Annotated in this window: 44 protein-coding genes and 1 tRNA gene (1 of these 45 running past the window's edge); 22 read left to right on the top strand and 23 right to left on the bottom strand. The window is 33.7% G+C overall.

What is annotated here, in order from left to right; all coding sequences use genetic code 11:
• On the bottom strand, positions 1–1,464 hold the beginning of the coding sequence (locus NAT47_RS09365; protein WP_250582153.1) for a fibronectin type III domain-containing protein. It extends 4,695 nt beyond the left edge of the window; the window shows 1,464 of its 6,159 coding nt (coding positions 1–1,464); its start codon is at positions 1,462–1,464; the stop codon falls past the left edge of the window.
• Between the two features lie 160 nt (positions 1,465–1,624).
• Between NAT47_RS09365 and NAT47_RS09360 the strand changes: the two genes are divergently transcribed.
• Complete coding sequence (locus NAT47_RS09360; RefSeq protein WP_250582151.1) at positions 1,625–2,377, top strand: UDP-2,3-diacylglucosamine diphosphatase; 753 nt, start codon at positions 1,625–1,627, stop codon at positions 2,375–2,377.
• Here NAT47_RS09360 and NAT47_RS09355 read toward each other — a convergent pair.
• From NAT47_RS09355 to NAT47_RS09325, 7 genes are all read right to left on the bottom strand, one after another.
• The gene (locus NAT47_RS09355) at positions 2,374–3,630 is read right to left on the bottom strand and encodes an MFS transporter (RefSeq protein ID WP_250582149.1); all 1,257 of its coding nucleotides are present in this window, start codon (positions 3,628–3,630) and stop codon (positions 2,374–2,376) included. The genes NAT47_RS09360 and NAT47_RS09355 overlap by 4 nt on opposite strands.
• A complete protein-coding gene (gene recJ / locus NAT47_RS09350; protein ID WP_250582147.1) occupies positions 3,623–5,323 on the bottom strand; it encodes a single-stranded-DNA-specific exonuclease RecJ in 1,701 nt (566 codons plus the stop codon). Before recJ ends, NAT47_RS09355 begins: the two co-directional genes overlap by 8 nt.
• A 138-nt stretch (positions 5,324–5,461) precedes the next feature.
• Positions 5,462–5,794 (bottom strand): HopJ type III effector protein, encoded by a 333-nt coding sequence (locus NAT47_RS09345; RefSeq protein WP_250582145.1) that lies wholly within the window; start codon positions 5,792–5,794, stop codon positions 5,462–5,464.
• A 3-nt stretch (positions 5,795–5,797) separates the two neighbouring features.
• The gene (locus NAT47_RS09340; protein ID WP_250582143.1) at positions 5,798–6,220 is read right to left on the bottom strand and encodes an OsmC family protein; all 423 of its coding nucleotides are present in this window, start codon (positions 6,218–6,220) and stop codon (positions 5,798–5,800) included.
• A 2-nt stretch (positions 6,221–6,222) separates the two neighbouring features.
• Positions 6,223–6,408 (bottom strand): PLDc N-terminal domain-containing protein, encoded by a 186-nt coding sequence (locus tag NAT47_RS09335; protein ID WP_250582302.1) that lies wholly within the window; start codon positions 6,406–6,408, stop codon positions 6,223–6,225.
• 53 nt (positions 6,409–6,461) lie between these two features.
• Positions 6,462–7,139, bottom strand: a complete 678-nt coding sequence (gene rsmI, locus NAT47_RS09330) for a 16S rRNA (cytidine(1402)-2'-O)-methyltransferase (RefSeq protein ID WP_250582141.1) — start codon at positions 7,137–7,139, stop codon at positions 6,462–6,464.
• A gap of 191 nt (positions 7,140–7,330) precedes the next feature.
• On the bottom strand, positions 7,331–8,287 hold the full coding sequence (locus tag NAT47_RS09325) for a hypothetical protein (protein WP_250582139.1): 957 nt from the start codon (positions 8,285–8,287) through the stop codon (positions 7,331–7,333).
• 101 nt (positions 8,288–8,388) lie between these two features.
• Between NAT47_RS09325 and NAT47_RS09320 the strand changes: the two genes are divergently transcribed.
• The 10 genes from NAT47_RS09320 (at position 8,389) to NAT47_RS09275 (ending at position 20,298) form a co-directional block, all read left to right on the top strand.
• The gene (locus NAT47_RS09320) at positions 8,389–9,021 is read left to right on the top strand and encodes a thymidine kinase (protein WP_250582137.1); all 633 of its coding nucleotides are present in this window, start codon (positions 8,389–8,391) and stop codon (positions 9,019–9,021) included.
• Between the two features lies 1 nt (position 9,022).
• Entirely contained in the window at positions 9,023–11,467 is a 2,445-nt protein-coding gene (locus NAT47_RS09315) for a bifunctional UDP-N-acetylmuramoyl-tripeptide:D-alanyl-D-alanine ligase/alanine racemase (protein ID WP_262918745.1), read from the top strand.
• 71 nt (positions 11,468–11,538) lie between these two features.
• Positions 11,539–11,910, top strand: a complete 372-nt coding sequence (gene mscL / locus NAT47_RS09310; RefSeq protein ID WP_250582135.1) for a large conductance mechanosensitive channel protein MscL — start codon at positions 11,539–11,541, stop codon at positions 11,908–11,910.
• 137 nt (positions 11,911–12,047) lie between these two features.
• Positions 12,048–12,857, top strand: a complete 810-nt coding sequence (locus NAT47_RS09305) for a hypothetical protein (protein ID WP_250582134.1) — start codon at positions 12,048–12,050, stop codon at positions 12,855–12,857.
• 188 nt (positions 12,858–13,045) lie between these two features.
• Positions 13,046–14,035, top strand: a complete 990-nt coding sequence (locus NAT47_RS09300) for an aspartate-semialdehyde dehydrogenase (protein WP_250582132.1) — start codon at positions 13,046–13,048, stop codon at positions 14,033–14,035.
• 164 nt (positions 14,036–14,199) lie between these two features.
• A complete protein-coding gene (locus tag NAT47_RS09295) occupies positions 14,200–14,544 on the top strand; it encodes a hypothetical protein (RefSeq protein WP_250582130.1) in 345 nt (114 codons plus the stop codon).
• 65 nt (positions 14,545–14,609) lie between these two features.
• On the top strand, positions 14,610–16,991 hold the full coding sequence (locus NAT47_RS09290) for a TonB-dependent receptor (protein ID WP_250582128.1): 2,382 nt from the start codon (positions 14,610–14,612) through the stop codon (positions 16,989–16,991).
• 10 nt (positions 16,992–17,001) lie between these two features.
• Positions 17,002–17,556 (top strand): type 1 periplasmic binding fold superfamily protein, encoded by a 555-nt coding sequence (locus NAT47_RS09285; protein ID WP_250582126.1) that lies wholly within the window; start codon positions 17,002–17,004, stop codon positions 17,554–17,556.
• 107 nt (positions 17,557–17,663) lie between these two features.
• Positions 17,664–19,766: a prolyl oligopeptidase family serine peptidase gene (locus tag NAT47_RS09280; protein ID WP_250582124.1), complete on the top strand. Its 2,103-nt coding sequence runs from the start codon at positions 17,664–17,666 to the stop codon at positions 19,764–19,766.
• Between the two features lie 79 nt (positions 19,767–19,845).
• Positions 19,846–20,298, top strand: coding sequence for a hypothetical protein (locus tag NAT47_RS09275; protein ID WP_250582122.1), 453 nt, complete (start codon positions 19,846–19,848; stop codon positions 20,296–20,298).
• Positions 20,299–20,328: 30 nt separating this feature from the next.
• Here the strand turns inward: NAT47_RS09275 and NAT47_RS09270 are convergent, their stop codons facing one another.
• The 4 genes from NAT47_RS09270 to NAT47_RS09255 all read right to left on the bottom strand — a co-directional run bounded on the left by NAT47_RS09270 (position 20,329) and on the right by NAT47_RS09255 (position 23,455).
• The gene (locus tag NAT47_RS09270; RefSeq protein WP_250582120.1) at positions 20,329–21,129 is read right to left on the bottom strand and encodes a TIGR00266 family protein; all 801 of its coding nucleotides are present in this window, start codon (positions 21,127–21,129) and stop codon (positions 20,329–20,331) included.
• 108 nt (positions 21,130–21,237) lie between these two features.
• Entirely contained in the window at positions 21,238–21,975 is a 738-nt protein-coding gene (mtgA, locus tag NAT47_RS09265) for a monofunctional biosynthetic peptidoglycan transglycosylase (protein WP_250582118.1), read from the bottom strand.
• A gap of 1 nt (position 21,976) precedes the next feature.
• Positions 21,977–23,089, bottom strand: coding sequence for an NAD(P)/FAD-dependent oxidoreductase (locus tag NAT47_RS09260; RefSeq protein WP_250582117.1), 1,113 nt, complete (start codon positions 23,087–23,089; stop codon positions 21,977–21,979).
• Between the two features lie 54 nt (positions 23,090–23,143).
• Positions 23,144–23,455: a winged helix-turn-helix transcriptional regulator gene (locus NAT47_RS09255; protein ID WP_250582116.1), complete on the bottom strand. Its 312-nt coding sequence runs from the start codon at positions 23,453–23,455 to the stop codon at positions 23,144–23,146.
• 172 nt (positions 23,456–23,627) lie between these two features.
• Between NAT47_RS09255 and NAT47_RS09250 the strand changes: the two genes are divergently transcribed.
• A complete protein-coding gene (locus NAT47_RS09250; RefSeq protein ID WP_250582298.1) occupies positions 23,628–24,548 on the top strand; it encodes a DsbA family protein in 921 nt (306 codons plus the stop codon).
• A 46-nt stretch (positions 24,549–24,594) separates the two neighbouring features.
• Here the strand turns inward: NAT47_RS09250 and NAT47_RS09245 are convergent, their stop codons facing one another.
• The gene (locus tag NAT47_RS09245) at positions 24,595–25,281 is read right to left on the bottom strand and encodes a DedA family protein (RefSeq protein WP_250582115.1); all 687 of its coding nucleotides are present in this window, start codon (positions 25,279–25,281) and stop codon (positions 24,595–24,597) included.
• Positions 25,274–26,518 (bottom strand): dicarboxylate/amino acid:cation symporter, encoded by a 1,245-nt coding sequence (locus NAT47_RS09240; protein WP_250582296.1) that lies wholly within the window; start codon positions 26,516–26,518, stop codon positions 25,274–25,276. The genes NAT47_RS09245 and NAT47_RS09240 overlap by 8 nt, the downstream gene beginning before the upstream one ends.
• Before the next feature lie 80 nt (positions 26,519–26,598).
• Here NAT47_RS09240 and NAT47_RS09235 point away from each other — a divergent pair, with 80 nt between their 5' ends.
• Entirely contained in the window at positions 26,599–28,500 is a 1,902-nt protein-coding gene (locus tag NAT47_RS09235; protein ID WP_250582114.1) for a S9 family peptidase, read from the top strand.
• A 64-nt stretch (positions 28,501–28,564) separates the two neighbouring features.
• On the opposite strand, the gene accC is transcribed toward NAT47_RS09235, so the two are convergent.
• From accC to pdxA, 6 genes are all read right to left on the bottom strand, one after another.
• Complete coding sequence (gene accC / locus NAT47_RS09230; RefSeq protein WP_250582113.1) at positions 28,565–29,911, bottom strand: acetyl-CoA carboxylase biotin carboxylase subunit; 1,347 nt, start codon at positions 29,909–29,911, stop codon at positions 28,565–28,567.
• A 99-nt stretch (positions 29,912–30,010) separates the two neighbouring features.
• Positions 30,011–30,484 carry an acetyl-CoA carboxylase biotin carboxyl carrier protein gene (accB, locus tag NAT47_RS09225; protein ID WP_250582112.1) on the bottom strand — a complete coding sequence of 158 codons (474 nt, stop codon included), beginning with the start codon at positions 30,482–30,484 and terminating at the stop codon, positions 30,011–30,013.
• Between the two features lie 26 nt (positions 30,485–30,510).
• Positions 30,511–31,506 carry a beta-ketoacyl-ACP synthase III gene (locus tag NAT47_RS09220; RefSeq protein ID WP_250582111.1) on the bottom strand — a complete coding sequence of 332 codons (996 nt, stop codon included), beginning with the start codon at positions 31,504–31,506 and terminating at the stop codon, positions 30,511–30,513.
• Positions 31,507–31,671: 165 nt separating this feature from the next.
• Positions 31,672–31,866 carry a 50S ribosomal protein L32 gene (gene rpmF, locus NAT47_RS09215; RefSeq protein ID WP_250582110.1) on the bottom strand — a complete coding sequence of 65 codons (195 nt, stop codon included), beginning with the start codon at positions 31,864–31,866 and terminating at the stop codon, positions 31,672–31,674.
• Positions 31,867–31,874: 8 nt separating this feature from the next.
• Positions 31,875–32,414 (bottom strand): YceD family protein, encoded by a 540-nt coding sequence (locus NAT47_RS09210; protein WP_250582109.1) that lies wholly within the window; start codon positions 32,412–32,414, stop codon positions 31,875–31,877.
• Between the two features lie 81 nt (positions 32,415–32,495).
• Positions 32,496–33,545 (bottom strand): 4-hydroxythreonine-4-phosphate dehydrogenase PdxA, encoded by a 1,050-nt coding sequence (pdxA, locus tag NAT47_RS09205; protein ID WP_250582108.1) that lies wholly within the window; start codon positions 33,543–33,545, stop codon positions 32,496–32,498.
• 58 nt (positions 33,546–33,603) lie between these two features.
• On the opposite strand from pdxA, the gene NAT47_RS09200 reads away from it, so the two are divergent.
• A complete protein-coding gene (locus NAT47_RS09200; protein ID WP_250582107.1) occupies positions 33,604–34,194 on the top strand; it encodes a riboflavin synthase in 591 nt (196 codons plus the stop codon).
• Positions 34,195–34,298: 104 nt separating this feature from the next.
• On the opposite strand, the gene NAT47_RS09195 is transcribed toward NAT47_RS09200, so the two are convergent.
• A tRNA-Ile gene (locus NAT47_RS09195) sits at positions 34,299–34,372 on the bottom strand.
• A 57-nt stretch (positions 34,373–34,429) separates the two neighbouring features.
• Entirely contained in the window at positions 34,430–34,831 is a 402-nt protein-coding gene (gene mce / locus NAT47_RS09190) for a methylmalonyl-CoA epimerase (protein WP_250582106.1), read from the bottom strand.
• Positions 34,832–34,935: 104 nt separating this feature from the next.
• Between mce and rbfA the strand changes: the two genes are divergently transcribed.
• Complete coding sequence (rbfA, locus tag NAT47_RS09185; RefSeq protein WP_250582105.1) at positions 34,936–35,328, top strand: 30S ribosome-binding factor RbfA; 393 nt, start codon at positions 34,936–34,938, stop codon at positions 35,326–35,328.
• 1 nt (position 35,329) lies between these two features.
• On the top strand, positions 35,330–36,532 hold the full coding sequence (locus NAT47_RS09180; RefSeq protein WP_250582104.1) for an ABC transporter permease: 1,203 nt from the start codon (positions 35,330–35,332) through the stop codon (positions 36,530–36,532).
• Between the two features lies 1 nt (position 36,533).
• On the opposite strand, the gene NAT47_RS09175 is transcribed toward NAT47_RS09180, so the two are convergent.
• Entirely contained in the window at positions 36,534–37,028 is a 495-nt protein-coding gene (locus tag NAT47_RS09175; protein WP_250582103.1) for a hypothetical protein, read from the bottom strand.
• Positions 37,029–37,411: 383 nt separating this feature from the next.
• On the opposite strand from NAT47_RS09175, the gene NAT47_RS09170 reads away from it, so the two are divergent.
• The 6 genes from NAT47_RS09170 (at position 37,412) to NAT47_RS09140 (ending at position 57,595) form a co-directional block, all read left to right on the top strand.
• On the top strand, positions 37,412–41,854 hold the full coding sequence (locus tag NAT47_RS09170) for a T9SS type B sorting domain-containing protein (RefSeq protein WP_250582102.1): 4,443 nt from the start codon (positions 37,412–37,414) through the stop codon (positions 41,852–41,854).
• A gap of 4 nt (positions 41,855–41,858) precedes the next feature.
• Positions 41,859–43,463, top strand: a complete 1,605-nt coding sequence (locus tag NAT47_RS09165) for a PorP/SprF family type IX secretion system membrane protein (RefSeq protein WP_250582101.1) — start codon at positions 41,859–41,861, stop codon at positions 43,461–43,463.
• A gap of 27 nt (positions 43,464–43,490) precedes the next feature.
• Positions 43,491–54,719, top strand: coding sequence for a T9SS type B sorting domain-containing protein (locus tag NAT47_RS09160; RefSeq protein ID WP_250582100.1), 11,229 nt, complete (start codon positions 43,491–43,493; stop codon positions 54,717–54,719).
• A 67-nt stretch (positions 54,720–54,786) separates the two neighbouring features.
• On the top strand, positions 54,787–55,725 hold the full coding sequence (locus NAT47_RS09155; RefSeq protein ID WP_250582099.1) for a PorP/SprF family type IX secretion system membrane protein: 939 nt from the start codon (positions 54,787–54,789) through the stop codon (positions 55,723–55,725).
• 686 nt (positions 55,726–56,411) lie between these two features.
• On the top strand, positions 56,412–57,170 hold the full coding sequence (locus NAT47_RS09145) for a hypothetical protein (RefSeq protein WP_250582098.1): 759 nt from the start codon (positions 56,412–56,414) through the stop codon (positions 57,168–57,170).
• A 32-nt stretch (positions 57,171–57,202) separates the two neighbouring features.
• Complete coding sequence (locus tag NAT47_RS09140) at positions 57,203–57,595, top strand: DUF5675 family protein (protein WP_250582097.1); 393 nt, start codon at positions 57,203–57,205, stop codon at positions 57,593–57,595.
• The last annotated feature ends 76 nt before the right edge of the window (positions 57,596–57,671 follow it).

Raw genomic sequence — 57,671 nt, 5'->3', positions numbered from 1 at the left:
TCCTCCTGGATCAGTGAAGGCATCTCCAGCACAAAAGTTTGGAGTTGTCGAAAATGGTGTTACAGCACTCCATTCACTAACATCAACACCTGGAACACAAATAGCTCTAACGTAAACCACATAATTTGTTGCAGAATTCAATCCTGTAATCAAATAAGGATTACTACTTGTTATTGCATTTGGAGTTGCACCTGGACCTGGAGCAGGAGAACCAGCAGGCAACCATATAATTTCCCATTGAGAAGCTCCCGCAACATCAACCCATGAAACTGAAGCTGAAGATGAGTTTGCTCCAGACACTAGAATATTTGTCGGTTTACGACAAGTAGGTGCTGGCGCACAAGTTATATTGGCAGTCCATCCAGCTCTAACAACTGAACCATCAGAAGTAAATCTAAATGTCAAACAACCATCAGCAGAAGTTGATGTAAATGATGGAGGCAATGCTGTTCCTGAGTATGTACCTAAAAGTGGCGCCGTTATACTATTACCATCATAAATTCTCAAAACATCGAAACCTGACTCAGTATTGAAAGAAGTAAATGTAACAGTGACAAGCTCACCTGGATTTGTTGGACAGATTACAGTTGTAATATTTTCATTAGAAGCATAATTTCCTGAAACACCTCCTGAATCAACAAAATTCCCGCCACAAACTGGCGGAAGAGCGGTTGTTGTAAAATTTTTAGAAGTTGACCATGGACTTAAATTATCGGCTGAACAAATTGCTCTTACATAATAAGTATATCCTGTTAATGGACTCAACCCTGTTAAAGTGTAAGGATTACTAACAGGAGAAACAATAGTACCCGTTCCTTGTGTAAAACCAGCAGGACCATACTCAATTTCAAATTGTGTAGCAGGCCCTGTATATGTCCACGATAAATTTGCCGAAGTTCCTAATGGAGTTGCAGCTAAAGCCGTTGGAGCAAAACATTGTTGATCAATATTTACATTATCAATAACCCATCTATCACCTAATCCATTATTTACCTCCATTACAAAGGCAATATATACGTTTTGACCAACATACGCAGTCAATGGTAAAACAAATTGCTGGAAACCTAATTCATTCATTTGCAACTCATTGAACGTACCCAAAGTTATATTAAAAGATGCTCTGTCTTGAGTTGTTGTTGAAAGCATAACTTTATAAATACTTCCCTGCTCTCCAGCCGAAGCTGACCTACCATAAAATCTCACTTGCCCATTGGTTGGAACTGTGACTTGAGGTGTTATCAAATAATCTTGAGCTAGACCGGGAGAAGTAACCCCATTGTCTCGGTTTACCGTAGCAGAATAAGTCCCTTGATATACCCAGCCAAATCCAGTAGCACTAGTTCTAGCCCAATCTTGAGCTGTTCCAATGCCGTTATCGTCTACAACCCAACCCGTAGGAGGGAAAGATGCACCTTCAAAACCTTCAGACAGCTGTCCAAAAGCAAAGAAAGTGAAAAATGACATAAAAAAAAGTAATAGTTTTTTCATTATGTTAAAAAAGTATTAAGGTTTGATTAATTTTCAAAAATAGTAATTATTATTTAGTGACAAACTTTTTGATGTAAAATATTTATCAATTTCATTAAAATTTATATAATTTTGCAATGAACTTATACTATTTGTATTGAAATCTACATCTAAAATCTATTTCGCTTCCGATCAGCATTTTGGGGCACCAACACCAGAAATTAGCTTTCCAAGAGAACAAAAATTTGTTCAATGGCTTGATGTAATCAAACACGATGCTGAAGCCATTTTTTTACTTGGCGATTTATTCGATTTTTGGTTCGAGTACCAAACTGTTGTTCCAAAAGGTTTTATAAGAGTTTTAGGAAAATTAGCCGAAATTAAAGACTCCGGTATTCCTATCTATTTCTTCGTTGGAAACCATGATTTGTGGATGAAGGATTATTTTCAAAAAGAATTAAACATCCCGGTTTATCATGATAATCAAGAATTTAACTTTAACGGAAAAATATTTTTAATCGGACACGGCGATGGAAAAGGTCCTGGTGACATGGGTTACAAACGAATGAAAAAAGTGTTTACCAACCCGTTTTCGAAATGGTTATTCCGTTGGTTACATCCCGATATTGGAGTAAAATTAGCCCAATATTTATCGGTAAAAAACAAACTGATTTCTGGAGCAGAAGATGTAAAATATTTAGGAGAAGATAATGAATGGTTAGTGCAATATTGCAAAAGAAAACTAGAAAGCAAACACTATGATTTCTTTGTTTTTGGACATCGTCATTTACCTTTAGAAATTGAATTAAAAGAAAATTCTAAATACGTAAACTTAGGCGACTGGATTGGCTACTTTACCTATGGCGTTTTTGATGGCGAAAAAATGGAATTAAAAGAATTCAAAAACTAAATTGTTTCCAAATCTTTTTCGATATCTAATTCTCTGAATTTTGGTGAAGCTACAGCTGTAATTCCCACAATTCCTAAGGTCATCATGCCACCAAAAACAACTGCTGGAACTACTCCCATAATTTTGGATGCCAAGCCACTTTCAAAAGCACCTAATTCGTTAGATGAACCTACGAAAATTGAATTCACAGAAGACACACGTCCTCTCATGTGATCGGGTGTGTAAATCTGAAGAATGGTTTGTCGAATAACTACCGAAATTCCATCTGTTACGCCACTCAAGAATAAAGCTACTACTGATAACCAAAAGTTAGTGGATATTCCAAAAACGATAATACAAACTCCAAATCCGAAAACAGCTAATAATAACTTTTTACCTGCTTTTTGATGCAATGGAATGGATGTCGCAATTAACATCGTAAGCAAACCACCAATAGCCGGAGCTGCTCTTAAAATTCCAAATCCTTCCGAACCTACTTTTAAAATATCTTGTGCAAAAATGGGCAATAAAGCAACGGCTCCACCGAATAAAACAGCAAACATATCAAGCGAAATAGCATTCAAAATAGGTTTTGAACTAAATACAAAAGACAATCCTTCTTTCAAACTTTTGAAAATAGGTTCGCCTAATTTTGGATTTAAAATCGGTTTTCTTTCAATTTGTGTTAGCACAATTAAGGCCATAATCACACAAAAAACCACAAAAACCAACGACCAAAAAGCACCAACCCAACCAATTGCAAATCCCGCCAATGCTGGACCAATTACAGCCGCCACTTGCCAAGTAGAACTACTCCATGTAGCCGCATTTGGTTGCTCTTTTTTAGGAATAATCAATCCCAATAAACTAAAAACAGAAGGAATTAAAAATGCACGAATGATTCCGCCCACAAAAACTAGGGCGTAGATTCCGTATAAAATGGTATTTTTTGAAAAAGAATCGATGAAATTCGGATGCACTATTAAACACATCAAAGCACTGATTGTTGCTAATCCAGAAAAACATTTGATTAACAAGCCTTTCTTCTCATTTTGATCTACAATATGTCCAGCAAACAACGCCATACTTACGGCTGGAATGATTTCCATCAAACCAATTAATCCCAATGATAATGGGTCTTTTGTGATGCGATACACTTCCCACTCAATCAATACAAATTGCATCGACCAAGCCAAGACAATAAACAATCGCATAGCTAAAAACCAGCGAAATTCGGGTATTCGTAAAGATGAAAATGGGTCTTTATTAGCCATTTGAAGCATTAATGTCGCGTAATTGCAATTGCAAAGTTACAGTATCTTTCCATTCGTTTTCTTCTAAAGAAAAAATTGCATCGAATTTATTTTTATTAGCAACCACGTCTAATTTATTTCCCAATCCAAAACCAATTGCTCCAAAAGATTCTGAATTTCCTTGTTTTACAAATGCTTTCAAATGTTCGTTATCGGAACCTAATGTTTTCGCATAACCTGAATCTGTTAATCCTTTCGCTAAGAATAATGGCGTCATGTTTTCAGGTCCGAAAGGTTCGAATTGTTTTAATAATCGCATTAATTTCGGATTGATTTCGGATAATTCGATTTCGGCATCGTATGAAATTTCTGGAATCAACAAATCGGGATGAATGGTTTCTTGCACAACCTTTTCGAAAGCATTTTTGAAATTTTCGTAGTTTTCTTCCAAAAGCGTCATTCCAGCAGCATACATATGTCCACCAAACTGCTCTAAATGTTCAGCACACGCTTCCAACGCATTATACACGTCAAAATCTTTCACAGAACGTGCCGAAGCTGCTAATTTTTCGCCACTTTTCGTAAAAACAATGGTTGGGCGATAGTAATTTTCTACCAATCTTGAAGCCACAATTCCGATAACACCTTTGTGCCAGTTTTCTTGGTATACGACAGTTGAAAATCGGTTTTGTTCGTTATTTTCTTCGATTTGCAATAAGGCTTCTTTGGTAATTTGTTTGTCTAATTCTTTTCTGTCGGAATTATGTTGTTCAATTTCGGATGCAAATTGTTCCGCTTGGTCTAAATCGTATTCCGTTAATAAAGCAACCGCTTCGTTTCCGTGCTTGATTCTTCCTGCTGCATTGATTCTTGGTGCGACTATGAAGACAACATCCGTAATTGTCAACACTTTTTTCTTTACATTTTGAATTAGCGCTTTTATTCCAGGTCGCGGATTCGAATTAATCACTTCCAAACCAAATTTCGCCAACACTCGATTTTCACCATTAATCGGAACAATATCTGCAGCAATTGCTGTTGCGACTAAATCTAAATATTCCACTAAATCGTTAATCGTTTGATTTCGATTTTCAGCTAAAGCTTGAATCAATTTGAATCCAACACCACAACCACACAATTCGTCATACGGGTATGAACAATCTTCACGTTTTGGATCTAAAACCGCAACCGCATCGGGTAAAATATCGCCTGGTCGGTGATGGTCGCAAATGATGAAATCGATGTTTTTTGCTTTGGCGTAATTTACGTGGTCAATCGATTTGATACCACAATCCAAAGCGATGATTAAGGAAATATCGTTGTCTTCGGCATAGTCAATTCCCATGTAGGAAATGCCGTAACCTTCGGCATATCTATCTGGAATGTAAGTCGCAACATTTGGATAAAAACTTCGTAAATAACTCGAAACTAAGGAAACAGCGGTTGTACCATCGACATCGTAATCACCGAAAACTAAGATATTTTCGTTGTTAGCAATGGCTTTTTCAATTCGCGCGACGGCTTTGTCCATATCTTTCATGAGATACGGATTATGCAAATCAACTAAAGTGGGACGGAAAAAGGTTTTGGCTTGTTCGAAGGTTTCGATTCCTCGTTGAACTAATAATTTTGCGATGATTTCATCGACTTGAAGTGCTTGCTGAATGGCTTGTACTTTTTCTGGATTTGGCTTAGATTTTGGATTCCAACGCATAGTTTTAAAAATTAGAATTTAGAAATTAGAATTCAGAATACTAGTTTTGAACTCTATTATTTTGGCTTATATAATTGAACGACAAAGGTATAAATATTTTTTATTTTTCAGTTGTCATTTCGATGAAAAAGAAAAACACTACGAAAGTGCTTCTTTTTCAAATGCGATTCCGTTCCAACCAAATTTAATGAAATTTCGAATGTTTTGATGGTCAGCATCACTTGGTGTTTCAAGTACTTTTTGATAGTGTTCACCAAAAAGAAAAAGAGTTTCTTTCTCTGACAATTTATGAATTTTAGCAAATGAAAACACCTTGCAAGAGCCATTATTTTGATTTTCTTCATTTACAACATCCCCATTTTTAAAAAAGGAAGGTGTAAAAGAATAGTTGGCATCGATGGTTGCGATGACCTCAGCAAAAGAAAGTATTTCCGATTGCTTTACTTTATTAATAAGTGCTTCTACTGTCATTTCTTAATTGTGATAAAAAATTTCGATTTCCACTTTAGCAAATTGACGAAACATTTCCATCACGCCACAATATTTTTCTACCGATAAATTCACGGCTTTCTCTAGCTTTTTCTCGTCTAAATTGTTGCCATAAAAATGATAATCTACTTTTACTTTGTGATAGGTTTTTGGATGTTCTTCGGTTAATTCACCTGAAACTTCAATTTTGAAATCGGTTACTTCTAACTTCATTTTTTCCATTAAGGATGCTACGTCTAAACCTGTGCAACCTGCTAAAGCATTTAACATCAATGCTTTTGGGCGCAAGCCTTTTCCTTCGCCTCCATTTTCTGGACCAGCATCAATTGAAATGATATCGCCACTAGGGTTAGTGGATTCAAATTGCATGTTACCTTTCCAGGTGGTGGTTATGTTGTGTTTTTCCATATTTAATTAATAATAATTCTTTTTTTTCTTCCAATGAAAAAGTACAAAAAAGGTCCCAATATTGGAACAAATATTAAAACTAATATCCAAATTAATTTATCGTTACCATTAAATGAATTTCTCAAAACATCTATTACACAAAACAACCAAAAAAATAATACAACAAATAAAAAAACTTGCCAAAACATTAATCCAAATGAAAAACTATCTAACTGAAACTCCATATATAATTGTTTTAAATTCACTTCAAACTCTTCCCACCCACAACCACAACAATCTCCCCTTTAGCGGGTTTCGCTTCAAAGTGTTTTAATACTTCTTCGGCGGTTCCTCTAACGGTTTCTTCGTGTAATTTGGATAATTCTCTAGAAACAGAAACGGGTCTATCGGCACCGAAATATTGTACAAATTCGGCTAAGGTTTTGTTTAGTTTATGTGGCGATACGTAGAAAATCATGGTACGATATTCTTCTTGTAAGGCTAAAAATCGGGTTTGTCTTCCTTTTTTATCGGGTAAAAATCCTTCGAAAACGAATTTATCATTGGGCAAACCGCTATTCACCAAAGCAGGTACAAAAGCTGTTGCGCCTGGCAAACATTCTACCGCAATTCCGTTTTCCACACAAGCGCGCGTAAGCAAAAATCCTGGATCGGAAATGGCTGGAGTTCCTGCATCGCTGATTAAAGCAATAGTTTCGCCTGCTTGTAATCGCTTCACCAAATTTTCAACGGTTTTGTGTTCGTTGTGCATGTGGTGGCTGTGCATGTGCGTAGCAATTTCGAAATGTTTTAGCAATTTTCCGCTGGTTCGCGTATCTTCTGCTAAAATTAAATCGACTTCTTTTAGCACTTTAATTGCACGAAAAGTCATGTCTTCTAAATTACCTATTGGCGTTGGAACGATATATAATTTACTCATTTAAAACTATTTACAAACACGAATTTCACGAATTAGCACGAATTAGCACGAATTAACTATGTACTAAGAAAAACTCAAACAATAAAAAAACCTATGTTTCTATGTGGTCAAACTAAAAACTCGAATTTCACAAATTAGCACAAATTCACCAAAAGGAATCTGAGACTGAAAACTGAGACTGAGACTGAAAACTAACTAAACTTCTTCTCCACAATTTCCATGAAACGCGTTTCGAACTCTTCAGCACCTTCCCAATTGTTATAATCCGGTTTTACGAAATCATCTACGAAAGCTTTTGCTTCCTCAAAACTATCAAAGGTATTCAATTGCGAAACCACACGGTTAAAATCATCCGAACTACCACCAAATAATTTCTTTTCAAATCCAATTCTATCATTTAAGCCAAAAGTAATAGCCTTATTCAATCTATCATTTAGCGAACTGATTTTTGGTTCTTGGCTTACTTTTTCAAAAGTTGCTTTTACTTCTTCTTCTAATACTTTTGGAGTTTCTGCAACAGGTTCTGGTTGAATTTCTTCCTTAACTTCTTCAACTGGCGTTACAGCTTCAAAAACAGTTTCAGTAACTTTTTCAACTTCTGCTGGAACATCTTCCACTTTTACAAAATCCAATTCTTGATAATCGTGTACCAATAAATCTTCAAACGAAATTTGTTTCGCTGGTTCTTCTATTTTTGGAGCTTCGACAACTGGTGCTTCTTCTATAATTTCCTCTTCAATTGATTCTTCTTCCATTGAAGTAATCAATACTTCCTCCTCTTCATCTTCATCATCTTCAACGATTAACTCCGCCACTACAATTTTTTCTTCCTCTAATTGAGTTTCTTCCACATTTTCTTCTGAAACTGGAGCTTCAACCACTACTTCCTTTTCAGGTGCAATTTCTTCTACAACAGCAATTGGTAGTTCAAAAATATCGGCTTTTTTTTCTACTAATTTCGCTTCCAAAACTTCTTCTGAAATTTCGTTTTTTACCAATTCGAAATTCTCTTCATAAAAGCGTAAAATTGTCAATTGATCGTACAAATTTTTAGCTTCTTGCTGCAATTGAACGGTTTCGGAATGGTTTTTCAACTTTAAAATTCGGTGGGCAATACTGATTAATTCAGCGGTTACTCTTTTCTTCATAACTTTATTGGATGGAATTGAATATATCGATACTTTTTTAATAATTTTGTTTTGATTACAAATGTAACAGAAAATAATTTTTAACGTACGAAAGATACAAAATGTTTCTCGAAAATACCGTAAATCAACAAGAACAATTTGGCTGGATTGAAGTAATTTGTGGCTCCATGTTTTCGGGTAAAACCGAAGAATTGATTCGCCGCCTAAAACGAGCTCAGTTTGCCAAACAAAAAGTGGAAATCTTCAAACCGGCTGTCGATACAAGATATGACGACGAAATGGTGGTTTCGCACAATCGCAATGAAATTCGTTCTACACCGGTTCCTGTTGCTGAAAATATTCGAATTTTAGCTCAAGGTTGCGATGTGGTTGGTATTGACGAAGCGCAATTTTTCGATGAAGAAATTGTTGCTGTTTGTAATGATTTAGCGAACTCGGGAATTCGAGTAATTGTGGCTGGATTAGACATGGATTTTAAAGGAAATCCGTTCGGTCCGATGCCAGCGCTCATGGCTACTGCCGAATATGTTACTAAAGTTCACGCCGTTTGTACGCGTACCGGAAATTTAGCACATTATAGTTTTAGAAAATCAGACGACAAAAGACTGGTAATGCTTGGTGAAACCGAAGAATATGAACCATTAAGTCGTGCCGCTTATTTTAAAGCTATCCGAGAAAACATGGAAGTGAAAGATGTTGAAATTGTAAACAAGCAAAAAGACGATAATCAATAAATTGAACCTCAACCTAACTCATATTATTTCGTTTTGTAAAGGCGTTTTTCACGGAAATTCGACTGAGTTTACCGCAACTCACATTTCGATTGACAGCCGTTCGTTACAAAATGGAAGCAACACCTTGTTTTTTGCCATCAAAGGACAAAATCACGATGCACATTTGTATTTGGAAGAGTTGATTGCTAAAGGCGTTCGCTATTTTGTAGTCGAATATATTCCGGAACATGTATACGAAAAAGCGAATTTCATTATCGTTGAAAATTCGTTAAAAGCGCTACAACAAACTGCTATTGGCTACCGTAAACAATTCGATTTTCCATTTGTGGGAATTACCGGAAGCAACGGAAAAACCATCGTAAAAGAATGGCTGAATTTCTTATTGAGTCCGAATCATTTGATTGTTCGAAATCCGAAAAGTTATAATTCACAAGTCGGAGTTCCGTTATCGATTTTAGCGATTGAAGGGAATTATGATTTGGGAATTTTTGAAGCTGGAATTTCGCTACCAAATGAAATGTCAAATTTAGAACACATCATTCAACCGAAATACGGCATTTTAACGAATATTGGTTCGGTTCATGATGAAGGTTTTGCGAATCGCGAAGCCAAAATCAAAGAGAAAGTCCAACTTTTTGAAAATTGTTCGGATATTTTCTTGGAAAAGAATGCTGAAATTGAAGCTTTACTTCCAAAAAACAGCCAAAAACACACTTGGAGCTTTTCAGATGAAAGCGCGAATTTATTCGTTTCAAAAAAAAATGAAAATGGTAAAACCGAATTGACTTTTAAAAACGTAACGAATACTTTCAGTGTAAATATTCCGTTTTCGGATGAAAATTCGATTGAAAATGTAATTACTTGTGTGAATTTCATGTTGTTTTTAGGCGAAGAAATTGTATTTATTCAAAATCGAGTTGCCGAATTATATCCAGTAGAATTACGACTTCAAGCTAAAAAAGGCATCAATAATTGTTTGGTCATCGATGACAGTTATTCGGTGGATTATCAATCGTTGAAAATTGCATTGGATTTCTTAGAACAACAAAAATTACACGATAAAAAAACAATTATTTTATCTGATATTTTCACGAGTGGTATTGCTGTAGAAACGCTTTACAATCAGGTAAAACAATTGCTTTCGAAAAACAAAATCGAGCGTATTATTACCATTGGCGAAACCATCGGAAAACAATTGAACGATTTACCGAATGTGATTTCGTTTACCACTACGCAAGAATTTTTACAGCAATTCAACACACAGTCGTTTCAAAACGAGACCATTCTAGTGAAAGGTGCGCGTGGTTTCAACTTTCATGAAATTGTGGTTTTGTTGGAAGAGAAAAATCACGAAACAATTTTAGAAATCAATCTCGATGCGATTAGTCACAACTTGAATTTCTACAAATCCAAACTAAAACCAGAAACCAAAATTATGGTGATGGTAAAAGCGTTTGGCTATGGAAATGGCGGTTACGAAATTGCCAAATTGCTCGAACATCATAAAGTCGATTACTTAGGTGTAGCATTTGCCGATGAAGGCATCGAATTACGAAAAGCAGGAATTACGACTCCAATTATGGTTTTAAATCCCGAAAACAGTAGTTTTAGAGCCATGATTGCCTATAATTTAGAACCTGAAATTTATTCGATTACGGGTTTACAAGCGTTTTTAAAAATTGCCCAACACCAAAATATTTCCCATTATCCGATTCATATAAAGTTAGATACCGGAATGCATCGTTTAGGATTTGAACCTCATTTGATAGACGAATTGTGTTCCTTACTAAAAAACAACAATTTCGTTAAGGTGAAAAGCGTGTTTTCGCATTTAGCGGCGAGTGACGACTTGCAATTTGATGATTTCACGAAATTACAATTTCAACGTTTTGATGCAATGTATTCCGAATTAGAAAAAGTATTGCCTTCAAAACCAATTCGCCATATTTTAAACACGTCAGGAATTTTCAATTATCCTGAAAAGCAAATGGAAATGGTGCGATTAGGTATTGGTTTGTATGGCATTGGAAATTCGGAACAAGAATTAAATAAACTAGAAAACGTTAGTACTTTAAAAACCATTATTTCCCAAATAAGAGAAGTTTTACCAGAAGAAAGCATTGGTTACAGCCGAAGATTTCGAGTGACGCAAAAAATGAAAGTCGCTACGATTCCGATTGGTTATGCCGATGGCATTCGAAGAGCTTGGGGCAATGAAAAAGGATTTGTCACTATCAACAATCAAAAAGCTACCATTTTAGGCTCCATTTGTATGGACATGATGATGGTGGATGTTACTCATATTTCCTGTAAAACTGGCGACGAGGTTATTATATTTGGAAAAAATCCCAAAGTGACTGAAATGGCGAGTGTTATTGGCACGATTCCCTATGAAATTTTGACTGGGATTTCGCAACGAGTAAAGCGAATTTTCTTTAAAAATTAACTTTTTAATTTTAAATATTGTATATTCGTTAAACTGAAAAACGGAATATAAATTTTTAAAATTCTCCCATTATGTTAAAAGAATTTAAAGAATTCGCTATGCGTGGAAACGTAGTGGATTTAGCTGTAGGGGTTATCATTGGCGGTGCTTTTGGTAAAATTGTAAGTTCATTTATTGAAGATGTTATTACACCATTGTTACTTAAACCAGCTTTGGAAGCAGCTAATTTGTCAAAAATTGAAGAGCTAACTGCTTTTGGTGGGGTTAAATATGGCATGTTTATGTCGGCTGTGATTAACTTTGTTATTGTAGCTTTTGTTCTTTTCTTATTGATTAAAGGAATGAATGCTGCTAAGAAAAAAGAAGAACCAGCTCCAGCGGCTCCAGCAGGACCAACACAAGAGCAATTGTTAGCTGAAATTAGAGATTTATTGAAAAAATAGTCAATACCGCTACATTATATATTCTAAACTAAACCCCGATTCGTCGGGGTATTTTTTTAGAAATTGATTAGATTTGTTTTACTTTAAATTTTGAAAGAAATGTAATTTCAAGCTACAGGTTAATCAAAAACAGACTTATGAAAAAGATATTTATTTTATTAAGCTTTTTAACATTAGACTTAATTTATGCTCATAAAAATGTACAATTGGAGTTTACTAGAGGAAATGTTTATCTTTTAACCTCAACTCATGATTATAATGAAGAAATTAATAAAAGTTTAATACTTTCAGATTATGCTAATATTTTAATTGATAGTTTGAAATATGATAAAAAAATAAAAATTTTCAACTTTCAGAGTAATGATAAAAAAATGTTTTCTTATAAAGATGAAAAAGATGGTTTAATCTGTTTTTATAGAGCAGATTTAAACATGTTAGACATTAAATCTTTTTTGAATTTTATTAATTATATACTATTAAATGAGAAAAAATTAAATTTGGAAAAACCTCTCATTTTTGGCGAGTTAAAAGAAAATTATAAATTAGTTGATAAAGTAATTTCAAATGAAATTCACAGACCAAAAGAAGTAAATCAACTAGACAATTTAATTAATTATTCTTATTACTATAAAGATAATAATTTTCATTTCTATAAATTAATAGGAAAGGAATTAGTTTACAAAACTCAAAACTTTTCACAAGTTGAATCAGTTTCTTCTTATAATTTTATTGTTTTTTTAAACAATAAACATTTTGACTTAGTCAAAGGTATTAACAGGATAATTAGTTTCAATCTTTTAAAAGAAAAACGTTCTCCACTAAAATTTAAAATAATTAATATTAATCAAGATTATTGTTTTATTCAACATTCATGGGAACAAGAATTGATTTTAGTAAACTTAAAGACAAGTCAGATTACAGAAAATTTCTATAATAGATTTGAATAAAATTAAGTTTGGTTTCTAACTACAAGAATTTAAAGAAACTGTTTACAGACACGATTCACAATTCTCACACGATTCACTGAAGTTTTTTTAAAATCCCGTTACAAATCAAAACTTTTGTTATAATTTCATCAATATTTGCTAAGTCGTTTGAATATTCTATATTTTTGCATCTTTAAATAACACACACAATGAGAGTAGCCGTAGTAGGCGCTACCGGAATGGTAGGCGAAATAATGCTTCAAGTATTAGCAGAACGTAATTTTCCTGTAACAGAGTTAATTCCAGTTGCTTCTGAAAAATCAGTTGGAAAAGAAATCGAATGGAAAGGCAACACCTATAAAGTGGTAGGTTTGCAAACCGCTGTAGATATGAAACCTGAGATTGCTTTGTTTTCGGCAGGTGGAGAAACTTCTTTAGAGTGGGCTCCAAAATTTGCTGCTGCGGGAACAACCGTAATCGATAATTCTTCCGCTTGGCGAATGGATGCCACTAAGAAATTAGTAGTTCCAGAAATCAATGCATCGGTTTTAACTAAGGAAGATAAAATTATTGCAAATCCAAACTGTTCAACGATTCAAATGGTAATGGCTTTAGCGCCTTTACATACCAAATATGATATCAAACGTATTGTAGTTTCTACTTACCAATCGATTACCGGAACCGGAGTAAAAGCCGTGCGTCAGTTAGAAAATGAATATGCAGGAATTGAAGGTGAAATGGCATACAAATATCCAATTCACAGAAATGCGATTCCTCAATGTGATAGTTTTGAAGCAAACGGTTACACCAAAGAAGAAATGAAATTGGTGCGCGAAACTCAAAAAATCTTAAACGATAACACGATTGCGGTTACAGCAACTGCAATTCGTATTCCAGTCGTTGGCGGACACAGTGAAGCGGTTAACGTTCAGTTTGAAAATGATTTTGATGTAAACGAAGTGCATCAAATTTTACAAAACACGCCTGGTGTGACGGTTCAAGATAATTTAGAAACGTTTACCTATCCAATGCCAATTTACGCACAAGGTAAAGACGATGTTTTCGTTGGTAGAATCCGAAGAGATGAAAGTCAACCCAACACCATCAACATGTGGATTGTAGCCGATAACTTAAGAAAAGGAGCTGCAACAAACACGATTCAAATTGCGGAATATTTGGTAGCAAATAATCTAGTATAATTTTAGCTCTACAGATTAACTCGGGTTCAATCCTTTTGAATCTTTTAATCTGTGGCCAAAATCGATTAACCACGAACACACGAATTAAACGTTGCAAAACTTAAAAATTCGTTAATTCGTGGTTTGTTTTTTTGCTTTACTCTAAAAGAAGTATATTTGCCTAAGTGAAAAAGAGATTAATACATATAAACTTGTTTTTGTTGCTTGCTGTTTTATTTGCAGTTAGCTACCAATCTATTCATACTTTTTCACACGATCATCATATAAAAACGGAATGTTGTGATGACTCACATCATTTTAATAATAAAACTTCAGAAAAAAAGTTTACCGAAAGCGAAGATTGTCCTATTTGTGATTTCAAATTTGCTTCTTTCCTTTCTCCAGAGGTTTTACACTTTGATTTTATTCCTTCATTTTACGAAATACCCTATCAATTCAACAGTAATGAATCTTGCATCACGTTTGAAGGAAACTCGTTCCATCTCCGTGGTCCACCTGCACTAGTTTAAAAAATCTATTTCGATATCATTACCAAAAATAATGATACGTTGTTGTTTCATTTAAACTAAAAGAAATGCGATTCTTATCGATATTATTTTTCTTTTTGGTTGGCTTCTTCGGATACGCTCAAGTTACAATTACAGGCGTTATATCGGATGAAAATGGCTTGCCTATTAGAGATGCCCACGTGCACATTGCCAACAAAACCACTTCCACAAATAGCAAAGGAAGTTATACTTTATCAGATGTTCCAAAAGGAAAACAGAAACTCTATATTTCGTTGATAGGTTATCATGCTATTGCGGAAACTATCGAAATTTCAACCGATTTAACTCTAAATCGTCAATTGAAAATAGATATAACCAAATTAGAAGAAATCACCATTCAACATCTTTCTAATTCGAAAAGCGAAAGTAGTAACGAACAAGTTTTGAAAAGGGCTACCATTGAAAAATTCAGCAATCAAACCTTGGGTGAAGCCTTAAAAGAAATTTCAGGAGTTTCTATTTTAAAAACCGGAAGTACTATTGTAAAGCCTGTAATTAACGGTTTACATAGCAATCGTGTGCCAATCATCAATAATAATGTTCGATTAGAAGACCAACAGTGGGGAACAGAACACACCCCTAATTTCGATATTAATTCGGCTGGAAAAATCACCGTAATTAAAGGTGCTTCGGCTTTGCAATATGGTGGTGATGCTATTGGCGGAATTGTTATCATCGAACCTGAAGTGATAAAAAAAGACACTTTAGTAGGGAAAACGATTATCAACTTAGCCTCTAACGGAATGGGTGGAAGCTTGAGTTCAAGTCTTCAAAAAGGAAATCTTTATGGTTGGAGTTGGAATGCTTTAGGAACTTTCAAATACTTAGGCGATCGAGAAACGCCAGATTATGTGTTATCAAATTCTGGAAATCGCGAACAAAATTTTTCGGGAGGCATTCGTTATGCACAAGAAATGTACAATTTTAATGCGATGTACAGTTTTTACAATGCGCAAATTGGAATTATCAAAGCGTCTCATATTGGAAATGTAAACGATTTGTACAATTCCATCAACAACCAACTACCTAATGTTGCAGAACCTTTTGCTTATTCAATTAATTCACCTAAACAAAAATTACAGCATCATTTAATAAAATTTAATTACGAAAGATGGTTAAATGAAGAATCTTCAATCAATTTGCAATATGCTTTTCAGTTCAACAATCGTTTAGAATTTGATGTTAGAAGAAGTAGTGCCAACAATGATAAAGCCGCTTTAGATTTACAATTGGCCACACATACTTTTTTGGCGGATTATAAAACGAATATTGGAAATTGGAAATTAAAATCGGGACTGAATTTGGGCTACCAAAATAACTTTGCGAATCCAAAAACAGGTGTTCGTCCATTAATTCCAAGTTATGAAAAATTAGATGCTGGTTTGTATGGAATTGCCGTTTATAAATTTGATAATGCGACTTCTTTAGAATCAGGAATTCGTTATGATTTTTCGACTATTGAAGCCACAAAATATTATTTGAAATCAAGATGGGAAGAACGTGGTTATCATGAAGATTTTCCAGAATTCATTGTGGGTGAAGAAGGAAATCAATGGTTAACGAAACCTACTTTTGATTATCATAATATCACGGCAAACATTGGATATAGAAAGCAATTTCATCATGAAATGGAATGGTTAGTAAACGTGAGTTTGGCTTCCCGAAATCCAAATCCGTCCGAATTATTTAGTGATGGATTACATCATTCTACAGGTCAAGTTGAATTAGGTGATTTACGTTTAAAAAAAGAACAAGCGTATAAATTCAACACCACTTTTAAGAAAGATTGGAAATCGTTTCAGGTGCAACTTAATCCATTTGTAAACCGAATTTCGAATTTTATTTATTTGCAACCTATTGGTTTTGAAACTACTATCCGTGGAGCTTTTCCAGTTTGGGAATTCAAACAAACGGAGGCTTTGTTAACAGGTTTTGACATCAATTCTAAATGGAAAATTACGAATCATTTTTCACACGAGTTAGGAATGGCTTATGTTCACGGACAAAATCTAAGTACTGACGAGTATTTAATTGATATGCCTCCATTTGTCATTAATAATAAAATTCAGTACAAAAATGAATCTTGGTTTAATTTCGTTTCCGAACTAAAGAGTGAAGTGGTTTTCAGACAAAATCAGTTCCCTAATTACAATTTTGAAACCAACATAGTTGTGAATAACGAGTTAACTCCTGTTTTGGTTGACATTAGTTCGCCTCCAAAAGGCTATCATTTATTGCATTTTTACAGTGAAATGACTTTTAAAATCAATAAAAAAAATAGCTTAACCACTTCTTTTAGTATTCAAAACATTGGAAACACAACGTATCGGGATTATCTAAATCGTCAACGATTTTTTGTAGACGAAATGGGTAGAAATGTTCAAATTCAATTAAAATTTAATTATTAAAAATCAAAACATGAAAAATTTAAAACTTATCGCTTTATTAGTAATTCCTACATTATTTTCAACTTCTTGTTCTAATGATGACTCAGCAGTTAACGAAGACGAAGTTATTACAACTATTACTACAACATTAATTGGCGGTGGTCAAACTATTACATTAACATCTAGAGATGCTGATGGAGACGGACCTAATGCTCCAATAGTAACTGTTTCAGGAAATTTAGTTGCAGGAACTACTTATTCAGGTTCTACAACTTTTGTAAATGAATTAGCAAATCCATCTGAAGACATTACTGAAGAAATTGCTTTAGAAGGAGCTGACCACCAAGTTTTTTATCAACTTCCATCAACTGTTGGAACCTTAACTTATACTGATACCGATGAAAGCGGAAAACCAATTGGTTTAAACTTCACTTTAGTAACAGGTTCGGCTGGTACAACTGGAACTTTAATTGTAACTTTAAGACATTTACCAAATAAATCTGCTTCAGGTGTAGCTGCAGGAGACATTACCAATGCAGGTGGAAATACGGATGCTGCAGTTACTTTTCCTATTGAAGTAAACTAAAAACATAACAAATTTGTTACAAAACGACTGAAATTTCAGTCGTTTTTGTTTTTTAACAAATCTTTAAAATTCAAATGAATATCTTTGTTTTAATCAACAAATACTATATGAAAAAAACAATAACAGTATCGGCTATTGTTTGTACACTTGTTATGAACGCACAAACAAAAATCAATTATCCTGAAACCAAAAAAATCGACCATGTTGACACGTATTTTGGCGAAAAAATCAACGACCCTTACCGTTGGTTAGAGGACGACCGAAGTGCTGAAACCGAAGCTTGGGTAAAAGCTCAAAATGTGGTAACGTATGGTTATTTAGAGCAAATTCCATACAGAAATCAGCTTAAATCTAGAATGGAACAATTGTGGAATTACGAGAAAATTTCAGCGCCATTCAAAGAAGGTGATTACACGTATTACTACAAAAACAACGGTCTTCAAAATCAATCGGTTTTATATCGAAAAGATAAATCAGGTAAAGAAGAAATCTTTTTAGATCCAAATACCTTTTCAAAAGACGGAACAACTTCGTTAGGCGGAATTAACTTTTCTAAAGACGGAAGCTTAGTTGCGTATTCTATTTCAGAAGGTGGAAGCGATTGGAGAAAAGTAATTGTAATGGAAGCCAAAACCAAGAAAATTATTGGTGATACGATTGTAGATGTGAAATTCAGTGGTGTTTCTTGGTACAAAAATGAAGGTTTTTATTATTCAAGCTATGACAAACCTGTTGGAAGCGAATTATCTGCAAAAACAGATCAACACAAATTGTATTATCACAAATTAAATACGCCTCAAAAATCGGATAAATTAATTTTTGGTGGCGATGTAAAAAGAAGATATGTAGGTGGTTATGTTTCGGAAGACGAAAAATATTTATTTATTTCAGCAGCAAATTCAACTTCTGGAAACGAATTATATTATTTAAATTTATCAAAACCAAATAGCAAAATCGTAACCTTAATTGACAATTACGAAAATGACAATAATGTATTAGACAACAAAGGTTCTAAGATTTATTTGGTAACGAATTATAAAGCGCCAAACAAACGCGTGGTGACTTTTGATTTAGCAAATTCTGCCAAAGAAAATTGGAAAGATTGCATCGCTGAAACTGAAAATGTATTGTCTCCAAACACAGGTGGTGGTTACATTTTCGCAAGTTATATGAAAGATGCGGTTTCTTTCATTAAACAATACGATTATAACGGAAAATTAGTACGTGATATTCAATTGCCAGGCGTCGGAACCGCTGGAGGTTTTGGTGGAAAAGAGAAAGAAACTACTTTGTATTTTTCGTTTACCAATTATGTAACGCCAGGAACTATTTACTCATTTGATCCAAAATCTGGAAAATCAACAATCTATCAAAAACCTAAAGTGGATTTTAATTCGGCAGATTACGAGTCAAAACAAGTGTTTTATACTTCAAAAGATGGCACAAAAGTTCCGATGATTATTACGTATAAAAAAGGCACAAAATTAAACGGTCAAAACCCAACTATTTTATATGGTTATGGTGGATTTAATGTAAGCTTAACTCCTTCTTTCAGTATTGCAAATGCGGTTTGGTTAGAAAACGGAGGCGTTTACGCTGTTGCGAATTTACGTGGTGGTGGAGAATATGGTAAAAAATGGCACGATGCTGGAACGCAATTGAAAAAACAAAACGTTTTTGACGATTTCATTGCAGCAGCTGAATATTTAATTAAAGAAAACTACACTACTTCTGATTTTTTAGCGATAAAAGGAGGTTCAAATGGTGGTTTATTAGTGGGTGCCGTTATGACACAACGTCCAGATTTAGTAAAAGTGGCGTTACCAGCAGTTGGAGTATTAGACATGTTGCGTTATCATACATTTACCGCTGGAGCAGGTTGGGCTTACGATTACGGAACTTCGGAACAAAGCAAAGAAATGTTTGAATACATTAAAGAATATTCTCCAGTTCACAATGTAAAAGCAGGTACAAAATATCCAGCAACTATGGTAACTACAGGAGATCATGACGACCGAGTAGTTCCAGCTCACAGTTTTAAATTTGCAGCAGAATTGCAAGCGAAACAAGCAGGAGACAATCCAGTTTTAATTCGAATTGATGTAAATGCGGGTCACGGAGCTGGAAAATCAGTAGCGGCGACCATTCAAGAAAATGTGGATATGCAAGTCTTTACACTTTACAATATGGGTGTTAAAGAATTAAAATAGAAAAGTTAAAAAACTGATAAAAGAGCCTTCGGGCTCTTTTTTTTATGCAATAAAACTTCAAAAAATGGGTTTTCTAATTATGAGAATTCTAGTTTTTATATTCGTTTTAATTATTTCCATTGGATTACAAAGTTGTAATTCAACTGTAAAAAGTGTGTATCGTGATGATTTTAGAAGTGCTTCCAAAACCGAAGTTAAAAATATTCAAGAAGAAGTTGGGGCAACAAATTCTAACAAAAGTATTCTAATACTAACGCAAACTTCCAAGGGAGAAAAAATCATTATTTCGCAAAACGGAAAAGTCATTTTTTCTGAATATCCGATTACCAATTTAAAAAGTAGAATTGCGAATTATTTTAGTGTAGATACTAATTTTGATGTTCTCGTGAAAGATATTAGTACTAAAAAAGAAATCATAATTCCAGCTTCTAAAATTGGCAAACACAAATATATCTACTTAATGAAAAAAGGAAACAAAGGAAAATTTCAATATGTTATCACCTATAGTAATACGTTACGCCCATTAAAATAAAATCCCGATGAAAAATCGGGATTTTTGTTATTAAAATCGGTTATCGCCATCTAGGATTCTACCTAAACCTCCGAGTAAACTACCTTCTTCTCTGCTTCCTCCATTTTGAGGAGCGCTTGCGTAAATTCTACCTGCTAATCTACTAAATGGTAACGATTGAATATAAACTGTTCCAGGTCCGCGAAGCGTTGCGAAAAACACACCTTCTCCGCCGAAAATAGTGTTTTTAATTCCGCCAACAAACTCAATATCGTAATCTACATCTTTAGTAAAACCTACTAAACATCCAGTATCCACGCGAAGTAATTCACCAGGTTGTAATTCTTTTTTAGCCAAAGTTCCGCCTGAATGCACAAACGCCATTCCGTCTCCTTCAACTTTCTGCATGATGAAACCTTCACCACCAAATAATCCGGTTCCGATTTTTTTAGTGAATTCTATTCCAACAGAAACACCTTTTGCAGCACATAAAAATGAATCTTTTTGACAAATGAATTTTCCTCCTAATTGTTGCAAATCAATTGGAACAATTTTTCCTGGATAAGGAGAAGCGAATGATACTTTTCTTTTTCCAAAATCTTGGTTTTGATAAGCTGTCATGAACAAACTTTCGCCAGTTAAAACGCGCTTTCCTGCAGATAACAATTTACCAAAAAGGCCTTGTTGTTGGTCTTGACTTCCATCACCAAAAATAGTTTCCATTTTGATGCCGTTTTCCATCATCATAAAACTTCCGGCTTCTGCGACTACTACTTCTTGTGGATCTAATTCAATTTCCACATATTGCATTTCTTCACCATAAATATGATAATCTATTTCGTGTGCTTTCATAATTTTTAATTTTTCTGTATTAGTCGAAGTGATAATCGAAATGTTACGAAAAAGAAAAACCGAAAACAAAATCGCTTTCGGTTTGCATTATTTTTGATTTGGTTGCAATTAGTAATCCAATTTCACGTAACCAATTTCTCTGCTAATCTTTGCCTTTCTTCTGTTAATATAAGAAGAAGAATTAGAAGCTTTATATTTTCTAGGATTGGGAAGAATAGCAGCAATTCCAGCGGCTTCATAACGGGTTAAACTGGCGGCATCTTTTCTGTACCAATGTTTTGCTGCGGCCTCCGCTCCATAAACACCATCTCCCATTTCGATACTATTCAGGTAAACTTCCATAATACGTTTTTTACCCCAAATTAGTTCTATTAAAACCGTATAATACGCTTCCAAACCTTTACGAACATAACTTCTTCCTTGCCATAAGAAAACATTTTTTGCCGTTTGTTGCGAAATGGTACTTCCCCCTTTTAATCGTTTTCCTTTTTGATTGTTCTTGAACGCCTTTTGCATGGCTTGAAAATCAAAACCCCAATGTTCTAAAAAACGTCCGTCTTCACTTGCAATAACGGCTTTTTGAAGATTTAATGAAATTTCGTCTATTGGCACCCATTCGTGACTGCAAACCATGTCTTTTCCTGCCGCATTATGCTCTAAAGCACGAATTCCCATCAAAGGGGTAAATGGGACGGGAACAAATTTAAAAAGCAACACCACTGAAAAACTAATGATATTAAACCATAAAAATAATAGCCAAAAAAAACGCACTATCTTTTGTACTATAGTTCTCTTTTTAGCGGGTGCTTTTGGTGCTTTATTTTTAGTAGTAGTTTTTTTTGCCATTTTATATTAAATCTGCTAATTCTTGCCCGACTAAACTACCTATGGCAACACCCATTCCTCCCATTCTCACACCACAATAAACGTTGTTTGAAAGTTGTTCTACGATTGGTTTCTTATGTGTTCCCACACCCATAGTGCCGCTCCAACGGTGTTCAATTTCGAACGGTTGATGAGGCAAAATTACTGTTTTTAATAACTCTTCCAAACGATTTTGAATTAATTCTGTGATATCGTGAGAAGTGGTGGTTTCACCTTCGAAATCTAAGTTTCTTCCGCCACCAAAGAGAATTCTATCATTGATATTTCTGAAATAAAAATAGCCTTGGTCTAAATGAAAAGTACCTTTAATATCTAGATTAGGAATAGGTTTCGTAATTAAAACTTGGGCACGAGCGGGTTTTACTTGATTATTTGTCAATTGCGATGCAAAACCGTTTGTAGTGAATAATAGTTTATTGGTTTTAAAAGTAATTCCATTAGTTACAACCTCAACTGCTTCATTTAGTTCTTGAAAACTCATTACGTTTTGACTGTTTAAAATCAGGATGTCGCTTTGATGTACTTTTTTCAATAAAGCTTGCATCATATTTCCCGTATCTATTTGGGCTTCAAATGGATTGAAAATCAAGTTTTCGAAAATGCCTCCAAAATTAAATCGGTCAATTTGTTTGGAAAAAACATCCGTTTTAAAAAGCGGTTTGATGATATCGTTAATGAATGGTATTTTCTGAATACATTCGTTATAAAACGATTCGTCTTCTTTTAGAAACAACTCATAACCACCATAAGGTTTCAAATCAATGACTGAATCACCGAGATTTTTTCGAAGTAATTGTAATCCTGCGTATCGTTTTTGAATCAGTTGAATGACTTCTTCTTCAGTATGCGTTTTTAAATCGTCTATGATTTCCGAAATACTTCCAAAACAAGCAAATCCAGCATTTTTAGTACTAGCACCTTGAGGTAAAACACCTTTTTCGAGAATTAAAATTTTGGATGAAGGAAATCGTTCACGCAAAGCTAATGCGGTATGTAAACCTACGATTCCACTTCCTACGATAGTAAAATCGGGATTTGAAAACCAATTTTTTATTTCCCAATAACTAAGCTGCATGTAAAAGTATTAGATTGTAAAAGTATAAATTGTTTTTTCAAACAAAAAATAAGCCTACAAAACGTTTTCTAATTGTTTAAAAATAGGAATTAGTCCTTTTCCTTTCTCAGTCAGGTTGTATTCAATGTGCAAAGGTTTCTCTTTTATTATTACTTTTTCTAACAATCCTGCTTCTTCAAATTCTTTTAATGCTATTGACAAGGTTTGCTTATTAGCTCCTTCAATTTGTTTTAATAAGACACTAAAACGAATTGGATTATCGACCGCCATTTTAAAAATTTCGGGTTTTAATTTACCAGACAAGAGTTTAAGTAAGGCTTGTGCCGGACAAGTTTCGTTTGGTATATTTTGGATTTTATCAGTCATGTTTTTTTGACTTATTGTGCAAGGTTTTATAAGTAACTAAATTTACACAAAAATACAACATAGTTGATAATAAAGGAATTTTACTTGAATGAAAAAAATTAATATTAAACTATTTACAATCATTACTTTATCTGTAATAAATAGTTTTGGACAAACAAAAAATACAAATGCTATGAAAAACGAAAAATCAAACAATCCCCTTTTATGTGATCCTAAAGAAGGTTTTTGTGAAATACCTACAAATCAACAAGAATCTTCCCCTACAATTAGCAAAACAGAGAAAACCATAAAAGTTATTTATTTTACAGACCCTATTTGCTCCTCTTGTTGGGGGATTGAGCCTCAACTAAGAAAACTAAAATTAGAATATGGTGACTCGGTAGAAGTAACATATCACATGGGGGGATTATTACCAAACTGGAGTTACAACAGCGGAGGAATCAGCAAACCCACTGATGTAGCAAGTCACTGGGACGAAGCTAGTTTATATTATGATATGCCTATTGATGGCAACGTATGGATTGAAGATCCTTTACACTCCTCCTATCCTCCGTCGATTGCATTTAAAGCAGCCCAAATGCAAGATGAAGAAAAGGCTAAAGCTTTTATGAGAGAATTAAGAGAAATGGTCTTTTTAAAAAAAATCAACATTGCAAAAGAAGAAAACATTATAAAAGCAGCACAAAATGTTGAATTAAACATTGAGCAATTAAAAAATGACCTATCAAATAATGCTATGAAACTATTTGAAGAAGATTTAAAATTGGCTCGACAGTTTGGCGTGAGAGGTTTCCCAACTCTTTATTTCATTAACAAATCGGGTTTTACAGAAGTTGTTTATGGTTCTAAACCTTACACTTTCTATGAAAATGCGATACAAAAATTAGATTCAAATATTAAAAAAGAATCTTACGCTAAAAACGTAGTAGATCTTATGAATACTTTTCATTCCTTAACCGCCAGAGAGTTTTCAGAACTAAGTGGAACACCGAGAATGGAAAGTGAAAAGATTTTAAACGATTTAGTAACGGAAGGTAAATTGGAAAAATTTACCACTAGAAATGGTTCGATTTGGAAATTATTAACAAAGTAATATCAAACAAAAAAGGCTAACTCATTCATATTCGTTAGCCTTTTTGCTATTGTGATTTGTGATTCCTTTTAGCCTTAATTGCTTTCATTATAAGAGGAAATGATGTTACGGCAATTAAAATTAAGATAATGGTTTCAATGTGTTTCTTTAAATCGATACCAAACTCTTCATTAAAGAATCCGTATAAATAATGTCCAGCAAAAACCAAGGTAAACGACCATAAAAGCGAACTCAATATATTATAAAACATGAATTTCCCTTTTTCCATATGAACAATTCCTGCAATAATAGGTACAAATGTTCTCACAATAGGAAGAAAACGGGCAAAAATAATAGCTTTACCACCATGCTTTTCGAAGAAAGCTTGCGATTCATATAAATATTTCTTCTTAAAAAAGAAACTATCTTCTTTCTTATACAAAAACTGTCCACTTTTCGCTCCAAACCAATATCCGAAAATATTTCCTAAAGTCCCAGCAGCGGCAATCAATAAAGCTAAAATCGTTACGTTTGAAAAATCGCTTGGAATCATGAAAAACGTTTCTACTAACTCGCGACTATAAATTCCCGACAGAAATAACAAACTATCTCCTGGAAGAAAGAATCCAGCAAATAAGCCTGTTTCAGCAAATACAATGAATAACACCATGTAAATTCCAATAGGAATGCCTCCGACTTCCATAGTAATATAGAATTCGGGGTTGAATAATTTGGTCCAATGAAAATTATCCATTTATTTCTTCTGATTTAGATTCCCACTTATCAATTGCCGCTGTTGATAAAGCATTTCCTAATACATTTGTCATACTTCTTGCCATATCACAGAAATGATCGATAGGTAAAATTAAAGCAATTCCTTCTGGCGGAATACCAAACATAGCACAGGTTGCCACTACTACAATTAAAGAAGCTCTTGGAACCCCAGCCACACCTTTACTAGTCAACATTAAAACCAATAACATGGTCAATTGTTCGCCTATTGACATATCAATTCCATATACTTGAGCAATAAAAATACTGGCAAAAGTCATGTACATCATACTTCCATCCAAGTTAAACGAGTAACCTAGAGGTAAGGTAAAGGACACAATTTTGGGTTGACAACCAAAGCGTTCTAATTCTTCAACCATTTTTGGAAAAACAGCTTCACTACTAGTCGTTGAAAAGGCTATTAATAAAGGACTTTTAATTCTTTCTAACAAGACAAACAATCGTTTTCCTAAAATAATGTACCCCACTAATAGTAACAACAACCACAGTACTAAAATTCCAACAAAAAAGGCCCCTAGATATTTGGCGTATAAAGTAAAAACTTCAAATCCGTGCTTTGCAATTGCTCCTGCTACAGCTCCTAAAACCCCTAGCGGAGCAGTCCACATGATGTAGGTTACCATTTTTAAAATCACATGAGAAACCGTATCCAATAATTTTATAATAGGCTTAGCTTCTTTTTTGGAAAATGCTGATAATGCCACACCAAATAAGATGGAAAAAATTACAATTTGAAGAATTTCATTGGTAGCCAAAGCTTCAAATAAACTCTTTGGTATTACATGTTTTACAAACTCTTCCAATGAAAAACCTTTAGAATTTTCTAATAATTCAGCAGCACTTGTTGTATCCTCTAATTTAATTGAAGTTCCTTTTCCAGGAGCAAAAAAATTAACTAAGAGCAAACCTAAAAGCAAGGAAATTAATGAGGCTGAAATAAACCAAATCATAGCTTTACCTCCAACGCGTCCTACCATTTTCATATCACCCATTTTTGCAATTCCAACTACTAGTGTTGAAAAAACTAATGGTGCAATAATCATCTGCACTAAACGGATAAAAATAGTTCCTAAGAGTTTTATATTTTTTGAAAAAGCATCAATTGATTCAGGAAACTGATAATGCACAATTCCACCCATTACAACACCTATTACAAGCGAAATAATGATCAGTATAAATAATTTATTATTCTTCACAATCTATTCATTTTAAGATTGTGAAAATAGGGATTTTTTTTGGAAAAATGACTACTTTTAGCTTCGTTTTAAATATTTCAAATATGAATAAATACATTTTTCTCATTTTCAGCATGATAAGCATGAGCACTGCAGCGCAACAAAATCTAACGCCCGAAACTTTATGGCAATTGGGAAGAGTTACTCCCTTAGGAATTTCAAAAGACGGAAAACTTTTAGTTTATAAAGTCGGAACACCTTCTATCGAAGAAAATAAAATCAATTCTAAAATCTACACCATTCCTGTTGAAGGAGGAAAAGCTACTTTAGTGGAAGATTACAAATCATTGTTGGCAGATAAAAATGTTTCTCCAGATGGAAAATTTCTGCTATTTTCTAAAGAAGTTAAGGTAGAAAAATTATTAGGAAAAGACCTTTATCCAGAATTATCCAAAACTACTGCCCAAGTGTATACAGGCTTGGATTATCGTCATTGGGATACTTGGAACGACGGAACACACAACCACGTTTTCTTTTCAGAAAATAAAAAAGATGCGGTTGGAGTTGACATTATGCCAAACGAACCTTATGACGCCCCTCAAAAACCTTTTGGCGGTGATGAAGATTACATTTGGTCGCCTGATGGAACCAAAATCATCTATGTTTGTAAAAAGAAAGCCGGAACAGCTTATGCAACCAGCACCAACACCGATTTATACGAATATGATTTAGCTACAAAAACCACAAAAAACCTCACTGAAACTAATTTAGGTTATGACACCCATCCGATTTTTTCTCCAAAAGGGGATTTATCTTGGTTACAAATGAAACGTGATGGTTATGAAGCAGACAAAAACGATATTATCGTTCGTCATAAAGGACAAGATTTAAATATCACTTCAAATTGGGACGGAACAGTTGACAGTTTTTCTTGGAGTAAAGATGGAAAAAGAGTGTATTTCATTGCACCGATAAAAGGAACAAAACAATTATTTTTTATTGAATTTCAAGGATATAAAAAGATTTCATTTGAGGTAAATCAAATTACCGATGGTGATTTTGATGTGAATGCGATTGTTGGTTTTTCAGGAACTTCGGTTTTAGTAAGTCGAAATGATATGAATCATGCTCCGGAAGTATATTCGTATGATTTAGCTAAGAAAACTTGGAAGCAAATAACGAAAGTAAATGATGAAGCTTACACTAAAATCGCTTCTTGTAAAACAGAAAAACGTTGGGTTACAACTACCGATGGTAAAAAGATGTTGGTTTGGGTGATTTTACCTCCAAATTTTGATAAAACTAAAAAATATCCAGCGCTTTTATACTGCCAAGGTGGACCACAAAGTGCTTTGACACAATCGTATTCTTTCCGTTGGAATTTCCAATTGATGGCTTCGCAAGGTTATGTAATTGTAGCACCAAACCGTAGAGGAATGCCAGGACACGGAACGGCTTGGAACGAACAAATTTCAGGAGATTGGGGCGGACAAGTTATGGATGATTACTTAGCAGCAATTGATGATGTTGCCAAAGAATCGTACGTAGACAAAACGCGTTTAGGTGCTGTGGGTGCTAGCTACGGAGGTTATTCTGTATTTCAATTAGCTGGAATTCATAAAAATCGTTTCAAAACCTTCATTTCGCACTGTGGTATTTTCAATACAGAAAGTATGTACGGAACTACAGAAGAAGTGTTCTTTACGAATTGGGATTCTGGTGGTGCATATTGGGAAAAAGATAATGCTACTGCTCAAAAAACATATAACGAATTCAATCCTATTAAGTTAATTAACAATTGGAATACACCAATTTTAATTATCCAAGGCGGGAAAGATTACCGTGTACCAATTGGACAAGGACAAGAAGCTTTTCAAGCGGCGCAATTAAAAGGAATTAAAAGTAAATTCTTATTGTTCCCAGATGAAAACCATTGGGTATTAAAACCTCAAAATGCGTTGGTTTGGCAAAGAGAATTCTTTGGTTGGTTGAAAGAAACTTTATAATCAAACCAAAAATAAATTCATAAAAAAAGCGATTTCAAAATTGAAATCGCTTTTTTATTATTCTTTATTCCACTTCTTTCATTACAAAAGATTCCATGAATTTTGTGGTATAATTTCCAGCCACATAATCGGGTTCGTCCATTAATTGTCTGTGGAAAGGAATTGTTGTTTTGATTCCTTCAATTACGAACTCATCTAAAGCGCGCTTCATTTTAGCAATTGCCTCTTCTCGTGTTTGAGCAGTTGTAATCAACTTAGCGATCATAGAGTCATAATTTGGCGGAATAGTATATCCAGCATAAACATGCGTATCTAAACGCACTCCGTGTCCTCCTGGTGCGTGTAAAACCGTAATTTTACCTGGCGAAGGGCGGAAATCGTTATACGGATCTTCTGCGTTAATACGACATTCTATTGAGTGTAATTGTGGATAGTAGTTTTTACCAGAAATTGGCACACCAGCCGCAACTAAAATTTGCTCACGAATTAAATCGTAATCGATTACTTGCTCAGTAATTGGGTGCTCAACTTGAATACGAGTATTCATTTCCATGAAGTAGAAATTTCTGTGTTTATCCACTAAGAACTCAACTGTTCCAGCACCTTCATATTTGATGTACTCTGCTGCTTTAACCGCTGCTGTTCCCATTTTTTCACGTAATTCATCTGTCATGAATGGTGATGGAGTTTCCTCAGTTAATTTTTGGTGACGACGTTGAACTGAACAATCTCTTTCTGATAAGTGACATGCTTTTCCGAAAGAATCTCCAACAACTTGAATTTCGATATGACGTGGTTCTTCAATCAGTTTTTCCATGTACATACCATCATTCCCGAATGCTGCAGCAGCTTCTTGACGTGCACTTTCCCAAGCTTTTTCAAGTTCTTCTTCTTTCCAAATAGCACGCATCCCTTTACCACCACCACCAGCTGTAGCTTTCATCATAACCGGGTAACCGATTTCTTTTGCTACTTTTTTTGCTTGTTCTAAAGATTCTAAAATCCCTTCAGAACCTGGAACACAAGGAACTCCAGCTTCAATCATCGTTGATTTTGCTGTTGCTTTGTCTCCCATTTTTTCAATCATTTCAGGAGAGGCACCAATAAACTTGATTCCGTGCTCTTGACAAATTTTTGAAAACTTAGCATTTTCTGACAAGAATCCGTATCCTGGGTGAATTGCATCTGCATTCGTAATTTCTGCTGCTGCAATGATATTTGACATTTTTAAATATGACAAATTACTTGGAGCTGGACCAATACAAACGGCTTCATCTGCAAACTTCACATGTAAACTATCCGCATCTACAGTAGAATAAACAGCAACCGTTTTGATGCCCATTTCTCTACAGGTTCTAATTACACGAAGCGCAATTTCCCCTCTGTTGGCAATTAATATTTTTTTAAACATGTACTTTTATAATTAGATAATTAGACCATTCTTAATTTAGAATTTAGAATTTAGAAAAGTTGAATACTTCTAAATTCAAATTTCTAACTTCTAACTTTATTAAGATGGATCAACTAAGAATAATGGTTGATCAAACTCAACTGGTGAAGCATCGTCTACTAAAACTTTTACGATTTTTCCAGATACTTCAGATTCGATTTCATTGAATAATTTCATTGCTTCAATTACACAAAGTACATCTCCTTTTCCAATTGTTGAACCTACCTCAACAAACATAGGTTTGTCTGGAGCTGGTTTTCTATAGAAAGTACCAATAATTGGTGATTTTACTGTAATATATTTTGAATTATCATCTGTTGATGAAGTTGATGCTGGCGCATCTGCTACAACTGGTGCTGCTACCATTTGAGGAGCCGCATGCATAGGCATTTGTTGTACGTATGTAGTTGTACCTTCTACACCTTCAGCAGTAGTTTTTATGGTGATTTTAAAATCGTCCATTTCTAATTTTACTTCTGTAGCGCCTGATTTTGCTACAAATTTGATTAGGTTTTGAATCTCTCTAATATCCATAATATTTGATTTAGTTTAGTTTGTTATTATTTAGTATAAGCCCACTTTAAATAGATAGCACCCCATGTGAATCCACCTCCAAAAGCTGCAAAGATAATGTTATCTCCTTTTTTCAATTGGTTTTCGAAATCTGATAATAATAAAGGTAGGGTTGCCGAAGTAGTATTTCCGTATTTTTGAATGTTGATTAAGACTTTAGATTCGTCTAATCCCATACGATTTGCAGTGGCATCGATAATTCTTCTGTTAGCTTGATGTGCCACTAACCAATTGATATCATCATGTGACAAATTGTTGCGTTCCATGATTTTTTCACTTACATCGGCCATGCCAGAAACAGCATATTTGAAAACGGTTTTTCCGTCTTGGAAAACAAAATGTTGTTTGTTTTTTACAGTTTCTTCTGAAGGAGGCAAAATAGAACCGCCTGCTTCAATTTTTAAGAATTCTCTTCCAATTCCATCACTTTTTAAGATTTCATCTTGAAGACCTAATCCTTCTGTATTAGGTTCAAACAAAACCGCTCCTGCTCCATCTCCAAAAATTATACAAGTAGCTCGGTCTGTGTAATCGATAATCGATGACATTTTATCTGAACCTATTAATAAAACTTTTTTGTATTTTCCTGATGTGATATATGCAGAAGCAACTGACATTCCGTAAAGAAAACTAGAACAAGCTGCTTGTAAATCGAATGCAAAAGCATTTGTTGCTCCAATTTCCGTTGCAACAAAAACTCCTGTTGAAGCCACAGGCATGTCTGGAGTTGCAGTAGCCATAATCACTAAATCGATATCTTTAGGATCTAAATTGGCTTTTTCTAATAAATTTTGTGCGGCTTTTATCGCCATAAAAGAAGTTCCTTTACCTTCTTCTTTCAACAACCTTCTTTCTTTAATTCCGGTGCGAGTGGTAATCCATTCATCATTAGTATCCACTAATGTTTCTAACACTTCATTCGACAAAACATAATCAGGCACATAAGAACCTACTGCCGTAATTGCTGCTGTTATTTTATTCATCTTCGATTAATTTTTCTTTCTGAATTTTCAAGTTCAAAAAGTGGTGGAAATTACAAAAAAAATTTCAAACGAATCCTATGTAATTTGCATTATTGCAAGTACAAATAGGTATTTAACAAAAAAACTCTCACTATGTGAGAGTTTTCTCTATTTTTTTAAAAGCAATTATGCTACAGCTTCGTTTTTGTCAATTACAACTTGACCTCTGTAGTACATTTTACCTTCATGCCAGTAAGCTCTGTGGTATAAGTGAGCTTCACCAGTTACAGGACAAGTAGCAATTTGAGCAACTGTTGCTTTGTAATGCGTTCTTCTTTTATCTCTTCTTGTAGACGACTGTCTTCTCTTAGGATGTGCCATTGTTCTATTTATTTATCCGTTAATAGTTTTTTTAAATTCTCCCATCTAGGGTCAATATCATTATTTTGTTGTTCTTCTTTCTTGTTTTCTTTTGGAGAAAGCGATTCTAATTTTTGAATTACATCTGACAGCGAACCATCTTTAACACCAGGATGTATTCTTCGTAACGGCACTGATAATATGATGGACTCATAAATATACTGTGCTACATTTACTTGAAATTCGCCATGAGGTAAAACGAGCAACTCCTCATTTTCATCATTAAAGGCATCTCCAAACTTAACTAAAAGTTTTAATTTTCCTTTTATTGGCAAATCAAACTCTTCACCTGAAACATCACAAGGTACATTTACAGTTCCTTTGTGTTTAAAATCAAGCTCTAGCATAGTGCTTTTCTTCTCTAAAACAATATCTACTTTGACTGAAACGTCATTAAATTCGTTGTAATCAAAGTTTTTAAAGAACGTATTATCTATTTGATAATCAAACTGATGCTTCCCTATTTTTAACCCCACAAATGGAATTAAATATTCTTTTAAATTGTTCATAACAACAGTTTTACCTTTTTAAAAGGTGTGCAAAGATATAAAATATTTATAAATTCAAACTAGTTGTAAACATTTTTTTGTTTATAACTGTTTTTCTTTTGTTTTTAAAGGGTTCTTTATCAGCTCTTGATAGTCATTTCTTTTCTTAAAAATATCAATCGCTAAATAAACTGCCTCTTTAAATGACTCGTGATTAGCCACTCCTTTGCCTGCAATTTCATAAGCAGTTCCGTGATCGGGAGAAGTTCTAATTTTATTTAATCCAGCCGTATAATTTACTCCATTGCCAAACGACAAGGTTTTGAACGGAATTAATCCTTGATCGTGATATGTTGCAATTACTGCATCATATTTTTCATATTGTGCCGAACCAAAAAATCCATCTGCTGGAAAAGGTCCGAAAACCATATTTCCGGCTTCGAATAATTTTTTTAATGTAGGCTTAATAATTTTCTCTTCTTCCTGACCAATAACTCCATTGTCACCCGAGTGAGGATTCAGACCTAAAACCGCTACTTTTGGTTTTTCAATTTCAAAATCTTGCTTTAACGTTTGGATGATTGTTTTGATTTTACTCGAAATCAATTTCTCATTCAAATGTTTTGCCACTTCATTTACGGGAACATGATCGGTAAGTAAACCAACACGTAAATCATCGTGTACCATTAACATTAAAGCATCTCCTTCCAACTCTTTATCCAAATAATCGGTATGTCCAGGAAATTTAAATTCTTCAGATTGAACATTATATTTGTTAATAGGAGCAGTTACTAAAACATCCACGAAACCTTCTTTTAAAGCTTTAGTAGCCGCAACGAATGATTTTATAGCGTAACTTCCTACTACATCATCATTTTTTCCTAACTCTAAGTTTACTCCTTCACGCCAAACATTAAGCACATTAAGTTTTCCAACAACCAACTGATCTAATTTATCAATTCCGTGAATGGCAATATCGATATTCAATTCTTTTCTCAAAAAAGAAACAATCTTAGCATTTGCAAAAATTACTGGCGTACATAATTCTAACATTCGGTTATCTTCAAATGTTTTCAAAATAACTTCGCTTCCAATACCATTTAAATCTCCAATTGAAATTCCAACAATTATATTTTCTGCTTTTTTAACCATAACAAATGTGATTTATTGCTTACTTTTGATGTGCAAATTTAGTAAAATTAAATCAGTTATGTTTACCGGAATTATAGAAACCCTCGGAATTATAAAAGAAATCGAAAAAGATCAGGAAAACCTACATGTAACGGTGGAATCCGAAATTACTCACGAATTAAAAATTGACCAAAGTGTAGCTCATAACGGCATTTGTTTAACGGTAGTGAAAATCGAAAACAAAAATTACACTGTAACTGCTATCAAAGAAACGATTGATAAGACTTCAATCGGAACTTGGAAAGCTGGAGATATCGTAAACTTAGAACGCGCCATGAAACTTGGAGACAGACTTGACGGACACATTGTTCAAGGACATGTTGACCAAACAGGAATTTGCACAAATATTAAAGAAGCAAATGGAAGTTGGGTTTTTACTTTCGAATATGACGCTTCTCTAAACAACATCACTATAGAAAAAGGTTCAATTACCGTAAACGGAACCAGTTTAACTGTGGTGAATTCTGGACTAAACTCTTTCAGTGTATCAATAATTCCTTATACTTTTGACCACACCAACTTTAATAGATTCGAAGTTGGAACCATAGTAAATTTAGAATTTGATGTGATTGGAAAATATGTGAGTAGATTAAACGAACTCAGAAAATAATAGTGTCAAAAAACACTTTAAAACTGAAAGCATAATTACTAGAAAAAATTTAAAGTATATTTAATAAAAAAAGGTTTCAAAAGTTATTTCGAAACCTTTTTTAGTGGTCCCACCTGGGCTCGAACCAGGGACCACCTGATTATGAGTCAGGTGCTCTAACCAACTGAGCTATAGGACCATTTTAGGAGTGCAATATTAAGACTAATTTTAATGGCACGCAAGATTTTTTTTAACTTTATTTAATTTCTTGGCAAAGCTCAACTAAAACTCCGTTTGTGCCTTTTGGATGCAAAAACGCAACCCATTTATTATCAGCACCTTTTTTAGGAGTTTCATTTAAAACCACAAATCCTTCGTCTTTAAGTCGTTTAATTTCTGAAATGATATCCTCTACATCAAAAGCTATATGATGGATTCCTTCTCCTTTTTTTTCTAAAAACTTAGCAATAGGACTTTCTGGATTTGTAGCTTCAAGCAATTCTATTTTATTAGGGCCGTTCATAAAAAATGAAGTTTTTACCCCTTCGTTCGCTACCTCTTCTTCTTTATAGGGTGGCTGACCAAATAACTTAGTAAAAAGCAAATTGGATTCATTTAAATTCTTTACGGCTATGCCTATGTGTTCGATTTTTCTCATTATATTTATTTTTTACAAAATTAAGAAAAGCTTCTTTTAAAAGCTAAATTAACCTAATTATTACAAATAGATTATGCTTGTTGATTTTTTTGTATTTTTGCCCCATGGAGACAAACAGACAAAAAAAAATAGGAGCACTTTTACAAAACGACTTAGTTTCGATTTTACAGGGCGAAATTCGCAAAAACAACATTAATAATCTAGTAATTTCGGTTTCAAAAGTAAACGTAACTTCGGATTTGTCTATTGCAAAAGTGCATTTAAGCATTTTTCCATCTGAGAAAGGGGCAGAAATTTTAGAAGCTATCAAAAGCAACTCCCCGTTAATTAAGCATGATTTAGCCTTGAGAGTTAAAAACCAACTTAGAAAAGTTCCCAACCTAATTTTCTACATTGATGACAGTTTAGATTATATAGAGAAAATCGACAAGGCATTATCGGGTGAAGAAAATCCTATTATAAACAGAGATTTATTAGACAAAAGAAAGAAATCATAATTTGAATTTTTCCTTTTACATAGCTAAGCGTTATGCTGTAACATTCAGTAAAAACAAAGCAATCAACATTATTACAGCTATTGCTTCACTTGGAATTATAGCAAGTACGATGGCGCTTTTTATATTTCTGTCTGTTTTTAGCGGATTAAGAGAATTCACTCTAAATTTTGCGAATGTTTCTGATCCTGATTTACAAATTGAAACTACTTTAGGAAAAACTTTTACAGTCAATACCGAACAAGATAAGTCCCTAAAAAATAATACTCACATTAAATCATACAGCAAAGTAATTGAAGAACGCGTTTATTTTGTATATGATAACAAAGAAATAGTTGCCCACATAAAAGGAGTTGATCCTAATTACAATCAAATTACTGATTTTAAAAATCACTTATATGTGGGCGAATGGTTTGAGTCTGATTCTGAGAATGTCGTAGTTGGTGCAGATATAAGTAGAAAATTAGGTCTTGGACTAATGGATTATAACAATGCTCTTGAAGCTTATGTTCCAAAATCTGGAAAGGGCGACATTGAAAATCCTGAAGAGGCATTTAATAAAATGCTATTATTTCCATTAGGTATTTATTCTGTTAATGAAGAATTAGATGGAAAATATGTTTTTTGCTCAATTGATTTGGCTCGACAATTTTTAGGATTAAGAAACGATGAAGTCAGTACTATTGAAATTAAACTAAATCGAAATTCTAATGAAAATGAAGTTAGAGAAGATTTAAAATCTATATTCGGTGATAAAATTAGAATAAAAAACAGAGCACAATTGAACGAATCACTTTACAAAATGCTTCAATCTGAAAATTTATTCATTTACTTATTTAGCACATTAGTCGTAATACTCACGCTCTTTTGTTTAGCAGGATCGATAGTAATGATTATTATTGATAAGAAAGAAAATCTGAAAACATTATATAATATCGGATTAACTCAGACTTCAATACGATCCATATTTTTCATGCAGGGTATTATCATCACTATGTTTGGCTTGTTCATAGGCCTTGCCATGGCAAATGTAATAATCTTATTACAACAACACTATTCTTTCATCATGATTACTCCTACCATGCCTTACCCTGTTCTTTTTGAGTGGGAAAACATGGTAATCGTAATAATGACAATAATTGTTTTAGGTATAATTTCTTCTTGGATTGCTTCTGGAACTGTAAACCAAAAATTACTTCAAAAATAATTTATTCTTTTGGTAGTGGAGCTCCAACAGCTATATCACAACGATGCCCTTCTTGTCCATGAGGAGGATTCATCCCTGGAGGAGTTGAAGTTCCTACAATAGTCGTTGAACCATTAGAAGTATTCACCTTCATTACAGGCTGTTCAGATGGTTTAGTATTTACAACTTGCGCTGCTTGAGGCTGATTATTCTGTGCTGGCTTAGAATTTAAAGGAGCACCAACAGCTATATCACATCTGTGACCAGGTTGTCCGTGAGGAGGATTCATTCCAGGAGGAGTTTGAGTTTGAGTTTGAACCCCTTGTTGGGTTTGTTGAACAGGTTGCTGTTGTTGTGATGGCTGAGCAACACTAACCCTTTGTTTTAACCATTCTTCTCCAGAAAATGGCTGTGTTTCTTCTTTTGCTTCAACAGGCTGTTGAACTTCTTCTTCTTTTTTACATGATATCAACAAAAAAGCACTAAACAAGCTAGCAACAAATATTTTCTTTTTCATAGTTTTTAATTTAATTTTTTCAAATATAAAACATTAAATGAAATGAAAAAAACAAATGCCTGGAATGTAAACAAAATGTTAAATTTTCTCTTTTGAAAAGGTCTGATAAAAATCGGAAAAACAGTAGTTTTAATCTTTAAAACCAAGAAAAATTAGATTAAATAACCATCGTTAAAATGTTAAAAAATCGGTCGAAATACATTTTTGCTTTGATTTGAATTTATAAAAAAGTAAATTTGAATGTATAAACAAATAGATTTTATCTAATTTGTTGTATATGAAAGGATACAAGAACAAAGCAAAAAAATATATTAGTGAATTATAAAACTAACTTTATTTTTAATTCTCTTGCATTTTCCTCAAAATTGTGGAGAGTTACATTTTTGACTCTATTACTCTTACCCTTTATTAGCATTTCTCAGACCTTTTATATAAATCAACCCACAATTGGATTTACTCAAGCTTGTGCTTCATCGAGTTTTAATTCATTTAATTTTTCATTTTCTTTTTACCCTGTTCAAAATCTTGGTATTAATAACGAATTTATAGTTGAACTCTCTGATGCTAATGGTAGTTTTTCAAATCCAACAATTGTAAAAACCCTTACTAATAGAACTTCACCCGTAAGCAGTAATTTTAATTTACCTAACAACACATATGGAGAAAACTATAGAATTAGAGTTAGAAGTACTAGTCCTGTAAAAATTAGCAACCCAAGTAATTTATTTCCTGCTTATTATGCCATTCACAATCAACCATATTCTATTAATTCAAATGCAGGAATGGTATTTTTATGTTCTGGAGAAACATATCAATTGAGTATTGACAACACAGGCAACTCAAATTCCCCATTATTTTATCCTAATTTGACTTATAAATGGTATAAAGATTATGTTGAAATTGTAGGAGAAAATGGACCCACAATAATTATTAATGAACCCGGTAGTTATTATTCTATTGTTGACTATGGTTCTTGTATGATGAACTCCTATTCAAATATCGTTCAATTTCAATATGACCCTGAGCTGACTCCCCAAATCTCAGCCTCAAATACAGTTTTATGCCCAAACCAAACAGTTGTATTAACCAGCAATATTCAGAGTGCGAACTACATTTACAAATGGTATAAAGACAACAATGAAATCATAAATGCTTCTGGATCATCGTTTACCGCAACTTCTGAAGGCGTATATCATTTAAGTATAGGAAGTAATGGTTGTTTTTATGATTCTAACTTTATTACGTTAGATGATTATGACTTTTCGATAACCATTGACAATCCTTCACCATTAATAATTCTACCTGGACAATCAGAAACTTTAACATCACAAAATACTGCTCTTAGCCCTCAACTACAATGGAATTTGAATGGAAACCCAATATCAGGAGCCACAAACTCAAATTTAGTAATTAATAATATTGGAAACTACACGATTTCGGCATCAGAAACCACTCCATGTGCTATTACAAATTCAGCATCTATTTCGGTAACTTATCCAAATTCTTTTGAAGCAATCATAGCTGCATCTTCAAATTATTCACCATGCCAAAGCAATTTAACAACTATAAGTTTATCTTCATTTGAAACTACAATAGACAATACAATAATTGACTTACTTTCATCATCGTCAATTTATTCATTGCAATGGTATAAAGATGATTTACCGGTATCAGGAGCCAATCAAAGCTCTTTAACCTTGAACAATGCAACTGAAAATGGTGTATACAAACTAGCTATTTCTTATCCAAACTTAACGACAATTTATTCAAATGAAATTACAATAGGATTAAACATTGGAAATGTGCTAATTTCAAAAGACAGGGAGCTATGCTTAGGAAGCAATGTAATATTATCTTCCTCGATTGTAGACAGCTCTTACTCTTATCAATGGTATATTGATGGAAATGCAATTACAGGCGCTACAAATTCAACATATACCGCATCAATTGAAGGGAATTATCAACTAACTATTTTCAGTGGAACTTGCTCTGTGAATTCTAATGTACTTCCTTTAGAAATCGATCAAATTACAATAATTAGCCATTCCAATACGAACTTAACTTTAATACCTGGACAAGCCGAAATATTACAAATTGCCACAACAGCGACTAATCCACAATATTCCTGGTACGTTAACGATGTTTTAATAAATAATGCAACAGAGGCAACTTTAAGTGTAATTTCTCCAGGAACATATAAAGTTATCGTATCTGAAAACACTAGTTGTTATAATGAAGTGGAATTAATTTTCAATGTTATTTATCCAACGGATTTTACAGTCACAATTGAATCTTTAAATTACAATACTTGTCAAAACACTCCAATTACATTAACCATAGAAAGCATAACAACTGATATTAATGGCAACAACACTACAATTCCAAACAACAGCTCATTTGTTTATCAATGGTTTAAAGATAATGTTCAGATAGCCAATGCCAATTCAAACTCTTATACTATTGCAAATGCCTCTGAAAATGGAAATTATCATTTAAGTGTTCAAATTCCTGATTTAGGAACACGAGAATCAAATAACATTGGGGTTGAATTGTCTAGTTTCAACTCATTAGTCATAACACCAAACGGAACGCTTTGTAACACAACTTCTCAAGTTACTATTCTAAGTTCAATAACAGATAGTACTTATAACTATCAATGGTTTTTAAATAACCAAACAATTACAGGGGCTAATTCACCAAGTCTTATAGCTAATGCTGAAGGTATTTATTCCTTAATTATAACCTTTGGAAATTGCAGTATAACCTCCAATCCAATTGCTTTAACTTTAGGGGTGTTAGATGTAATAAGTAGTTCTAATTCTTCAAATACGATAATTCCAGGAGAATCAGCAAATTTATTTATCAACACAAACGCTGTAAATCCAACCTATATTTGGTATTTTAACAACATTATTGACCCTTCATTGACATCAAATTCAATACTGGTTAACACTCCAGGTAATTACAAAGTAAGAGTAATACAAGCTGACGAATGTAATACTGAAATTGAGATGGCGTTTCTTGTAGAGTACCCTTCAGATTTTACAGCTACTATTGCTATTGAAAACCCATACACATCATGTCAAAACAACCCTGTAACTTTAAGATTAGATAATTTATCCACAATTATAAATTCTAATTTAATTTCTATCCCAAGTTCTTCTAATTTTTCTTATCAATGGTTAAAGAACGGTGTGGCTGTTGCGGGAGCAAATTCAGAATTCTTAATTTTAAATTCTGACACTGAAAATGGTAATTATCAATTACAAGTTACTATTCCAGGAATTGGCGCTGAAATTTCAAACGCTATCACAATTACTTTATTTACAACATCAACTCCTATCATTACAAGTTCGAATTCTCTATGCCCTAATTCAAATGTAACACTAACTAGTTCAGTCAATAACCCAAATTATAACTACAAATGGTATTTGAACGGAAATGAAATTTCTGGAGCTGAAACGCCAAATCTAAATACTTTAAATGAGGGAGTTTACACAGTAAAGATTTCGCAAGGAAATTGCGAAATATCATCTGCTCCTTTTACATTAACTCTATACGATTTTACTATAACTCCATTAACTGCATTACAAGATTACCTTTTACCTGGCGGCACAAAAAATTTAAGTGTTGCTACAACTGCTCTTAATGGACAAATATATTGGTACAGAAATAACATTTTACTATCTGGTGAAAACAGCTTAACGTATACAGCGACCGAAACAGGTCTTTACAAAGTAGTAATTGAACAAACTCAAAATTGTATATTTTCAAAAGAAGTTTCGTTTGAATTGGTTTATCCAAATAGTATTGTAGCAACGATATCAACAGATAACAACTATCAATCGTGTAGTAGTACTTCAACAACTTTAAATATCAATTCATTTATGGCTTTTTCTCCTTTTGGGGATTTCAATTTACTTGGTAATTCATTAGGATATACTTATCAGTGGTTAAAAAATGGAGTGCCTATACCAGATGGAAACACAATACAATTAATACTTAATCAATATAATCAAAACGGAAATTATAGTTTACAAATAACGATGCCAGGTTTTGGATCCATTATAACAAACAGCGTCGACATTCTTTTTCCAGCGATAACAGATTTAAACATTTCTGCAGACGGGATGTTATGTTCATCAAATTCTACTGTAACGCTAAGCAGCAATTTCAATGAAGCTTCTGCTAATTATGAATGGTACTCTACTAATAATTCAGCAATTATTGGAAATGGTCAAACTCTTCAAGTTACTCAAGCAGGGAGTTATTATTTAGTTGTAAATTATGAAAACTGTAGCTTTACCTCAAACACTATTGCAATAAACCAACTTGATGAAAATATCATAAATGTAAATCAAAACAACAATATATCTATCAATGAAGGAGAATCTATCTTGATTGAAGCCAACAATGCAGACAGTTATTCTTGGGAATATGATAATAATATTATTTCAACTTCTAATTCTATTTTAGTTTCACAGGGAGGAATATATACTTTACATGCAACTGTTGAAAATTGTACAATATCAAAAATTTTTATTGTAACAGTAATTGAAAACAATGTTGAATCAATACCTAATATTGTATCTCCTAACAATGACAATTTAAATGATTTATGGAAATTACCTTCAAGATATTTAAACGAAAATGTAGAGATTACTATTTATGATAATACTGGAAAAAAAGTAATGCAGACAAGGTCGTATCAAAATAATTGGCCTACTGAAACAGATGTAATTTCAAACAAAAATATAGTGTATTATTATACCATAACTGAAAACAGCTCAACAATAAAAAAAGGAACTATTACAGTGATTAGATAAAAGTATGTTAAAAAACTATCCCATTTTATTTTTCATTTTAATATGTGCACGAACCTTAATTTTTGCCCAAGATTCACCTGCTTTGGTTTATAATTTTCCTAGTCACAATAATTTACAGTTTAATCGTTTTTTAATAAACCCTACATTTTCTATAACTGATAAACCCAATAGTTATATTTCTCTTTATCACAGAAACCAATGGTTACAATTTGATGATGCGCCAAAAATATACATGGCCAGTTATTCTAGTAGCTTGGACGAAAAAACTGGTATTGCTTTTGGAATTTACCAACAACAAGAAGGAGTTTTAGGTAGCTGGGGCGGTATTGCAAATTATTCATACAAAGTTAGCTTAAGTGAAAAATCGAAATTACTCCTAGGATTTAACTTAGCTTATTATAATACAGGTATTAATAAAGCAAATGTAATTTCAGAAAATCCTGATCCAATAGTAATAGACTCAAGAAACAATTCCCTTTTAAGTATAAAACCTGGAATTTCTCTGCAACTTTCTAATTTTAATTTAGGGGTTTATGCCGAAAACTATATTGACTACGATTTTAAAAATAGTGAACTTGCAAATAATTACAATAAAAAAACGCTAATCGGCCATGTTTTTTACAGCTTTCATAATGAAAAATCTGGTTTTTTTGGAAATAATACTATAACACTAGGAACCAGAATAATTCATATTGAAGACCGTGAATTATCACACAATGCAAATATTTTAGCCGAATTTCCAAAACTAGGTTGGATACAAACAAGTATTGAGAAATTCTATGGTGTTAGTTTTGGCTTTGGACTCCATTTAACAAAAAGACTTTCTATTGGATACACCATAGAAAAGGGAATTAACAATTTACTTAATGCTTTTGGTCCTACCCATGAAGTGGTAATGACATTAAGTTTGCAAGATCGAAATGTTGTAGCTAAAAACAAAACATTAGTTAACCTGCAAAATGAAACACTGCTAGATAGTTTAGCAAAAAAAACCAGTGAAACTAACCTCAACATTACTAATGAAGACCCATTAATTTTAGACCAACAAAAAAAAGAGTTTGTGTCAAAAATTGAAAATTTTAAAAATGAAATTAAGAAAGAATATTGGCCATTACTAGATATTCTTGCTCAAAGCAAAGATTTTGATGTTGAGGTGCTAGAAGAAAAATTAAAAAACCTATCCGATTACATAAAAAGAGTTGAATCGAGCAAAGAAAATAATGATTCTAATTTCTTAAATAAAAACTCAACATTATCTCCAGCCGAAATGGATAGAGCAGTAAAAAAGCAATTTAAAGGTAAAAACAAAAACCTTAGAGAAACTCCAAAATTTGGAAATCGAATTGAAATAGAAGGCATGGAAAAGGGAATATATGTAATCTCAAATGTATTTGATAAGGAAGAAAACGCAATAAATTTTATATCGGATTTAAATAAAAAAGGGATTTGGGCCGATTATTTTATCAACCCTTACAACAATTTTAGATATGTTTATCTTCAACATTTAACACAATGGCAGGATGCTTTAAAAGCATATTATTCTAACTTAAATAACACGTATTATGGACCGATTTGGCTATTACAAGTAAACATGAACGAATTAAACTAAACCAAACTAAACAACAAAACTACCCACATGAAACCAATTAAACTAATTCGAAAAAGTTTATTCTTTTTCGGAATTTTCTTTTCATTTTACTTGGTAGCAGCACAAGAAGCTGTTCCATTTCAAATCAGATATCAAAGTACCCTTAAAGGCGATATGGCTATAATAGCCAATAATATTGTAAGTAGAGAAACTACAACTGAAGCTACTTCTGTTCCTTACAATGGAAATGACGCTAATGACAATTTAACAATGCGTTATATTGACATTGATAACGATCCAAGTACATTTAGTTCTAGTTCAGGAACACTAACAATTCCTGATTTAAATTGTAGCAGAATTGTATATGCTGGATTATATTGGGCAGGAATTTATAAATATAACGGCGATACGCCGTCTACTGGAAGAGCAACTGATTTTAATCGAATCAAATTTAAAACACCAGGAAGTTTAAATTATCAAGATATTACAGGCCAAATTATTTTTGATAGCTTTACCAACTCTGCTTCTAACGTTACCAGTCCATACAGTTGTTACGCTGATGTTACTAATATACTTACTAATTTAACCAATCCTAACGGAGAATTTTTTGTAGCTAATATAAGAGCCACTCAAGCAAGTTTACCAGGAGGAATTTCGGCAGGCTGGACTCTCTTTGTAGTATACGAAAACCCTCTTTATCCAGGAAAATACATTACCTCTTATGACGGGTTTGCTGGAGTAGATGCAGCTTTAGGAAATTTAGATGTTCAATATTCAGGATTTATAACTCCACCTTCACCTCTTCCTGTAAGAGCTAAACTCGCAGTTGTAGCATTAGAGGGAGATAAACAGATTTCGGGAGATAAGTTACAATTTAAAGCAGCTTCACTTTCCACTTTTAGCAACCTATTCAATGGGCTAAATCCTTCTAATAACTTTTTTAATGGAACCATATCAAACTTAGACGCTAATAATGTCTCTTTTATTGTCAACGATAGAAACCCAAATAGCAACAATACTTTAGGCTACGACACCGATGTAATTGGAATTAACCAAACTCTTCTGCCTAATAATTCTACAGCAGCAACTTTTAGGATGATATCAACACAAGATAGATATTACTTATTTTTTAATGCACTAAATGTTGACATTATTGAACCCGATATTAATCTTTTAAAAACAGTTGAAGACATTTCTGGAAATGATATCTCTGGACAAAACGTAAATCTAGGTCAAGTTTTAGATTATGTTATTCGATTTCAAAACACAGGAAATGATGCTGCAACTCAATTTACGATAAGAGACATATTACCTACAAATACATTTTTTCAATCCGTAGATTTAAATGGTGCTCCAGGAGTTACCTATACCTATGATGCCACTTCAGGACAAATTAATTTTACAATTCCTGATAACTTAGTAGAGGTTGGAGATCCTATTTACACTGTAAGGATTCGTGTTAAGGTAGTAAATACTTGTAGTGAATTAACCGATGCGTGTTCAAGTATTATTCAAAATCAAGCTTATGCAACCTATCAGGGTGTTTTAAATACAAATGTAATTTCTAATGATCCTAGTTATGCTAGTCTAACCCAATGCGGAGTTGGATTACCTGGGCCATCAAACTTTCTAGTTGACATTGATGAATGTGCTTTTACAAGAAACGAAGTTTTATGTGGTGGTAGTTTAACGCTAACTGCAGGTTCTGGTTATGCATCTTATGAATGGCATAATAGTACTGGAGCCATCATTGGAACAACACAAAGTATCACAGTAACATCACCTGGCAACTATTATGTTATTAACACCCCAACTCCACCTTGTATTGGGATAACAGAGTATATTAATGTTACTTATTTTGGTTCGAATACAACTAATCCAGTTATTCCTTTTGCAGATGAAATAGCAATTTGTCCAAATAACGGTGAACAATTGCCAAAAATTTTCTTGTGTGGAATCAGTGATAGTCAATTAATTCAAACTAATATTACAGATGCCGTAAGTATTATTTGGGAAAAACTTAACCCAACGAGTTGTACTGCATCACCTTTGAGTGATTGTGCAAACAAAACACCATCTTGTCAATGGAATCAAGTGGGTACTGGTCAAAATTATACAGTTAACCAATCTGGAGAATACAGATTAGTGATTACTTATCAAAATGGATGTTTTATTAGACATTATTTCAATGTTTACGCTAACTTATTAAATCCACAATTTACAACTCAAAATATAATTTGTAATACCCCTGGAAGTATAGTTGTTACTAATGTACCATCAGATTATGAATTTCAACTTATTAATCAAGTAAACAATAGTGTTTTAGTTCCTTATCAAAACAATCCACTATTCACGATTACCTCAGCAGGAGCTTATTTAGTTCAAATTAGACAACAAGGTGTAGTTGATGGTTGTGTTTTTGAATTACCAAATATCGGAATACAAAATCAAAATCTTTCCGTTAACTTAATATCTACTAATATTTCATGCAATATACGTGGATCTATAAGAATACAAGCTTCAAATGTTAGAGGTCAATACTACTATTCAATATCTGGGCCTGTTTCGCAATCGGTTGGATCTCTATCAAGTAATGATTATACTTTTACAAATTTACCTGCTGGAACTTACAATGTTACTGTAAGAACTGATGACGGATGTAACTACACAAATACCGCAATCGTTCAAAACAACAATACACTTAACTTAAATGCAATTGTTTCGCAGAATATAACTTGTAGTCAAGGAAACATTCAAATGAATGTAAGCGGAGGTTCTCCTCCCTATACATACGCTATTTACAGCTACAATGGAGTAATACAAAATCCACAACCAAATGATTTTCAAACAAGTGTAATTTTCGATATTCCAATAGGAGCACAAGGGGATTATGTCTTTATCGTTAGAGATGGAAATAATTGTACATCTTTATCAAATTTGGTAACCATTAATTTAGTTCCCAATGTAAATTATTCTACAACGGTTACCAATGTAACTTGTAATGGGGCAAATAATGGCTCTATTGTATATACCATTTTAAGTTCAAATGGATATAATGTTGCTTTTCAACTATTAGATGAAAATGGCACTTTAATCACCCAAAATAATTCTGGTAATTTTACTGGATTAACGCAAGGAAACTATACTGTTGTGATTGTTCAAACTAAAGGAAATAGAGAATGTAATTTCCCATTTAATTATACGATTACCCAACCCGATCCTATTACTGGAAACAGTATTCAAACCGTACCTTTTTCATGTTTAAATCCTTCGGGGGCAACTATTGAAGTGGATTTAAGTACAGTTTCTGGGGGAGTTGCACCTTACCAATACAGCATAGATGGAATTAATTTTAGTTCGAACTCTGTATTTTCAAATGTAACAGCTGGAAACTACACAATCACTATAAAAGATGCTAATGGATGTTTACATCAGACAAACACAATCACAGTATTACCTTTAAATCCTCCTACTAACCTTGATTTTACAGTAACAACGCCAACTTGTCCAACATTAACCGTTGACGTAACGTTATCAGTTGTTGGTGGAACAGGACCTTTTACATACGAAATAATAACGCCTACATCTACGGTAGTAAATAATGGAAGTAATCCTATTTTCTCTAATTTAGTTGCAGGAACTTACATCTTTAAAGTTACAGATAGTAAAGGTTGTACCTACATCGAAAATTTAACTATTAACAATGTAACTCCAATCCGTGTAACTGGTCAATTAATAAATAATGTAAGTTGTTACGGTGCTTCAGACGGAACCATTCAATATGCAGTAAATGGATTTAGTACAAGTTATAATTATTCCATTACAAACAGTTCAAATGTTATAATTCTGAGTAATTCAGGTGTAAGTTTATCAAATATTTCTGTCCCAAATTTACCTGCAGACACTTACACAATTACAGTAACAGATACCGTTACAGGATGTATAGATTCGGCACAAATTACAGTCAATAATCCATCAAGTACCCTAATCTTAACTACTTCACTGCAACCCATAACTTGTTTAAATAATGGAAGTGTTACAGCAACAACTTCTGGAGGTTGGGGCAGTAATACATTTCAATTACAATTGCCTGATGGAAACATTTTAGGACCCCAATCTAGCGGAAACTTCGGAAATTTAACATTGGCTGGTAATTATACCATAACGGTAACCGATGGCAATAATTGTTCCGTTTCGGAAAGCTTTACATTAACATTACCAACAAATCCGATTTTGACAATTGCTTCTAATTCTGATTTGTGTTTTGATACCACTAACGGTGCTTCCATTGAAGTTTCAACCACAGGCGGATTAGCTCCATTTAGTTATCAAATCAATGGAGGAGCTTTACAAAGCAATCCAATTTTTAACAATCTTACACCGGGAACATATACCATTCAGGTTGTTGACGCTAATGGATGTACCGATGATATTACCCAAATTATTCAAACACAATTAATGGTTAATACTTCTATAGTTAAAAATTTGGATTGTACAATTAGTCCCGATGCTTCTATTCAAATTCAAATAAATGGTGGTAATGCTCCTTATACCTATCAAACAGCTACAAATGGTGGCACTTATGGAGCTTCTTCGGTAGTTTCTGGTAACACTCTGAGCTATACTACAAGTTCGGCAGGAAGTTTTCAATTTTTAATTACTGATGCTATAGGGTGTACATTTGAAACTGCACTTGTTCAAATTCAACCTATAACAAATCCAGTAATTAATTCCATTATTCAAACCCAACAAATACTTTGTAATGGTGATAATACTGGAGCTATTCAAATTAATATGGATAGCAATTTTGGGGCAGCACCTTTCGTGTACGAAGTAATTAATACTACAACAGGAATTAACTATGGCTCTCAAACTTCTGGATTAGCTGCAGGAAATTACACTATTACAGTTAGGGATAATAATTCTTGTATTACTACATCAAATATCATAATTACACAACCCAATCCTATTAACTTCATAGTAAATACGGTAGACATTACATGTAACAATCCAGGAGGAACCTCGTACGGACAAATTATTGTAGAAAATGTTTCGGGCGGTGTAGGTCCTTATACATATCAATTGACCAATAATTTTGGATATTCTGATATTTATAATGCTGCTTCAAATGAAAATCATTCGTTCCAAATCCTAACATTTGGAATTTACACTGTGGAAGTTATAGATGGGAATGGTTGCTCGTTAATAAGAAATAACATTATCATTGCATCTCCTCCTGATGATTTAACAATCGATATAACTAGTTTAACAACCGATTGTACTAACGGAGGAACTGCTGCTATAACTGTTTCTACAGCTGTAAGTAGCGGCAACTATCAATTTGCAATCTTAGAATTCAATACAATACCGTATTCAAATAATTACCAAGCTGCTGATGCTGGAACACCTGAAACTGCAACATTTACTGGGCTTATCCCTGGGGTAATCTACACCTTTGTAGTTTATGATGTCGTAACGCAATGTTATTATTTTAAAACAGCAGATTTACCTATCAATACACCTTCAAATCTAACAGTTAATTTAAATGTAGTAAGTAACGTAACATGTACAGGAAATGGCGATGGATTCATTAGCTTTACGTTTGACAATTATGATGCAGGAGCAACAGCTGTAAATTATGAAGTATTCAATGCCCAATCTAATACTTCAACTGGTATCTTCGGAAGTTCATCAACTGCGTCTAGTGGCCCAATAACAGTTTCAAATCTTGGACCTTTAGCTCCAGGAAACTATTACATTTTGTTTACAGAAATCGGTGGAACATTCGCAGGTTGTTCTAGTGCATCAACAAATTTCCAAATTAGCCAATCAACAAATTTACTAACAGTTAATGCCGCTATTATTAAAAATGACAACTGTAATCTTAATGCCGGAATTATTTCAGCTGTAGGACAATATGGTACAGCACCCTACCAATACCAATTAGTGCCTGTGGGAAATCCTGCACCAACAATAGGTACTTGGGCAGGAACCTCAACCAATGTATTTAATGTGGAAGGTGGTGATTATGTGGTTTACATAAAAGATGCAAATAATTGTATTCAATCTACAATAATTACGTTACCAATAGATAGCGCTCCCGTTATTACTGCAACTTTAAGTAACATTTGTCAAACTACAGAGGGACAGTTTAGCATCCAAATAGATAGAACTGGCGGAGTTGGGCCATTTTCGTATAGCATTAATGGAGGGGCATTCCAAGCACAGCAGGCAAGTTCTTTCACTTTTAATAATTTAACTTCCGGTACCTATACAATTGAAGTATTAGATGCTAATGGATGCAGAAATTTAGTTTCAACAAGCATAGAAGCACCTTTGAGTTTAAGTACTTTAGTTGCAGTTCAACCAAATTGTTCAAACGATAATGGAGAAGTTAGCATAGCTACAATAGGAGGGTCAGGTAACTTTACTTACTCTTTGGAGGATAGTAACGGAGTAACTTTGATTTCAAATCAAGCTAGCAATACGTTTAGTGGATTAGGAGCAGGCACTTACACTTCTACAGTTACTGATGCTGTTATAGGATGCTCGAAAGAAATTACATTTACTTTAGATTCACCAACACCGGTAACATTTACTACAACTCATGAAAATGTGAGCTGCTTTGGTGGAAACGATGGGTCGATAACCATTACTTTACCAAATTCAAATAATAATCCTATTTACAGCTATCAGTTAAATGATGGTATCAATCCAGCAGTGATTCAAAACAGTCAAGTTTTCAACGGATTAGCTGCAGGAACGTACACCATAACCGTTGTTTCGGGAAGATTATGTAGTACCTCTGAAGTTGTAGAGATTGCTTCACCATCATTATTAGCAATACAAGCAACTGCAACTGATTTTAATTGCGATGCCTCAAATAATGTTAAATCCGCTTCTATTTCGATAAATGTTTTAAATGACGGAACGGGTAATCCTTCGGGAACTGCACCTTATTTGTATAGTATTGATGGTGTTAATTTCTTTACTACTAATACTTTTGAAATTATTGACAATAGAACTGTTCAAAATCTGACTGTAACAGTAAAAGATGCAAACAATTGTATCCAAACTACTACCCTTTTGATTAATCCTCTTCCTGAAATTACAGCAGTAAATTTGAATCAAATCACCGCTCTTACTTGTACTAATCCAGAAACTATTGAAGTAGCGGTTACGGGAGGATCAGGAGATTTTTCATTTGAAGTATTACCAGCAGGAACTCAAACCGTTCAAACCCCTGGAGCAGGAATTTATAATTCAAATTTCACTTTCAATACCCCTGGAAATTATACCATTCAAGTAACAGACAATATTACGGGTTGTTATTTCATAACAGTTCCTTATATAATTTCTCCAGTTGATACTATTATAGCGCAACTTGATAGCCTATCAGGGGTTAGTTGCTTTGGCGCTTCTGATGGAAGTATGAATTTGACCGTTTCTGGTTATTCAGGAGCCTATAATTGGCAAGTTTTAGACAATAACAATCAGATTATTTCAACAGGAAATTCAGATACTAGTCTAAATCCTACAAACATAAGTGGATTGAGTGGTGGTTCGTTCCAAGTCCTAATTACCGCATTAAACACTCCGTTTTGTGATACGCTTTCCAATTTTGTAACTATCCCATCTCCAGCTAGCGCATTGACTTTAACAGCTTCAGAAGTTACCAATGTAACGTGTGCTAATAATCTTGGAGAAATTTTAGCAACTGCATCTGGTGGTTGGGGAACATATTTATACGAAGTAATTAATATTACATCAGGGACTACCATTCAAGCATTTGGTCCAAATAATTATTTTTCAGGATTAAGCGCTGGAGAATATACTGTTACAGTTCAGGATGCAGGCGGATGTCTTGTGAGTGAAACTTTAACTCTGATTCAACCAGCTTTAATAAATGCTAACATTAATGCCTCAAGTACCAACTTACTTTGTTTTGGCGACACTACAGCAAGTATTCAAGCAACTGGCGTTACTGGAGGACAGGGTTCATATCAATACTTTTTAAATTACTATGACGCTTCTGGAACTACCATTGTATCAACTTCAGGAAGTCAAGCAAGCCCAATATTTGGAAACTTAGGAGCAGGAATTTACAGTATCACGATAACAGATGGTTGGAATTGTGATTTTACAACACCTCTACTTACAATTACTGAACCAACAGAAATTACTGCTTCCACTTCAGTTACTAGCAATTTAACTTGTACTACACAAGCTGAATTAACCATAACAGCTTCTGGAGGAACACCTCCTTACATGTATAGTACAGATGGAATTAATTTCACTTCAAACTTTACTTATTTAGTTAGTCCAGGTACTTATCAATTTTATGTAAAAGATGCTAATAATTGTGGTGCTGTTTTGACTAATGAAATTACAATTCTTCCTATCCCAACATTAGAACTCAACTTAGATTTAACAAGTGCTGCTATTTACTGTTTTGGTGAAGCAAGCGCAACTATTATTTCAAATGCTACTGGTGGATTAGGAAATTATACTTATGAATTATTTGATAATGCAAATAATTTAATTGTTCCATCACAAAACAATGGAATTTTCAACAATTTACCTTCAGGTAATTATGTTGTAGTAGTAACAAGTGGCGATTGTATTGCATCATCGGCTGTAATTCAAATTTCAGAGCCTAATATTCTAAATGTAACATCAACAAAAACTGACGTGCTTTGTTTTGGCGAAACCAATGGTTCTATAACAGTTCAAGCTTCTGGAGGAACTGGAATAATTCAATATGCCATTTCGCCTCATTTAAATCAGTTTGGAACTAACAATACTTTTTCAGGTCTATTACCTGGAATGTATACTATTATAGTGCAAGACCAAAATGGCTGTTTTGAACAACTACAAGTTGAAATTTTAGAACCAGCTCCGCTAGAAGCCTCAATTACTGCTATTACCGACGAACTTTGCTTAGGAGAAGAGGATGGTTCTGTAACGATTGGTATAACAGGTGGAACAGGAAATTATGAAATTAGTTTAGATGGCACTAATTTTAGTCCAGTTAGTGGAAATCAATATATTTATAGCAACTTAACTGGTGATAATTTTTATCAAATCTTCATTAGAGATGCTAACGGATGTAATATTAATCCGCCTTTAGAATATTACATGCCACCAGCAGTAGCAATAAACCCAACCGCTACTGTAACTCCAACTTGTACTAACAACGTAGTTGGAAATACTGTTGTGATTAATGTTGATGCTTCGGTAGTAGGTTCGGTGACGTATTCTTTGGATGATGTTACGTATGTAAGTTCCAATACCTTTACCGATTTAGCACCAGGAAACTACACTGCTTACGTGCTTCATACAAATGGTTGTAAACAAACCACAACTTTTACAGTTGATGCACTTCAGCCAATTACAGCTTCATCTAATGTAACATCCAATGTATTGTGTTTTGGAGAAGATTCGGGTGTTATTGAAGTAATTGCTTCTGGAGGAATAGGAATTTTAACTTACGGAATCAGTCCTTCGTTTGTAATGGGAACTTCTAATACATTCACTGGATTAACAGCTGGAACTTATCAAATTTTAGTTCAAGATGAAATCGGATGTCAAGTTACACTTTCAAATATTACTATAACAGAACCAACTGCAGCGTTAAGCGCAACTTCATCCATTCAAGCCGAAACTTGTTTGAATGCTAATGATGGTTCACTTACGGTTGCTGTTTCGGGTGGAACGGCTCCTTACCAAACTAGCTTGGATGGTATAACTTATAATGCTAACACATTCACATATTCAAATTTAGCTGGTGGTCAGAATTACACTGTATACGTAAAAGACGCCAATAGTTGTGAGATTGTTCCTTTAAATATCGCAATTCCTGCAGGAGTTACAATCAATCCATCTGCTACTGTAACTCCAACTTGTACTAACAACGTAGTTGGAAACACTGTTGTGATTAATGTTGATGCTTCGGTAGTAGGTTCGGTGACGTATTCTTTGGATGATGTTACGTATGTTACTTCCAATACCTTTACCGATTTAGCTCCAGAAAACTACACTGCTTACGTGCTTCATACAAATGGTTGTAAACAAACCACAACTTTTACTATTAATGCGCTTCAGCCGATTATGAGTACGATAACCCCAGTTAGTGCTATGTGTTTTGGTAATTCAAACGGAAGCATAACTGTTGTGGCTTCGGGCGGCACAGGAAATCTTTCATATGGCATAAGTCCGAACTTTGTGATGGGTTCAAATGGAACTTTCAACAACTTATCTTCGGGTAATTATACCATTCGAATTCAAGATGCTATTGGATGTTTTGTAGAGCAAAATGTTTTCGTTAATGAACCACAACAATTAACAGCTAGTGTAGTTGAGATTTTTGAAGAAAATTGCGAAGGCGATAACAACGGAGCAATTGAAATTAGCGTAAATCAAGGAACAGCTCCATATTATACAAGTCTAAATCCTAATGGACCTTTTACACAGAACCAATTCCTTTTTGAAGGTCTATCCGGAGGAAACACTTATACTATTTATGTAAAAGACACAAATAATTGTATTACTCAAGTTCAAGCATTGTTAAAAGAACCTATTCAATTAAATGCTGATGTAAGTATAAAATATGAATGTGAAACAAATACAGTAATTGTTCAGGTAAATCAAACAGTGATTAATGATGTTGTTTATTCTTTAAATGGTGGTGTTGCTCAAACATCTAATACATTTGTTGATTTAGAAGATGGCTCTTATGCTGTTGAGATTACTCACCTTAATGGTTGTACTGCTACTGTGTATTTTACCATTAGTAATCCACTTCCATTAACAATAACTGCTGCGGAAACTGGTCTTAATCAAATCACCGCCACAGTTTCGGGAGGGTCTCCAAATTACACCTATTTCCTAAACGACGCTAACAATGGTAATTCTAATATTTTTACTTTCTACCAGAGTGGTACTTATCAAATTCGAGTTGTTGATGCTCTAGGTTGTGAAAAAATTACTGCTATTACTGTGGAATTTGTGGATATTTTTATTCCAAATGTCATGACTCCAAACGATGATGGACAAAATGATACTTGGGGACCAATTAATACTTCAAATTATCCGAATATCACTACAGATATTTTCGATAGATATGGTAGAAAAGTAAAAATTTTGAAACAAGGAGAAACTTGGGATGGACGTTACAATGGAAACGAATTACCAACAGGAGATTATTGGTATATCATAAAACTAGGAAATCCAAATGATGATAGAGAGTTTGTAGGAAACTTTACAATTTATAGATAAATTAAAACTCCTGATAATTTTTTAAATTATCAGGAGCTCTTTGGCAATTCGACTAAACTTGATAATAATGAAAAAATTAATATACTTATTCACACTAATTTTCATGAGTTCACATGCTCAGGAACTAACCATTCCAACTCATACGCAATACTTGGCTGACAACCATTTTATTATTTCTCCTTCATTTGCAGGAATTGGAGATTATATAAAAATTAGAGGAAATGGCCTTACGCAATGGGTTGGAATTGAGAATGCTCCCGACATGCAATCTTTAGCCGCTGATATGAGAATTGCTGATGAAACTGGAATCGGCGTATTCTTTTATAACGATAGAAATGGAAACACGAGACAGTATGGTGGAAAATTTTCTTTTGCACACCACTTAATTTTAGATAAATACTATGATCAATTCTTATCTTTCGGAATTTCCTATAATTTAAATCAATTCCGATTAGATATCGAAAACTTTAATGTCCCAGATAGAGCCGTAACAGATGACCGTTCTATCACCAATCACAACTTTGATCTATCCGTATTGTACCGTTTTAAAGATTCTTATCTCAATTTTACAGCTGCTAACATTTTAAATAAAGACCTCAATATTTTTGGCATAAATGAACCTGGTAAATTAAGAAACTATCAAATTTATGCAGGGTATATTTTTAAGGAAAACATCAATCGTAGTTTTGAAATTGAACCTTCAACATTCATCCAATATTTTGAAAGTGATGGGCGTTCTTCTACTGATTTGAATGTTAAACTAAGATGGATTCAAAACAATGACGATTACTACTGGGGAGGAATTAGTTATCGATTTTTAAATGACCAATTATTAAATCCAATAAACATAGGTCCTATGGGAGGAATTAAAAAAGGGAATTTATATTTGGCCTACTCCTATCAACTAACAACCAACGAACTTATGGCATACAATAGCGGAACTCATATGATTACTGTTGGTTTTGATATTTTACAAGGAATTAGCAATTGTCCTTGTACTTATTAAAATAAATAAACCCCTTAAATCATTAAGATTTAAGGGGTTTTGTATGATTTTGTGTTTAAAATCGTACCCGGAGTGGGAATCGAACAAACCCCAACATCCTCTTTATTTTCGGGTGTTTCAAATTCTAAAATTTGAATGGTCACCGAATTAGTCCCCTTAAATATGATTTCAATTATATTGAAATAGCATACACAAATATAAGCAATTAATATCAATTTACCCAATAATATAAGGTTCAACTTGTTCAAATTTTAAGCCTGTATATTCACAAAACTCCTGAATACTTACTAAGCTCTTTTTAGGCTTATTGAGTGACTTTCTTATGTCGTTCAATAGTCTTGAACTTTGACGATTACTTCTTCCTGTTATGAGCTGTATATCTTTTGGATATATGCATGCTCTTTTTAATGGTCGATTCATACTTTAACCTAGCTTTTGAGTTGGCTTTGAGATAGCTTAAAATTACTTAATTCTTGTTTCGATTTTACGCCGATTTGAGATTTTACATTAGAGTGAAAAAGAAAATATTTAGACAAAAGTGTTGACTTTAGACATTTTGGACATTGTTGTGTTTTTTGTTTGATTTTGTGTGGGAAATTTGCCCTGTAATTATTTCAGAAAGTGTTGCAACCGAGTTTTGAATGATTTATGAAAGTGAAAGAATGTTGAACTAAAATTTTGAAGTTATGGCTAGACAGAAAGGCATAATTAAGTTAAAAGGTACTATCGGGGATATTACTTTTTACAAAACGCAGGATGGGCATTTAGCTCGTGAGAAAGGTGGAATTGAGGCTAGTAGAATTGCTAGTGACCCTGCGTTTCAAAGAACACGTGAGAACGGTTCTGAATTTGGTAGAGCTGGAAAAGCAGGTAAGCTTTTGAGAACGGCTTTACGCCCATTGTTGTTAAATTCTGCGGATGGTAGAATGGTGAGTCGTTTAACGCAACAAATGGTAAAGGTTATCCAAATGGATGCTGTGAGTGATAGAGGATTACGTAATGTAATTGATGGGGAAATTGAATTGGTTCTTGGTTTTGAATTTAATATTCGTGGGAAATTAGGAACTTCTTTGTTTGCTCCATTTACTCCTGCAATTGATCGTGTGGCTGGTACTTTGGATGTATCGATTCCTTCTTTTGTTCCTGCTAATATGATTGCTGCGCCAAGTGGAACTACTCACTTTAAAGTGATTTCTGGTGGTGCTTCTATTGACTTTACAGGAGAATCGTATGAAGTGGCTACTTCTGAAACTGCAATTTTACCTTGGGATGCTACAGCAACAGCTGTAATCAACTTGAGTAATGCGGTGACTGCGAACTCTACTCACCCACTTGTTTTGGCTCTTGGTGTGGAGTTTTATCAACAGATTAATGGGCAAATGTATCCATTGAAAAATGGCGCTTTTAACCCATTATCGATTGTTGCGGTTGACGGAGGCGTTTAATAGTGGTCAGTGATCAGTTTTAAGTGGTCAGTATGATACTGTTTTTGACAAGAACTTATTTCCCTGAAGGAACGAATGGAAAATTGGAATGTGAGGGCAAATTAATTTGTTATACAATTGAATTGCCGTGGAAGCGAAATGAGCGTGGGATTTCCTGTATTCCGGAAGGGAAATATTTTATTAGAAAGCGATATAGTGCAAAATACAAATGGCATTTGGAATTGGTGGATGTGCCGAACAGAACTTATATTTTGATACATCCTGCCAATAATGCGCAAAAGGAATTGCGTGGCTGTATTGCTCCTGTTACGAAACTTTCTGGACCTGGACTAGGTTTGATGTCTAGAAAAGCTTTTACAAAGTTGAAAGACTTGGTTTATAAAGCTTTGGATAACAAAGAAAGTGTGGAATTGATTGTACAATAGTGATTCCCGATTAGTCGGGGAATGACATAAAAAGAAAGATTATGAATGTAGTAGAACGTGCTAAGGCACCCACTCC

It is taken from the genome of Flavobacterium fragile (assembly GCF_023634865.1).
In the GTDB taxonomy this organism is placed as follows: domain Bacteria; phylum Bacteroidota; class Bacteroidia; order Flavobacteriales; family Flavobacteriaceae; genus Flavobacterium; species Flavobacterium fragile.
This window is presented reverse-complemented; position numbering and strand designations above follow the sequence as displayed.

What these genes read in the sequence shown, in the direction of transcription:
- NAT47_RS09285 (WP_250582126.1), top strand. Translation starts at nt 17,002, where the DNA reads ATGAAAAATTTAAAACTTATCGCTTTATTAGTAATTCCTACATTATTT.
- NAT47_RS09345 (WP_250582145.1), bottom strand. Translation starts at nt 5,794, where the DNA reads ATGACAGTAGAAGCACTTATTAATAAAGTAAAGCAATCGGAAATACTT.
- pdxA (WP_250582108.1), bottom strand. Translation starts at nt 33,545, where the DNA reads ATGGTTAAAAAAGCAGAAAATATAATTGTTGGAATTTCAATTGGAGAT.
- NAT47_RS09290 (WP_250582128.1), top strand. Translation starts at nt 14,610, where the DNA reads ATGCGATTCTTATCGATATTATTTTTCTTTTTGGTTGGCTTCTTCGGA.
- rsmI (WP_250582141.1), bottom strand. Translation starts at nt 7,139, where the DNA reads ATGAGTAAATTATATATCGTTCCAACGCCAATAGGTAATTTAGAAGAC.
- NAT47_RS09140 (WP_250582097.1), top strand. Translation starts at nt 57,203, where the DNA reads ATGATACTGTTTTTGACAAGAACTTATTTCCCTGAAGGAACGAATGGA.
- rbfA (WP_250582105.1), top strand. Translation starts at nt 34,936, where the DNA reads ATGGAGACAAACAGACAAAAAAAAATAGGAGCACTTTTACAAAACGAC.
- NAT47_RS09335 (WP_250582302.1), bottom strand. Translation starts at nt 6,408, where the DNA reads ATGTTTTGGCAAGTTTTTTTATTTGTTGTATTATTTTTTTGGTTGTTT.
- mtgA (WP_250582118.1), bottom strand. Translation starts at nt 21,975, where the DNA reads ATGGCAAAAAAAACTACTACTAAAAATAAAGCACCAAAAGCACCCGCT.
- NAT47_RS09305 (WP_250582134.1), top strand. Translation starts at nt 12,048, where the DNA reads ATGAAAAAGATATTTATTTTATTAAGCTTTTTAACATTAGACTTAATT.
- NAT47_RS09155 (WP_250582099.1), top strand. Translation starts at nt 54,787, where the DNA reads ATGAAAAAATTAATATACTTATTCACACTAATTTTCATGAGTTCACAT.
- NAT47_RS09165 (WP_250582101.1), top strand. Translation starts at nt 41,859, where the DNA reads ATGTTAAAAAACTATCCCATTTTATTTTTCATTTTAATATGTGCACGA.
- NAT47_RS09355 (WP_250582149.1), bottom strand. Translation starts at nt 3,630, where the DNA reads ATGGCTAATAAAGACCCATTTTCATCTTTACGAATACCCGAATTTCGC.
- mce (WP_250582106.1), bottom strand. Translation starts at nt 34,831, where the DNA reads ATGAGAAAAATCGAACACATAGGCATAGCCGTAAAGAATTTAAATGAA.
- rpmF (WP_250582110.1), bottom strand. Translation starts at nt 31,866, where the DNA reads ATGGCACATCCTAAGAGAAGACAGTCGTCTACAAGAAGAGATAAAAGA.
- NAT47_RS09275 (WP_250582122.1), top strand. Translation starts at nt 19,846, where the DNA reads ATGAGAATTCTAGTTTTTATATTCGTTTTAATTATTTCCATTGGATTA.
- NAT47_RS09320 (WP_250582137.1), top strand. Translation starts at nt 8,389, where the DNA reads ATGTTTCTCGAAAATACCGTAAATCAACAAGAACAATTTGGCTGGATT.
- NAT47_RS09210 (WP_250582109.1), bottom strand. Translation starts at nt 32,414, where the DNA reads ATGAACAATTTAAAAGAATATTTAATTCCATTTGTGGGGTTAAAAATA.
- NAT47_RS09255 (WP_250582116.1), bottom strand. Translation starts at nt 23,455, where the DNA reads ATGACTGATAAAATCCAAAATATACCAAACGAAACTTGTCCGGCACAA.
- accC (WP_250582113.1), bottom strand. Translation starts at nt 29,911, where the DNA reads ATGTTTAAAAAAATATTAATTGCCAACAGAGGGGAAATTGCGCTTCGT.
- NAT47_RS09325 (WP_250582139.1), bottom strand. Translation starts at nt 8,287, where the DNA reads ATGAAGAAAAGAGTAACCGCTGAATTAATCAGTATTGCCCACCGAATT.
- NAT47_RS09220 (WP_250582111.1), bottom strand. Translation starts at nt 31,506, where the DNA reads ATGAATAAAATAACAGCAGCAATTACGGCAGTAGGTTCTTATGTGCCT.
- NAT47_RS09340 (WP_250582143.1), bottom strand. Translation starts at nt 6,220, where the DNA reads ATGGAAAAACACAACATAACCACCACCTGGAAAGGTAACATGCAATTT.
- mscL (WP_250582135.1), top strand. Translation starts at nt 11,539, where the DNA reads ATGTTAAAAGAATTTAAAGAATTCGCTATGCGTGGAAACGTAGTGGAT.
- accB (WP_250582112.1), bottom strand. Translation starts at nt 30,484, where the DNA reads ATGGATATTAGAGAGATTCAAAACCTAATCAAATTTGTAGCAAAATCA.
- NAT47_RS09175 (WP_250582103.1), bottom strand. Translation starts at nt 37,028, where the DNA reads ATGAAAAAGAAAATATTTGTTGCTAGCTTGTTTAGTGCTTTTTTGTTG.
- NAT47_RS09200 (WP_250582107.1), top strand. Translation starts at nt 33,604, where the DNA reads ATGTTTACCGGAATTATAGAAACCCTCGGAATTATAAAAGAAATCGAA.
- NAT47_RS09260 (WP_250582117.1), bottom strand. Translation starts at nt 23,089, where the DNA reads ATGCAGCTTAGTTATTGGGAAATAAAAAATTGGTTTTCAAATCCCGAT.
- NAT47_RS09250 (WP_250582298.1), top strand. Translation starts at nt 23,628, where the DNA reads ATGAAAAACGAAAAATCAAACAATCCCCTTTTATGTGATCCTAAAGAA.
- NAT47_RS09235 (WP_250582114.1), top strand. Translation starts at nt 26,599, where the DNA reads ATGAATAAATACATTTTTCTCATTTTCAGCATGATAAGCATGAGCACT.
- NAT47_RS09160 (WP_250582100.1), top strand. Translation starts at nt 43,491, where the DNA reads ATGAAACCAATTAAACTAATTCGAAAAAGTTTATTCTTTTTCGGAATT.
- NAT47_RS09300 (WP_250582132.1), top strand. Translation starts at nt 13,046, where the DNA reads ATGAGAGTAGCCGTAGTAGGCGCTACCGGAATGGTAGGCGAAATAATG.
- NAT47_RS09280 (WP_250582124.1), top strand. Translation starts at nt 17,664, where the DNA reads ATGAAAAAAACAATAACAGTATCGGCTATTGTTTGTACACTTGTTATG.
- NAT47_RS09145 (WP_250582098.1), top strand. Translation starts at nt 56,412, where the DNA reads ATGGCTAGACAGAAAGGCATAATTAAGTTAAAAGGTACTATCGGGGAT.
- NAT47_RS09245 (WP_250582115.1), bottom strand. Translation starts at nt 25,281, where the DNA reads ATGGATAATTTTCATTGGACCAAATTATTCAACCCCGAATTCTATATT.
- recJ (WP_250582147.1), bottom strand. Translation starts at nt 5,323, where the DNA reads ATGCGTTGGAATCCAAAATCTAAGCCAAATCCAGAAAAAGTACAAGCC.
- NAT47_RS09270 (WP_250582120.1), bottom strand. Translation starts at nt 21,129, where the DNA reads ATGAAAGCACACGAAATAGATTATCATATTTATGGTGAAGAAATGCAA.